The organism is Demequina rhizosphaerae (assembly GCF_000971255.1).
Lineage (GTDB): Bacteria > Actinomycetota > Actinomycetes > Actinomycetales > Demequinaceae > Demequina > Demequina rhizosphaerae.
This window is the reverse complement of sequence record NZ_BBMC01000009.1, coordinates 114,325-166,381: the sequence shown is the minus strand read 5'-3', so window position 1 is coordinate 166,381 and position 52,057 is coordinate 114,325. Positions and strand designations below refer to the sequence as shown.

Here is a 52,057-nt window from a genome sequence, read left to right as displayed (position 1 = left end):
CTCGGTACGCACGGACATGAAGTCGTACGACCACACATGCCCCGCCCGCAGCGCTGGCAACGCCCACAAGGCATGCTCATCCGAACCCAACGCCTTCTGACCAGCACCTTTACGCCGCGAGGGCACCTGCAACCCCTCCGCCCGCCACAACCGCTCGACCCGTTTGACGTTGACCTGCCAGCCATCCGCGACCAGCCCCGCATGGACCCGCCGATACCCCCACCGCGGATGAGCGTCGGCGATCACGCGCATCGCGGCCACCAGGCGCGCCTCGAAGTCCGACGCCACCGGCACGTACCGCTGGCTCGAGCGATGCTGCCCCACCACCAAGCAGGCACGCCGCTCCGACACCTTGAAACGGCGCACCAGCCGCGCCACGGCAGCCCGGCGGCGAGCCGGGCTCACCAATTTCCCCGGGTCAAGTCCTTCAACATGCTGATGTCCAGAGCCTGCTCCGCCACGATGCGCTTCAAACGGGCATTCTCGGCCTCCAGAGCCTTCAACCGCTGCGCCTCGTCCTCCTTCAGCGCCCCGTACTTGAGTCGCCACCGATAGAACGTCTGATCCGAGATCCCCAACCGCTTGCACGCCGCCGGAATCGACATCCCCTGCGCCTGAAGCTTCTCCATCTCCCGCAGCTTCGCCACGATCTGCTCCGTCGTGTACCGCTTCGCAGCCGCCACCTCACACCTCCACAAGCACTCTCACCATTGGACAAGACTCACAGAAGAAACGGACCAAAAAACGGGGGGCAGGACAGTGAGGAAGCTCGGCGTCCACCAGCAACGATGCGGAGGTCCCCATGTCGACCAAGGAAGACGCGTCCCTGATGACCCAGCTGCTCCAGTGGCATACGTCGGCCGGAGGGATGGAGGCCTCGATGGCGCTGATGTCCCCCGACTTCGACGCGGACTCCGCCAGCGTGCTGGACAAGCCCGTGTTCGTGATGCTCATGATGGGCGAGACGGTCGGCACCTACGTCAAGCAGGGTGTGCTCGACGCGGGCCTCGTCTACGACCTGTGGGCCGTGGGACTCATGTGGAGCCGCGTCGCCCCTGCGGCGCTGCGCCAGCGCGAGGAGTACGGGGTCCCGGCGCTGTGGGAGAACTTCGAGGCCCTGGCCAAGGGCGAGCTCGGCTGACGCCTGACGCGGAGAGAGCGCGGCGCCTATCCGACGCCCGTGGCGGCCAGGAAGAATCCGAGCGTGATCCCGGTGGACCATGATGGGGCCGTGCGGAGACGTGGGTGGGCGGTCGCGGTCGGGATCGGCGGCGTGCTGCTCGCGCTCGTCTTCGTGCGCCTGTCCCTCGCGTGGTCGGACCGCCAGCCCTACGTGCGCGAGGTCACCGAGCCCCGCTACCTCGTCTTCATCGCGATCGCCGGGCTGATCGTCCTCTCCGGCCTCGCCGTGGCGGTGCGGGTGTGGCGCGGCTCGGGTCGCGACGACCGGGACTGATCGTCGCGCGGGCGCCACGCCCGCGCGCCCTCGATGCCCTGCCTCACCTGCCCGCCCGACGGCGGCGGCTACGGCATGTACGAGATCTCCGGGAGCAGCCGGTGGCGCAGCTGATCCGCCACCCGCAGGCCGGTCGGCTCGTCACCGTCGGGCGGTGGCGCCCCGAAGTCGATCCAGTTCAACCCCACCGCGTCCTCCAGCCCCGGGCAGAAGTCCGGCAGCGCCTCGTCGGGATCGATGAGGTAGCCGCCGGTGGCCGGCCCGGCGCAGAAGAAGCTGGTGCCGAGAGAGGTGTGCCCGGGGTCGTCGACCGTCAGCAGATGCGTGTTGCCGAGCAGCTCGGACACCGCGACAGCGCCCTCGTAGCGGGTCGCAGGGTCGTAGAGGTTGCCGATGACCAGCACCTGGCTGGGCGTGGTCGCGCCGAAGCCGTCCGCGCCGTCGTAGCGGTCGTCGTCCTCACGCGGCCACTGGGCGCACGGGCTCGAGGCCCAGTCCCAGATCTTCGCGAAGTACGGATCGGGATCGGCGATCCCGGTGTCCTGCCACACCGCGTAGTCCGTCGGGTTGCGGGTGTCGCTGCAGCCCACCGCGGGGAACGCTTCCACGAAGTTGTCGTACTGCGGGAAGCCACGCTTGCTGACGAGCGCCGTCTCCGTCTCGAGCTCACGGAGGAAGGCACCCATGTCGCCCGGCGGCGCGCCGGCCTCGACGAGCGAGAGCAGCTCGCCCAGGAAGTAGTAGTCGAACGGGTTGTAGAGGATGCTCAGCGTGATCGCGATGACGTCCTGCTTAGCCAGCACGAAGGTCTCGCCGACGAACGGGTCGAACACCTCGAGCGGAGAGTCCTCGAGGCGCTCGATGATCTCCTCGAAGCGTGCCGCGGCGTCGCCCGACGTGCCGTCGGAGATCAGGCAGCTGCCGTCGCCGCCGTCGCCCGGGGTCGCATCGCACAGCTCGAAGAACTTCTGCAGCGCGGCGCCGGCGCCCAGGTCCGAGCGCAGCCCGGTCGAGAACGGGATCTCCGCCTCCTCGTTGGTCCACGCCTCCGGGTCCAACACACCGTCGATGACCATCGCCCGGACGTTGTCGGGGAAGAGGTTCGCGTAGACGGTGCCCAGGAACGACCCGTAGGAGAGGCCGAGGTAGTTCAGGCCCGCGTCGCCGACCGCCTCGCGCAGAAGGTCCAGGTCACGCGCGACGTTCGCGGTGGACATATGCTCGCTCGGCCGCTTGGTGCCGCTCGCGCAGGCCTCGGCGAGCAACGCGTCGCCGGCGATCTGCGCCGCGACCTCGTCCTCGCTGATCGGATAGGCGGCCCACGGGAACACCTCCACGGCCTGACCGACGTTGCCGAAGCACTTGAGCGCGCTGCTGCGGCCCACGCCGCGCGGATCCATGCCGATGATGTCGAAGCCCGCGCGGACGCCGGGGTCCAGCTCGAGCCCCGCGAACGGGCCGAAGAAGACCGCGAAGTCGACCCCGGAGCCGCCGGGGCCGCCCGGGTTCACGAACAGGGAGCCGATCCGCTCCGCCTCGGGTCCCGAGGCGGGGAGCCGTACGAGCGACAGCTGGATGGTGGGCCCGTTCGGCCGGTCGTAGTCCAACGGCACCGGCACGGTCGCGCACTCGTACGACACCTCGGGCTGACCGAGCAACGCCATATCGACGTTGATCTCCGTCGCGAGCTTCTTGTAGCAGGGCGACCAGGAGATCTTGGGCGCCTCACCCGGCGGAGCGCCGGACGCCGCGGGGATTCCCACGGCGAGGGTCGAGACCAGCAGCGCGGCGAGGGCCGCGACGGTGCGGAACACTGGCTTGCTCATCAGGAGCCCCCCTACGGACGACGCCAGTTGGCACGAGTCTCGGCACCGTCGTGCGGGGATGTCAACGGGCGCGGCCCCGATCGCACACCTACCTCGCACAACGCGAATACCAGGCGCTTTCTGTTCCCGCGACCATTGCGGGAGCGGCGATATGAGCCGTCACACGAACCACGGCGCCCTCCGCGTGGCCATGGAGAGGTGGCATCGCGAGCGGCCGGCGCCGGGCCGGACTCACGACGCCACCCCACGCCGCGCATCGTCGCCGCTGCTAGACGACGAGCAGCTTCTCCGCCTCGGGCACCTCGAGGCGTGCCCTCGCGCGGAGACCCGCGCGGACGACGACCGCGAGCGCCGCCACGTGGATGGCCGTGAAGAGGACGCTGGGCACGTAGGCGATCTCGATCTGCGCCGCGAAGGCCAGCCCGATGTCCCACAGGTGCAGGACCACCGGCACCGCGAAGACGATCCAGTCGCGGCGAAGGTCGAGCGGGCGGTCGAGCTTCGCGTACCGCAGCACCAGGAACGCCGCGACGGAGAGGTTGACGACGAGCATGATCCACTCCGCCGCCAGCACCCCCTGGCCGCCGAGCGGCCACGCGTAGAGCAGGAAGAGGTTGATGGGCGACACGAGCACGATGAGCGAGGGGACGATCGCGACCAGAGGTCCTCCGGTACGGAGCCAGCCGATGTCCTTGCGCTCCGCCAGGCGCTGGATCAGCGCGACCGCGAAGCAGTAGTACAGGATCATCGTGAACCAGCCGGAGAAGTTGAACACCGGGATCCCGAAGAAGCCGCCGTCGTAGGACATGGTCCAGTTCCACTGGCCCGAGGCGACGCCGTCGATGGTGTGCAGGTCGAAGACGTTCGAGGGGTCGACGGTCATGTCCTGGATCGAGCCCCACAGCCCGGCGAGGAACGGTGCGACCCACCAGGGCAGCCGCAGATGCTCGGCGACCCACAGCGCGCAGTACACACCTACCGCCTCGACGAAGAGGATGCTCAGCGGCACGTTCCCAATCATCATGATCCGGTCGGTCGAGTAGTCGTAGATGTGCTGCCAGACGCCGATGTTCTCGAACGTGGCCGCGAAGATGACGAAGCCCAGCACCGTGAGCACGTGACGGGTCGCGTCGGGGCGCCGTGTCGCATGGATGAGCGTGGCGACGAAGACGACGACCGAGAGGACCTCGAAGAGGAACCAGGAGACGGGGGTGCCGAAGATCATGAGCATTCCTTCGCGGACCGGTAGTAGTTTTTGTCGGGCGGCAAAAAGGTAGCATAGCGGCGTGAACGCCAGCGATCCCGTGACCGAGGGCCCGGGTGCGGCGCGCGCACGCGCCCGCACCGGACGGCCGCCCAAGCTCAGCCGCGAGCGCATCGTCGCCGCGGCGCGGGGGATCGACCACGAGGCGCTCACGCTCACCTCGGTGGCGGATGCCCTGGGCGTCGCGCGCAACGCGGTCGCGTACCACGTCGGCAGCCGCGAGGACCTGCTCGGCCTGGTGGTGGAGAGCGAGCTGTCGGAGCGGCTCGCGACGCTCGAGGTGCCCGTCGACGACTGGCGGGCGGCCATCGTCGCGGCATCGGAGGGCATGCTCGCCGCCCTGGTCGAGTGCGGACCGCCCGCCCTCGCGATCACGCGCGCGCCGCGCACGGGCTTCCTGGGTCCGTCCGAGCAGCTCCTCACCGCGCTCACCCGCGCCGGCTTCGCCGATGCGGTGGCCGGACGCACGCTCGCGATGCTCGCGGAGGTCGTCTACGCCGCGGCGCGCTACACGCTCGAGGCGGCCGGGGCGGGCGAGCGCCCGCTCGAGCGGGACCTCGGCGCCGTGAGCGCCGGCGCGGCCGACCGGTTCCCGACGTTCGTGCGCGTCTTCGGCGAGTCCTGGTCGCAGCAGGAGCAGCTGCGCTTCGCTCTCGACCTCGTCGTCGCGGGCCTCGAGGCCCAGCACCCCGCCGCCGGCTGATCCGCCCCGCGCGCGCTCGCCGCGCGGCGGCGCGATGATGGAAGGAACGACACGGCGTCCGTCGGACCCGGCCGGGCGCGCCGCGCGACCGCAAGGGAGAGCGCGATGACCACGCACGCAGACGTTCCATCGAAGGGCCTGTCCGACCGCGCGACGGCGACGGCGGTCGGCGTCCTCTACATCCTCGGCACGGCGGCCGGGGTCGCCAGCGTCGCCGCGACCGGCGGCGGCCTGGAGGGGCCCGACTACCTCGCGAGCGCGGACGAGCTCGGGAGCGGGCTCGCCGTCGGCGCGCTGCTCGTCCTGCTCATGGGGCTGTCGCTCGCGTTCATCCCGATCGTGGCCTTCCCGGTGCTGAGGCGCGTCAGCGAGCGGCTCGCGGCGGGCTTCCTCGTCTTCCGCGGCGCCCTCGAGACCACCTGGTACATCGTCACCGCCATGACGTGGCTCACCCTGTTCCGGATGGCGGCGGACGGCGCCGCATCGTCCGGGGACGCGGGCGGCATGCTGTTCGAGGCGGGCGAGACGGGCGGCATGCTCCAGAGCCTCGTGTTCGTCACCGGCGCCGCGATGTTCTACTGGGCGCTGTACCGCGCGCGCCTGGTCCCGCGATGGCTGTCCGGCTGGGGGCTGCTCGCGCTCGTGCCCTACGCGGCCGTCGCGATCCTGGGGCTGCTCGAGGTCCTCGACGTGATGTCCAGCACCGCGGTGGGGCTGCAGATGCCGCTCGCGCTCCAGGAGATGGTGCTCGCGGTGTGGCTGATCGTGCGGGGGTTCGCGCACCGGACGACGGGCTGACCCCCTCACGTGACCCGCCCGCCGCCCGCGGCGCTACGAGGCGGCGCTGAGCCCGCCTCGCCCCGCGCCCGCGCGCCACTCGCGCGGCGTCATCCCATGCTGGCGCCGGAACGCACGCGTGAACGTGGTCGCATCGTCGAAGCCCGCGCCCGCCGCGATCTCGCCGATGGACCGGTGCGCGTGCTCCGGGTCCGTGAGCCGGCTCGCGGCGAGCTCGAGGCGATGCCGTCGGAGGTAGTCGCTGGGCGTCGTGCCCACCTCCTCGAACACGTGGTAGACCGTGCGGCGCGAGATGAAGAACTCGGCCGCGATGTCGTCGACGTGGACGCGGGGCAGGTTCACGGACACGAAGTCCTCGATCGCGCGGAGCAGGCCGCCGCGCGTGCGGGGCAGCACCCGGGCGCCCTCGGCGGAGGCCCTGATCATGGTCGCGGCGAGGTCCTTGGTCACCTCGGCAGCGTCGGAGGCGCTCGGCCCGCCCGCGGCGCCCTGCCGATGCAGGTCGAGCGCGTAGGTGAAGAACACCCGCGTCGCGTCGCTCGCCGGCACGGTGAGGTGGCTCAGGCCCTCGGACATGGCCGTGCGCGGGGCGTCGAGCGCGGCCCGCGAGACCTGCACGATGAGCTGGCGCTGGCCCGGCTCGGAGTAGTCGAGGTAGTACGGCGCATCGGTCGCGTACATCGACGCGGTGCCCGGCCGCACCGACACCATCCGGCGGCCCTGGCGCACCGTCCCCCGCGACGCGACCTGGAGCGACAGGTGGAGCGCGTCGCCCTCGGCCCGGGCGGCGAGCCGCTCGGACCGGTCGACGGTGTGCCCGTCGGTGGCCACGGCCGAGATCGAGATGCTGTCGTCGAGCTCGAGCTGGTCCATGCGGCCGCTGAAGCCGGGCTCGAACGCGCCGCAGTTGATGGGGATGAAGCAGCGGCTGACGACGTCCTGCCACGCGTCCGCGCTCGCTGCCGCGAGAACCACCATCACCGCCTCCTTGCGCTGATTCTCGAAACGTAGGTCGGCGCTCCCGCAGTGTCAACAATCTTGTCCACAATGTTATGAAGGTGCCGCCCGGCCGGGAGGGGTCAGAACGGGTAGGTGGCGATCCGCCCCTGCATCGTCACCCACTGCGTGTCGGTGAACGCCTCGATGTTCGCCTCATGCCCGCCGAAGCGGGCCCCCGTGCCCGAGGCCCCGACGCCGCCGAAGGGCGCCTGCGCCTCGTCGTCCACCGTCTGGTCGTTGATGTGGACGATGCCGCTCGACATGCGCTCCGCGAGCTCGAAGGCGGCGTACGCGTCGCCCGTGAGCAGCCCGAGCGACAGCCCGTACTCCGAGGAGTTGACGAGACGCACGAGCTCGTCGGTGGTCGAGAAGGTGGAGATCGAGGCGACGGGGCCGAAGATCTCCTCGTCGAAGGACGCGTGGCCGGGCACCACGTCGGCGAGGACCGTCGGCTGGTAGAAGAGCGCCTCGTACGTGCCGCCCACGGTGAGCCGGGCGCCCGCATCGACGCTGCGCGTCACGACCGAGTGGACCTTGTCGCGCTGCACGGCGTCGATGATCGGGCCCAGCGGGGCGCCCGTGGACGGCGGTCCGGCGGGGATCCTGGCCGCCTTCTCCGTGAGCAGCTCGACGTAGCGGTCGTACAGGCTCTCGTGGACGAGGTGGCGGCCCGTGGTCATGCAGATCTGGCCCTGGTTGAGGAAGGACCCCCACGCGCCGGCCGAGGCGGCGGCCTCCACGTCGGCGTCCTCGAGCACCGCGAGCGCGTTGTTGCCTCCCAGCTCGAGGTGGACGCGCTTGAGCAGCTGCCCGCCGCGCGCCGCGATCGCGCGGCCGGCCGGGGTGGACCCCGTGAAGGAGATCACGGGGATCCGCGGCTCGTCGACGAGCGCCGCCCCCACGTCCGCGCCGCCGGGCACCACGTTGAGCACGCCCACCGGCAGGCCCGCCTCCTCGAGCACGGCGGCCAGCAGCAGCCCGCCCGCGATCGTGGTGCGGGGATCCGGCTTGAGCACCACCGCGTTGCCCAGCGCGAGCGCGGGCGCGACGGAGCGCATCGACAGGATCGCCGGGAAGTTGAACGGGGAGATCACGCCCACGACGCCGACCGGCACGCGCCGCGCGAGGCTCAGGCGCGGGCGTCCGCTGCGCAGCAGCTGGCCGTACGGGACCAGCGCCGTCGCGGACGCGAGGTGCAGCTCCGACAGGACCAGGCCCACCTCGAAGGCGGCCTTGCCGGGAGCGGACCCGACCTCGTCCTGGAGCCAGCGCTCGAGCACCGGCGCGTGGGACTCGAGGATGGCCGCGGCGCGGCGCATCACCGCCGCGCGCTCCTCGGCCGAGGTGGCCGCCCACGTGCGCTGCGCGCTCACCGCGAGGTCGGTCGCGGTCTCGATGTCCGCCGAGGTGCCGACCGCGTAGGACGCGAGACGCTCGCCGGTCGACGGCGACACCGCATCGGTCGTGGCGCCGAGCTCGGTCCATCCGCCCAGGTAGGTACGGCCCTCCCAGGTCGACTGCTCGAAGAATCCCATGGTCATCCTTCCGTCCTGGCCGAGGCGGCCGTGGTGTCGGTCTGCGGGTCGGTGCGGGGGGCCGGCTGCGACGGACGCGCCCCGGCCGGGGAGGAGGAGCGCGGTCCCGGCACCGCGACGACGCGGTGCCCCACCGGGAAGAGCGTGATGTCGAAGCGTGCCCGCAGCGCACCCCAGATGCCCTGGGGAAGGAACAGCGTGACCGCGATCGCGAGCACGCCGAGCACCACGAGGTACCAGAGCCCCATCTGGCTGAAGTAGAGGTCCATGACGTAGTAGATGACCGCGCCGAGGATGGGCCCCTCGAGGGTGCCGATGCCGCCGATGAGGACCATGAAGATCATGAACGCGGAGAAGCTCACGGAGAACATCTGCGACGGCGACTGCACGCCGATCTGCTGGAGGCAGATCACCGAGCCCGCGAGCGCCGCCATCACCGCCGCGAGCACGAAGACGATGCGCTTGGCGCGGCTCACGTCGACACCGAGCGCACGCGCCGCGACCTCGTTGTCGCGGATGCTCTGGAGCGCCACCCCCATGCGGCTGCGCAGCAGGAAGAGCGCCCCGATCAGCGTCGCGGTGAGGATCCCCAGCGCAAGCCAGTAGGTGAAGAGGTTCCGCAGCACGGGATCCGCGGTGTAGTCCGAGATGCCGCGCCCGCGCCCCGCTCCGAGCGAGTCGAAGCGGATGACGATCTGCCTCACGGCCTCCGCGATCACCCAGGTCCCGATCGCGAAGTAACCGCCGCGCAGGCGGAAGGCGACGAAGGACAGCGCGAAGGCGATCACCCCGATCGCGACCGAGGCGACGAGCGCGCTCGAGTACGGGTCGAGCCCGAGGTCGTTGAACACGAAGACCCCGTACGCCCCGAGCCCGATGTAGGCCTGCTGACCCACCGAGACCATGCCCGCGAAGCCGGCGAGCAGGTTCCACGCCGTCGCGAGCGTGATGAGGTAGAAGAGCTTGATCCATTGGCTGGTGACGGCGGGCTCGAACACGTACGGTGCCATCGCGAGCGCGACGATCACGCCGGCACCGAGGATCTGCACGATGATCATGCGGCGGCGCAGCCGGTCGACGCGCACCTGCCCGGGCACGAGCGGTTCCACCTACACCACCACCTTGCTGCGGACGATGCCGGTCGGGCGGAGCACGAGCACCGCGAGGAAGACGAGGTTGCCCACGAGCAGCGGCAGCTCGGGGCTCACCACGCCGGCGAGCGTCTGCGCGACGCCGAGGACGATGCCGCCGGCGAGCGTGCCCCACAGCGAGCCGAGCCCGCCGATGATGACGGCCTCGAAGGCGAAGAGCACCAGAAGCTGGCCGTCGAAGGGCGTCACGCCGCCCTGGCGCATCCCGAAGAACACGCCCCCGAGCGCCGCGATCGCGAACGCGAGCCCCATCGCGTAGGCGTAGACCCGGCGATGGTCGACGCCCATGAGCCGCAACGTCTCGGAGTCGTCCGCGGCCGCACGCATGTAGCGGCCGGATCGGGTCCGCGCGAGGAACAGCTGCGTGCCGGCGATGAGCAGCACCGCGACGAGCATGGTGAGCAGCGGCAGCACGCCGATGCGCAGCCCCTCCGCGAGCTGCACGCTGCGGACCGCGAGGTCGCCCGTGGGGATCGCCTGCTTGTTCGTGGTGAAGAGCTCGATGAGGGCGTTGGGGATGATGATCGCGATCCCGAAGGTCACCAGCAGCGGCGCGAGCTCGCCGAGCGACAGCGCGCGCTGGAGCAGCAGCCGCTGCACCCAGTAGCCGACCACTCCGAGCAGCGGCACCACGACGATGAGGCTCAGCCACACGTTCACGCCGAGCGTCGAGAGCGCAACTGCGGCGAGGTACGCGCCGACGGTCATGATCTCGCCGTGCGCGAGGTTGACGACCCGCAGGATGCCGAAGGCGATCGACAGGCCGAGCGCGGCCATCGCGAACAGCCCGCCCAGCAGCACGCCCTGGACCAGCGCGTTGAGGATCACCATGGGGTCACCTCGTGCCCGAAGTAGGCGTCGGTGATCGCCTGGCGCGAGAGGCTGGCGGGCGTCCCCGACAGGACCGCATGCCCCTCGAGCATGCACACGAGGCGGTCGGCGACGGCGACGGTGCGCTCGAGGTCCTGCTCGACCAGCACGATGCCGAGCCCGCCGCCGCGCACCGCGGCGAGCGACGCGTAGAGCTCGTCGATCACGATGGGCGCGAGCCCGAGCGAGACCTCGTCGAGCAGCAGCACCTCGGGGTTGGACATGAGGCCGCGGCCGATCGCGACGGCCTGCTGCTGGCCGCCGGACAGCTGCGACGCGTTGCGGCCGAGCAGGTCGCCCAGCATCGGCAGCGCATCCACCACGGTGTCCACGGTCCAGCGGCCGTCCCGCCGCGAGCCCGCGCCGACCTCCAGGTTCTCCCGCACGGTGAGGCTCGCGAACAGGCGACGCCCCTCGGGCACGAGGCACACGCCCAGGCGGTTGCGCTCGAAGTCCCGGACGTGGGTGACGTCCTCGCCGTGCAGCAGCACACGTCCCGCGGAGGGACGATGCGCGCCGGCGAGCACGCGCAGCAGCGTCGACTTGCCGGCGCCGTTCGCGCCGACGAGCGCGAGCACCTCGCCCGGCTCGAGCGCGAAGGAGAGGTCCGCCACCGCGCGCGAGTCGCCGTAGCCCGCCGAGATGGACTCGGCCGCGAGCAGCGCCGTCACAGCCCGCCTCCCAGGTAGACGGCCTGGACCTCGTCGCTACGCATGACCGCGTCGGGCTCGCCGTCCGCGACGATCACCCCGGAGGCGAGGCACACGAGGCGCTCGACCACCGCGAGCAGCGCGCGGACCACGTGCTCGATCCAGATGATGGTGATGCCCTGCGCGTGCAGCTCACGGATGGTCGCGATGAGGCTGTCGCACTCGGCCTCGGTGAGGCCGCCCGCGATCTCGTCGAGCAGCAGCAGCTGAGGATCCGTCGCGAGCGCCCGGGCCAGCTCGAGCCGCTTGCGCCCGAGCAGGGGCAGCTCGCCCGCGGGGGTGTTCGCGACGTCGAGCATGTCCGCGAGGACGAGCGCCTCGAGCGCGCGGTCGTCCGCGGCGCGGCCGTGGAGGCCCGCGCCCGCGGTCGCGCCCGCGAGCGCGTTCTCGAAGACGGTGAGGTGGGTGAACGGGCGCGGGATCTGGAACGTGCGCCCCATCCCGGCCCGGGCCCGCGCATCGGCCCCGACGGCCGTGACGTCGCGACCCGCGAAGCGGACCGTTCCGGCGGAGGCCCGCTCGGTGCCGTTGATGACGCTCAGCAGGGTGGACTTGCCGGCCCCGTTGGGACCGACGATGCCCAGCGCCTGCCCGGCGGGGACCGACAGGTGGACGGCCGTCAGCACGTCGAGCGCGCCGTACGACTTCGCGACCGAGTCGACCTCGAGGAGGGCCTCGCCGGCCCCCGCCGTGCGGGACATCACCACTCGAGGAGCTCGAGCGGACGGTCGACGGGAAGGTCCGGCACCGTGCCCGCATCGACCACGACCCACTCCCACTCGCCGTCGTCCGTCTTCTCCCACTGGCCCATGGCCGTCGGGATGGTGGCGATGCCGGGGAAAGGACCGCTGGTGAAGTCGATCTGGCCACCGAGCGTCATCATGTTGATGTCGTCGAAGGCGGCGACCAGCGCCTCCTTGTCGAACGGATCGCCCGAGGCCTCGAGGCCCACCTTGGCGACCTCGAACAGCGCGCCGTTGAGCGGCGTCGCCTGGTTCCACACCAGGCCCTCGCCCTCGGGGCTCGCGCTGAAGTCGTCGATCCACTCCTGCGGGGTGGTGCCGTCGAAGCTCGACTCGTACGGGAACGTGGGCCCCCACCAGGTGGCGAAGGCGAGGCCCTCACCCAGGTCGTCGGGGATCGACGGGACGGTCGTCGGGAAGAACAGCGCCTTGCCCACCGTCGCCACCTTGGGCTCGAAGCCCTGCTGCGCCGCCTGGGTCCAGAAGGTCACGAAGTCGGGCGGGATCGGGATGCCGGAGATGATCTCGACACCCTCGTCCTTGAAGGTCTGGATGATCGACGTGAAGTCGGCCGTGCCGTTCTCGTATGCGCCCGGGTCGACCACGGTGTAGCCGTGCGCCTCGACGAGCGGCGTGTAGCCGGTGTCGGGGTCGCGGAAGGCGCCGCCGTCGGAGTCGTTGGGCCACAGCACGCCGACCTTCTTGTTGGTGTCGACCTGGTCCCAGGCGAGCGGGTCGACGTCGCCGAAGCCCTCGATGCCGAAGAAGAAGTGGTGGGTCCACTCGAGCGGCTTGTCGGGTCCGAAGCCGCCGCCGAACACGACCGCCTGCCACGGCGCGTTGGCCGTGAGGCACGGCGTCCCGTGGGCCTCGCACTGCGCGACCACCGGGTTGACCGTCTCGGGGGTGGACGTGGCCATGAGCAGGTCCACGCCCTCCTCGGTGATGAGCTCCTGCGCGAGCTCGCCCGCCTTCGCGGCGTCGGAGCCGGAGTCGCGGTCGATGATCTCGACGGCGTAGGTCGTGCCGTCGATCGTGATGCCGTCGGCGAACTGCTCGCGGACCACGCTCAGCATGTAGGGGTCGCCGTCGGTGAAGCCGGTGAGCGTGCCCGTCGCCGGAGCGATGTATCCGATCGTGATGGTCTCGCCGCCGGCGCCCCCGCCCGCTCCGGCGCTGGCGGAGCTCGAGGGGTCGTCGTCGGTGCCGGCGGGCGTGCACGCGGCGAGCGCCAGCAGCGCCGCCGCCGGGACCGCGATCGGCGCGACGCGCCGCATCCGGTGCGCCCGCGGATTGCCTGAAGAGAGGTGCGTCATGGGGACTGTCCAATCCTGGGTGCCCACCTCGTCGTGGGCGGTTTCAGGGTAGGAACGGCGGCGGCGGATGCGGCACGATCGTGGCAAGCCGTGCGCAAAATGCCGATTCGACGGCCGCCGGGGGCGTGCCGAGGCCAACGCGCATCGTTCCCACGCCGAAGGGCCCGGCCCGCGGCGCGTACCGCCGTGGACCGGGCCCTGTGCTCGGGCGAGCAGGGGACGTCAGCCGGTGACGCCCACGATCTCGTTGGTCGCGACGCCGACCTCGACCGACTTCCAGACCTCGCCGCCGACGTAGTCGACGATGTGGATGGTGCCGGTGGCCGGCTCGGTCACGTAGGCCATGCCCGCGACGACGGTGAGGGCCGGGTGGGCGGTCTGCCACTCCTCGGGCGCCTCCCACGCGTCGACGACGTCGATCGAGCGCAGCACGTCGCCGGACTCCTCGTCGATGACGCGCAGCGCGCCGTCGGTGCCGAGCACGAGCGCCTCGCCGTCCGCGCCGCGGGCCAGGCCGCGCCACGTGTACTCGGCCTCGTCGCCGTCGAACGGGTCGACCACCTGGATGGTCTCCGCCTCGGGGTCGATCAGCGTGATCTCGGTGAGGTTGATGCCGCCCTCGGGGTCGGTCTTGCGGTCGCCCAGGACGATGTCGTTGCCGTCGACCGAGTGGAGGTTGCCGGTGCGGGCGTAGTCGAGGCCCGCGTCGAGCTTGTGGACGTGGTCGCCGTGGAAGACCAGGGCGCCGTCCTCGCAGCCGACCATGAACAGCTCGTCGCCGTCCGAGGTCGTGAAGGCGGTCTCGCCGTGCACGCCGGGGCACTGCTCGCTCGAGGCGAGCACGTCGCCGTTCTCGTCGAGGAGCATCGCGCCGGTGCGGCCGTCCTCGTCGCCGATGGTGACGAGCAGCTCGCCGCCGTCGCTCGCGACCGCGACGCCGTGGTGCGCATCGGCCGTCGTGTACTCGCGGACGATGTCGAGGTGGCCCTCCTCGACCATGTGCTCCCACTCGTCGGCCTCGACCACGGTCACCTTGCCGGTGCCGTCGTCGAAGAACGCGGCGAGGCCGTCGTGCACCACGAGGTGGCCGGGCGTCTCGGCCTCGATCATGAGGTCGGTGAGCGACGGGGTGGTGGTGAAGTAGTGCGCGTGGTCGCCGTGCGCCTGGCTCCAGGTGCCGGCGTCGAGGATCTGGAAGCCGCCCGTCGTGGACACGCCCACGTGGCGACCGTCGCCCGCGACGTTGAGGCGGTTGAAGCCGGCCAGCTCGATGTCGGCCTCGGTCTCGAGCGTGTTCGCGTCGAGCACCAGGATGCCGCCGTCGTAGGTGACGACGATCCGCGGGGTCTGCGCGGACATCTCGGTCGAGGCGGAGGTGGACTCCTCGTGGTCGTGGTCGTCGTGCGACTCGACCTCGACCGCGTCGGCCGAGGTGGTGGCCTCCGTGTCGTCGGTGGCGCAGGCGGCGAGGCTGAGGACGAGCGCGGAGGCACCCGCGAGGGTGGCGGCGCGCTTCGCGAGGGGCGAGATCGACATCGTGTACCGAGGCCCCGGAGGGCCGACCTTTCGTTCTGTTCGTTCCGCGCCCGGCGGGGCGCACGTCGTCACCTTAGACGATAACGAGAACGATTATCAAACTCGGCTTCCTTGGGGGCGGGCGCCGTCGACCCGTCCGCGGCGCACTAGGCTCCGAACGACGGGCCGAGGAGGCCATCCATGGATCTAGCCGATGCCGCGTACGCCCTGCTTCTGGGCGCGGTCGCCGCGTTCAACCCGTGCGGGTTCGCGCTGCTGCCCGCGTACCTCACGGTCATCGTGACCGGCAGCGCGGGCCGGGACGATGCGGCGGTCCCGCGCGCCGTCGCGCTGCGGCGCGCGCTGGGCTTCGCCGCGGCGATGAGCCTGGGCTTCGTGGCGGTGTTCACGGCCCTCGGGCTGCTGTTCGGGGGAGTGAGCCTCGGGCTCCAGGCGACGGTGCTGCCGTACGTGTCCTACGTGACGGTCGTGCTCGGCGTGCTCGTCGCGGCCCTCGGCGTGGTCATGGTGATCCACGGCGAGCTCCGCGGGCCGGGCCTCGGGGCGCTGTCGCGCGCCTCCCACGCGCCCGGCCGCACCTTCGCATCGCAGGCGGCCTACGGCGCATCGTTCGCCGTCGCGTCGCTCAGCTGCACCATCGGGCTGTTCCTCGTGGTGGTGACCCAGGCGCTCGCCGCGTCGGGCCCGGTCGCGACCCTCACGCCGTTCGTGGCGTACGCGATCGGGATGGGCGCCTCCGTGGTGCTCGTGTCCCTCGCGGCCGCGCTGGCCGGCACGGGCCTCGCGGCGGCGGTCCGCCGACGCACGCCGCAGCTGATGCGCGCCGGCGGCGTGCTCATGGTCCTCGCGGGCGTCTACGTCACCGTGTTCGGGCTCGCGGAGATCCTGCCGCGCTTCGGCGTGCACGCGCTCGACGGCGTGCTGCTCGCGACGGCCCGCTGGCAGTCGAGCATCTCCCTCGCGATCCAGTCGTGGGGGACGCCCGTGCTCGTCGGGCTGGTGCTGGCCGCCGCGGCCGCCTCGGCCTGGGTGGTGGTCGCCGCCCGGCGCGCGGAGCGCGTCGCCCGCTGAGGAATCCTCGCTCGCGGCCCGCCGTGCGCCGAGCGCCGTCCGCTCGCAGAAGCCTCGTCCATCGTCGCGCGGTGCGGCGACCTGGCCGTCCGCCCGTCCGCCCGTCCGCCGGTCGCGCCGCACACCCGCCTCGCAGCGCACGCGCGCTTCGCGACCCGCACCGGCCTCGCGCCCCGCACGCGACAACGCCCGGCGCCGCGGGGGGCGGGGCCGGGCGTCGCGGCGCGGGATCAGGTCGCGGCGATCTTCTCCGCGTACTCGACGAGCTCGTCGGCAGTCGTGCCGGCGCCGAGCGTGTACGCGTCGCCCGAGTCGTCGACCACGACGATCGTGGCCTGCGAGCTCACATCGAACCCTCGCCAGATGCTGCCGTCGAGGTCGGCGACCTGCGTGAAGGACTCGGTTCCCGTCATCTCGACGAACTCCTGCATGAACGACTGGTCGCCCGACAGCCCCGCGATGCCCACGATGTCGATGCCCGCGGGCAGCCGGTCCGCCGCGTCGAGCAGGATCGGGGCCTCCGCGACGCAGGTGGGGCACCACGGCGCCCAGAACCACAGGATGACGTCGGTGTCGTCGATGGTGAGGCCGTCGAAGGTGCCATCGCCCATGACCGTCGGCGCGGTGAACGCGAAGGCGTTGTCGACCTCGGGCTCCGGGGACTGCGTGGTGAGGGTGACGTGGGGCTCGGGCGTCTCCATGGCGTCCATCGCCTCGGCGCTGGTCTCGCTCGGGGTGCCCTCGGCGGCGGTGGTCCCGCCCTCGGCCTCGCCGGTCGCGCAGCCGGCCAGGGCCAGCACCCCGATCGTCGCCCCCACCATCGTCGCTCGTCGCATCTGCCCATCCTCCCTCTCGTCCGGACCGTCGGCGCAAGGCGTTCGGAGCGTTCGAGGGGACGGATGGGTGACGCGGGAGCTACAGGTCGCGAGCCATGTCGGTGAAGTGCGCATAGTCCTTGCGGAAGGCGACCTCGATGGTGTCGGTCGGTCCCGCGCGGTGCTTCGCGACGATGAAGTCCGCCTCTCCCGGGCGGTTCTCGCGGTCGTAGACGTCCTCGCGGTGGAGCAGGATCACGATGTCCGCGTCCTGCTCGATCGCGCCGGACTCACGCATGTCGGACAGCATCGGCTTCTTGTCGCCGCGCTGCTCGGACCCACGGTTCAGCTGCGAGATCGCGATGACGGGCGCCTCGACCTCCTTCGCGAGGAGCTTGAGCGCGCGCGAGAACTCGGAGACCTCCTGCTGACGGGACTCGACCTTGCGGCCGGACGTCATGAGCTGGAGGTAGTCGACCACGATCAGCTTGAGGTCGTGCTGCTGCTTGAGGCGGCGGCACTTCGCGCGGATCTCCATGAGCGACATGTTCGGGCTGTCGTCGATGAACAGCGGCGCCTTGGCGACCTCCGCGGCCTTCTGCGCGAGACGCTCCCAGTCGCTCGGGCCCATGGGGCCCTTGGTGAGGCTCGAGAGCTTGACGCTGGCCTCCGCGGAGAGCATGCGCTTGGTGATCTCCTCGCGGCTCATCTCGAGCGAGAAGATGACGGCGGCCTTGTTGTGCTTGATCGAGCACGAGCGCGCGATGTCGAGGCCGAGCGTCGACTTTCCGACCGCGGGTCGCGCCGCGATGACCACCATCTGCCCGGGCTGGAGGCCGCCCGTGAGGTCGTCGAGGTCGCGGAAGCCGGTGGGCACGCCGAGCATGGTGCCGTCGCGGTTCGACGCGGCGTCCACCTCCTCGAGGGTGCGCTCCATGATCTCGCCGATCGCGAGGTAGTCCTCCGAGTTGCGGCGCTCGGTGACCGCGAAGATCTCCGACGACGCGGCGTCGACGATCTGGTCGACCTCGGCGCCCTCGCCGTCGTAGCCGAGGTTGGCGATGCGCGTTCCCGCCTCGACCAGCTTGCGAAGGATCGCCTGCTCGCGGACGATGCGCGCGTAGTAGCCGGCCGATGCCGCCGACGGCACCATGGCGATCAGCGTGTGGAGGTACTCGGCGCCGCCGATCCGCGAGAGCTCGCCCTGGCGCTGGAGCTCGGCGCTGACGGTGAGCGCGTCGACCGGGTCGCCCGCGTTGTAGAGCTTCACCGCCACGTCGAACACGGTCTCGTGCGCCGGCTTGTAGAAGTCGTCGCCGCGGACCGCCTCGATGACGTCCGCCATCGCGTCCTTCGAGAGCATCATCGAGCCGAGCACGCTCTGCTCCGCCTCGAGGTTCTGCGGCGGCAGGCGGTCGAAGCTGTTCCGGGGTCCCGGATCCGAGCCGTATGCGGCCTCGAGCTCGTCGACGGACATGTAGCGCCTCTCCCTCCGGTCCCACCCAGTGTCGCGCCGACCTCTGACAGCCGGCTCAGACACGCGAATGTAGGGCCACGTCGAGGGGGCGACAAATCGGCTCCAGGCCCATCCGTGGATGAGCCGTGGACAACCTGGGGACAACCGTGGATGACGGGCCCGGACCCGTGGACAACCATGCGGGGCACATGTGGACAAGGGTGTGGATGACTCGGAAGATATCCCCGTTGTGGGCGGCCTACCTGCCGATTTGAACGGGGCTTTGCTGTGGAGAACTCGGCCGCCGAAGTCCCCGGCGTGTCGGCCTTCGGCGTGTCGTGCCGCGGGGTGTCGAAATGTCCGCGGGTGTCCGTTACGCGGCGTGGAGGGGCGGCGTCCGACCCCTCCGTCGGACCGTTCGGAGCATGGTCCGACCCCCGGGCCGGAACCCGCTCGGATGACGGATCCTCCGGCCAACGGTCCGACATCCGAGTCGGAGACGCGACGAGGCCCGAGTCGGAGACGCGACAAGACCCGAGTCGGAGACGCGAAAGGCCCGGGCCTCCCGAAGGGGAGACCCGGGCCTCGTGCGACCTGCCGGAGCAGGGTTACTTGGCGGCGACCACCTTGACGGTGACGTTCGCGGCCACGTCCTGGTGGAGGGAGACCTTCACCTGGTACTCGCCGAGCGCCTTGATGGGCTGGGCGACGTGGATGCGACGCTTGTCGACCGTGGCGCGGGTGCCGATCGCGTTCGCGATGTCGGCGGGCGACACGGCGCCGAAGAGGCGACCGGACTCGCCGGCCTTCACCTCGACGACGACCGGGGCGGCCTGCAGCGCGTCACGCGCGGCCTGGGCACCCTCGATGGTCGCGATCTCCTTGGCGCGGCGCGCCTTGCGGAGACCGTCGATCTGCTTCTCGGCGCCGGCCGACCACGGGGTGGCGAGCTTGCGCGGAACCAGGTAGTTGCGGGCGTAACCGTCCTTGACGTCGACGACGTCGCCGGCGATGCCGAGGCCGGAGACCTCGTGGGTCAGGATGACCTTAGCCATGTGGAATCCCCCCGATCAGCGGCCGGAGCCGGAGTAGGGGAGGAGCGCCATCTCGCGCGCGACCTTGATCGCACGCGCGATCTCGCGCTGCTCCTGGACGGTGACACCGGTGACGCGGCGCGAACGGATCTTGCCGCGGTCGGAGATGAACTTGCGAAGCAGCGCGGTGTCCTTGTAGTCAACCTTGTCGACCTTGGCGGCCTTGAGCGGGTTGACCTTCTTGCGCGGCTTGCGGATGTCGTGCTTAGCCATGTTGAAGACTCCTGAGTGAAAAGTACCGATCAGAACGGCGGCTCGTCCGACGCCGGGGCGGTCGCCCACGGGTCGTTCGAGGAGCCGCCGGCCGGCGAGCTGCTGTAGCCACCGCCGGAGTTGCCGCCGCCGAAGCCGCCGCCACCGCCGCCGCTGAAGCCGCCACCCTGGCCGCCGCGCTGCGTGCGCGTGACCTTGGCGGTGGCGTAGCGGAGCGAGGGGCCGACCTCGTCGACCTGCATCTCCATGACGGTGCGCTTCTCGCCGTTCGCCTCCCACGAGCGGGACACGAGGCGGCCGGTCACGATGACGCGCATGCCCTTGGTGAGGGACTCTGCGACGTTCTCGGCGGCCTCACGCCACAGGGAGCAGCGCATGAACAGGGTCTCGCCGTCCTTCCACTCGTTCGACTGACGGTCGAACGTGCGGGGGGTGGACGCCACCGTGAAGTTGACGACGGCCGCGCCGGAGGAGATGAAGCGAAGCTCCGGGTCTCCGGTGAGGTTGCCGACCACGGTGATCTGGGTGTCGCCTGCCATGTGTGTTCCCCTTGGTTTCGTGTATTCGCTGGTGAGAGTCGGGAGAAGCCCGGACCCTTAGTGGGCGTCCGGGCGGAGCAGCTTGGTGCGGAGGATGGTCTCGTTGAGACCCAGCTGGCGCTCCAGCTCCTTCGCGGTCGCGGACTCCGACGTGAAGTTCACGACGGCGTAGATGCCGTCGTTCTTCTTCTTGATCGGGTAGGCCAGACGACGACGGCCCCACACGTCGAGCTTGTCGACGGTGCCCTTGTCGTTCGTGATGACCTGAAGGTACTTGTCGAGCGACGGGGTGACCGTGCGCTCGTCGATCTCAGGGTCGAGGATGATCATCATCTCGTACTGACGCATCTATACCCACCTCCTCTGGACTCATGCGGCCACGGACGTTCCGTGGCAGGAGGGTGATGCAGCCGCGCCTCACCCACCGGTAGGCGAGGGAGAACGCGACATCACAGGATACCCGCCAGCGGGGACGATGCGCCAGTAGCAGGTCCCGGTCCTGCGAGGGACGATGCGGCGGCACCGCGGAGGGCCGCCGCGTCACCCGACGGTCAGCGCCTCGGCGATCTCGCGCAGGGCCTCGGACGCGTCCGGATCGAGCACGGGCGCCTCCGCGTCCGGAGCGGTCCCGGTGCCGCGCGCGAAGGCCTGGAGCACGACGTCGCCGTCCTCGAGGAAGTACATCTCGATCGGCCGCCGGAACGGCTCCGCCTGTCCCGGGAGCAGGAGGTGCCATCCGGACAGCTCGCCGTCGGTGAAGGGCTCCGGAGCGATCGCGTCGGCCGGCAGGTCGGCGCCGTCGAGCATCGACTCGAGGACCTCGTGCGCCATGGTCTCGGCATCGGCGAAGGACTCCTCGCCGCTGGCGAAGGCCTCGACCGCCAACGTGGCGCCCGAGCCCGCGGCCGTCGTCGCCGAGTACAGCAGGCTGCCCGAAGTGTCGTCCCTCACCTCCCAGTCGTCCGGCACGCCCACGACGGCGACGTCCCCGGCCGCGAGCCCCGCGGCCAGGGAGCCCGCCGCCAGGGGATCCTCGGCGGCGGGCTGGGCGCAGGCGCTCAACCCGAGCGCGAGCGGGACGGCAAGGACGACGGGCAACGCGAGCCTCATGGGCCTCCCTCGGGACGGTCGCCTCCCGGCGACGTGACCGGCATCCGTCGACACGGGCGATAGCAGCGGTCATGGCGAAAATAGCAGCAGTCCATCAAGGCCCACCAGAGGCACCGCCCCTAGACTGGCACGGGCGAACCGGGAGGTATGTGTGAAGCGGGTGCTGGTCGTGGGACTCGGCGGCGACATCGGGACGTACGCGTTCCAGCGCGCCGCGCACGAGCGTTTCGGCTGGGAGTCGATCGTGCTGGGCCCGCGGGTCACCACCTTCGGCAGGCACTCGACGCTCGCCCGGTGGATCGTCGAGCCCGACGTCTTCACCCCGGAGACGCTGCTGCGACGGCTCGACGAGATCGCGGCGGGCCACCCCGAGCACGAGCTCGTCCTCTTCACCAACCTCGACTTCCACGTGCGCCTGCTCGCCGAGCACCGCGACCGCCTCGACCCGCGGTGGCGCCTGCCGCTGCCGGACCTGACGATGTTCGACGCGGTGTCCTCGAAGGTCGCGTTCGCCGAGGCCTGCGACGCGGTGGGGATCCGCACGCCCCTCACGATCGCGGTCGGCTTCACGCCGGAGGCCCTCGCCACGGGCGCCGTGGCCCCGGCCGAGGCCCTCGCCCGCCTCCGTGAGAGCGGCCTCGACTACCCGGTCATCGGCAAGCCCGCCGACAGCGCCGACTGGTTCGAGGTCGACTTCCCGGGCAAGCAGAAGATCGACCACTTCACGTCCGAGGCGCAGATCGAGGCGGTGCTCGGCCACCTCGCGGAGCGCGCCTACCCGAGCGAGTTCCTGCTCCAGGAGTTCGTGCCCGGCGACGAGACCCATATGCGCTCGCTCACCGCCTACCGCGACGCGGACGGCGCCGTCACGCTGGTCGCCGGCGGCCAGGTGCTGCTCGAGGAGCACACGCCCGGCACGCTCGGCATCCCCGCCGCGATCCTCACGCACGTCGACGAGGAGGCCTTCGACGCCGCGGCCCGGCTGCTGGACCACTCCGGCTACTACGGCTTCGCGAACTTCGACTACAAGGTGTCGAGCCGCACCGGCGAGAACGTCTTCTTCGAGGTCAACCCGCGCATCGGCCGCAACAACTTCTACGTCACCGCCGCGGGCGTCAACGTCGCCGAGATGGTGGCCCGCGACCTGCTGCCCGAGGCCCTCGCCGGCGCCCCCGAGCCGACCCACCCGCAGGTGCCGCAGGACCAGGTCCTCTACTCGGTGGTGCCGTACCGCTTCCTGCTGAGGTACGTCCTCGAGCCGGGCCTGCGCGCGCGGGTCAAGGCGGCCAAGCGCCGCCACGGCGTCCACCACCCGCTGCGCTACCGCGGCGACGCGAGCCTCAAGCGCCGGCTGTGGGTGCGCGCCCTCGACCTGCGCCTCGTCCAGAAGTACCGCCAGCACTACCCGCGGCCCACCGAGAGCGGCTTCTAGACCCGCCGATAGGCTCGTGGCCATGACGATCCCCACGCCCCTCCGCGTCGAGGAGGTGTCCGACGAGCGGTTCATCGAGCTCGCCCGCGGCGCCGACCACCCGGTCCCCATCGAGCAGGCGCCCGCGTGGGACGCCTACGACGCGGCCGTGCCGGGCCGCGAGCACCTGGCCCGCCTCGCGGTGCTGGACGCGGAGGGCGCCGCCGTGGCGGTGGTGAGCCTGTCCCGCTACGAGGTGCGCGGCTTCCCGTACGTGTGGGCCAAGCACGGCCCGATCCCGCTGGTCGAGCGCACGCCGGAGCATGAGCAGGCGATCCGCGACGCCCTGGCGGCGGACATCAAGCGGCGCTACCCGTGGGCCGTGTTCGTGCGGCTGCACGCGCGCCACGCGGCGCCCGACCTCCAGGACCTGCTCCAGACGGTCACGTTCGACCGCACCGTCTACATCGACCTCACGCCCGAGCCCGACGCGATCATGGCCACGTTCTCCAAGCGCGGCCGCTACAAGATCCGCCGGACGCTCAAGGACGAGGACATGACGGTCGCGGAGGAGACCGGCATGAGCCCGGAGGCCTTCGAGGAGCTCTACGCGATCTACCGCGAGACCGCCGCGGGCGCGGGATTCGGCATCTTCCCGGTGGAGATGTACCTCACGATGCTCGAGGCGCTCGCGCCGCACGCCCGCGTCTGGGTCGCGCGCCGCCACGACACCGGCCCCGACGGCGACCTCGAGCCCGGGCGCGCCGTCGCCTGGGTCATCGCGGTGGTCCACGAGGACGGCGGCACCGACTACTACGCAGGCAACAACCTCGAGGCGCGCGACACCAACGCCGCGCTGCGCATCAAGTGGGAGATCCTCATGACGCTCAAGGAGGAGGGCGTGCGCGAGTACGACCTCTTCGGCGTCGGCTCCGACCGCGCGCCGCAGCTCATGGGCGTGCGCGAGTTCAAGCAGCAGTTCGGCGAGATCGTCGAGTGCGACGGCGCGTGGGACCTGCCGCTCAAGCCGCTGCGCTACCGCGCGCTCGTCGCGGCCCTCACGCTCAAGCGGGCGATCTCCCGCTGACGCGACGATGCGCGGGCACCGGGCCCGCGCATCGTCCGCTCATCTCATCAGGGTGCGGCCGCGTTCCCGTTGCCGTTCCCGTTGTTGCCCGACTCGGGTTGAGCGGTCGCCGTGACGTCGGGCGACGGCTCGGGCGTCGGCGTGGTCGCCGGCGGCTCCGTGGTCTCCGTCGGCACCGGCTCGGACGTGTCGGTGGGCTCCGGCTCGGACGTGTCGGTCGGCTCGGGCGTGCTCGTCTCCGTCGGCTCGGGCGACGGCTCCTCGGTCGCCGTCGGCGACGGGCTCGAGTTGACGGCCTTGCCCACGTTCGCGCGGTCGGGGAAGTCGACGACGTCCATGCGGTCGAGGATCGGGCCCATCATCGCCACCCAGATGTCGGTGGGCACGGTCGCGCCGGTGATCTCGGAGTAGCCGCCGAACGGGGTGATGGACTCGACCGAGCCGTCATCGCCCACCTGGTACATCGACACGATGCCGACGATCTGCGGGGTGAAGCCGGCGAACCAGGCCGAATTGTTGTCGTTCGACGTACCGGTCTTGCCGGCGATGGGACGGCCGAGCGCGCTCGCCTTGACCGCCGAGCCGCGCTCGACGACCTGCTGCATCGCGTACGTGGTGTCCGCGATCACGTCCTTGGAGAAGACCCGCTCGGGATCGTTCTCGTGCTCGAAGGCGACCTCGCCGTCCGGGCCGATGATCTTCTGCACCATGTAGGTGTCCTTCTTCTGACCGCCGTCCGCGATGGTCGAGTACGCCTGCGCCATCTGCATCGCGGTGGGCGATGCGGTGCCGAGCACGTTCGCGGCGTTGGCGTCGAGGCCCACGGTGTCCTCGGGCAGGCCCGCCTCGATCGCGGTCTCCATGGTGACGTCCGGGCCCACGGCCTCGTTGAGCTGCACGTAGTACGTGTTCACCGAGTTGGCGGTGGCCTCGACCATGTCGATCCAGCCGAAGTTCACGCCCGCGTAGTTGCGCACGGGGTTCTCGAAGCCGGGGAGCGTCATCGAGTCGTTCGACAGGTACTCGGTCTCGAGCGAGAAGCCGTTCGACAGCCCCGCGATCATCGCGAAGGGCTTGAAGGTCGAGCCCGCCTGCGCGATGTCCTGCGTGACGGCGTTGCGCTGGACCTCGAGGTAGTCGGGGCCGCCGTACATGCCGGTGACCGCACCGGTCGCGGCGTTGACCGTGGTGGCCGCGACCTTGAGGTTGTCCGCGTGGTCGTCCGGCATGGCCTTGACGGCCTTGACCACGGCCTGCTGGTCCTTCTTCTTGAAGGTGGTGACGACCTGGTAGCCGCCCATCTCGAGCTCCTCCTGCGTGAGGTCGAGGGTCGCGATCGCCTCGTCGAGCGCGGCGCGGATGAGGTAGCCGTTGGTGCCGCCGAACGTGTCGGACGTCGAGTAGTCCACCGTCTCGGGGAGCTCCTGGTCGTCGCGCTCGGCTTGCGACAGGAACTCCGCGTCGACCATGCCGTCGAGCACGTAGTTCCAGCGACGCTCGGCGTCGGACGGGCTGACGCGCGGGTCCCACGCGCTCGGCGCGGGGATCACGCCGGCGATCAGCGCGGCCTCGGACACCGTGAGCTCCTCGGCGTGCTTGCCGAAGTACTCCTGCGCGGCGGCCTCGATGCCGTATGCGCCGCGTCCCAGGTAGATGGTGTTCATGTAGTTGCAGAGGACCTCGTCCTTGGTCTGCTCCGAGTCCACCTTGAGCGCGAGCAGCGCCTCCTTGATCTTGCCCGGGATGTCGGTGGTGGTCTCGCCCACGTAGTAGCGCTCGACGTACTGCTGGGTGATGGTCGAGCCGCCCTGGGTCTTGCCCAGCACGATGGTGTTGTAGAGCGCGCGGGCCGTGGCCGTGAAGTCGATGCCGGGGTTCGTGTAGAAGCTGCGGTCCTCGGCGGCGACGATCGCGTGCGGGACGTGGTCGGGCAGGACCGAGCAGTCGATGATCTCGCGGTCGACCTCGCCGACCTTCGCCATCTCCTGCTTGCCGCCCGCCCAGTACACGGTGGACGACTGCGCGAGCGCGACGTCGGACGCCGCGGGCACCTCGAGGCGCGAGTAGATCACCATGATGCCGATCGCGGCGACCGCGACGGCCACCAGGCCGGCGATCAGGGCGGTGATGCCGGTGATCTTGAGGATGCGCTTCCAGCGGGGCTGGTCGGCCTTGCCGTCGCCGTCCTTGCCCTTCGTGCCCTTGCCACCGCCGTTCCCTCCGTCGCCGCCGCCCTTCGCGGCGGTGGACGATGCGGCGGTCGCCTGCACGCCCGTGCTCGCCCACGCGGCGCCGCCGGACTGCGGTGCCCGCGTGCTGCGCCGGGTGGGCGCCTGGCCGGAGCGCGGGGGCTGGGCAGGGGTCGACGACGTGCGGCGCGTCGAGACGCGCGAGGGGCTGCTGGGGCGTTCGGTCACGTGACCACCTTACGGATCGCTGTTCGGACGGCTGCGGACGCGGTGCGCGCCCGGGGGTCGTCGCCGCGGGGGCGAGCGCCGCATCGTCCAACGCGCGAACCCCGCCCCGTGTCCCCGCGGCGCGGCGGATTCGCGCGACGGTGCGTCCTACTGTACGGTCTCCGATGTATCGGTGCGATACAACTGGTCGTGATATCGGCCCGCTGCTGCGGGCCCCGGGGAGAGAGGAGCCGCGCGTGGCCAAGACCGACGTCCTGACGCTCGCGATCCTCGGCATCCTGCGCGACCAGCCGCTGCACGGCTACCAGATCCGCAAGCGTCTGGGAGCCGAGCTGGGCCCGTTCCGGGCCCTCAGCTACGGGTCGCTGTACCCGTGCCTGCGCCGCATGGTCGAGGCGGGCCTCATCGAGGCCGCCGGCGAGGAGCCCGTGGGCTCGTCGCCCGCATCGTCCCGCCGCGCACGGATCGCGTACAGCCTCACCGACGCGGGTCGCGCCCGACTGGCCGAGGAGCTGGCGAGCGCCGGCGCGTCGTCGTGGGACGACGACGCGTTCGACGTGCGGTTCTCGCTCTTCGCCCACACCGACGCCGCCACGCGGCTGCGGATCCTCGAGGGGCGGCGCAGCCGCCTCTCCGAGCGGCTCGAGGAGGTCGCCGAGGGGCTCAAGCGGATGCACGAGCGCCACGACGCCTACACCGCCGAGCTCCAGCGCCACGGCCTCGAGCAGGTCGAGCGCGAGATCTCTTGGCTCGACCGGCTCATCGAGAATGAACGATCCGCCCCCGGCGGTGACAACCCAGGTCCTACCCCCACGGGCCACTAGTCAAGGAGACAACAACCATGGCCAAGCTTCGTGCCGCCATCGTCGGCGTCGGCAACTGCGCCACGTCGCTCATCCAGGGTGTGGAGTTCTACAAGAACGCCAAGGCCGAGGAGACCGTCCCGGGCCTCATGCACGTGCAGTTCGGCGACTACCACGTCTCGGACATCGAGTTCGTGGCCGCGTTCGACGTCGACTCGCTCAAGGTGGGCAAGGAGCTCGTCGAGGCGACGCAGTCGTCCGAGAACAACACCATCAAGATCTGCGACGTCCCCAAGACGGACATCCAGGTCCAGCGCGGCGTGACGCTCGATGGCCTCGGCAAGTATTACCGCCAGACCATCGTCGAGTCCGACGAGACCCCGGTCGACGTGGTCCAGGTCCTCAAGGACCGCGAGGTCGACGTCCTCGTCTGCTACCTCCCCGTGGGCTCGGAGGAGGCCGCCAAGTTCTACGCGCAGTGCGCGATCGACGCGGGCGTCGCGTTCGTCAACGCCCTCCCCGTCTTCATCGCGTCCGACCCGGAGTGGGCCGCGAAGTTCCAGGAGGCCGGCGTCCCGATCGTCGGCGACGACATCAAGTCGCAGGTCGGCGCCACCATCACGCACCGCGTCATGGCAAAGCTGTTCGAGGACCGCGGCGTGCGCCTCGACCGCACGTACCAGCTCAACGTCGGCGGCAACATGGACTTCAAGAACATGCTCGAGCGCGAGCGCCTCGAGTCCAAGAAGATCTCGAAGACGCAGGCCGTCACCTCGAACCTCACCGGCCCGCTCTCCGGCATCAAGGACGGCCGCGACGTGCACATCGGCCCGTCCGACTACGTCGCGTGGCTCGACGACCGCAAGTGGGCGTACGTCCGCCTCGAGGGCTCGGCCTTCGGCGAGGTGCCCCTCAACCTCGAGTACAAGCTCGAGGTGTGGGACTCGCCGAACTCGGCCGGCATCATCATCGACGCCATGCGCGCGGCGAAGATCGCCAAGGACCGCGGCATCGGCGGCCCGATCCTCTCGGCCTCGACCTACTTCATGAAGTCGCCGCCGGTCCAGATGGAGGACACGAAGGGCCGCGCCCAGCTCGAGTCGTTCATCTCCGGCGACGTGGAGCGCTGAACCGTCTCGTCCGAGACCCGCTGAGGCATAGAGAAGGCCCGGGCCCCTGCTGAGGGGAGCCCGGGCCTTCTGCGTGCCTGGGACGATGCGCGGCCGGCTCAGGCGCGCGCGGCGTCCTTGGTGAGCTCGTCGAGGATCGCGCCGATCGGCTCGGGACCGGTGACGATCTCCCACTGGTGGCCGGCGGTCCGGGGGCGCGAGATGCACGACGCGACGGTCTGCGCGACGTCGACGCGCGGGATCGAGTACGGCTGCACCTTGTCGCCGATGGTGATGCAGCCCGTCCCCACCGCGTCCGTGAGGATGCCGGGCCGCAGGATGGTCCACGCGAGGCCGGAGCTTCGCAGGGCGACGTCCGCCTCGCGCTTGGCGTACACGTAGGCGGTCCAGACGTCTCCGCGCGCGGGGTCGGGCTCGTCGTCCACGCCCATCGCGGACACCTGCACGAACCTCTTGATACCGCGCAGCTTCGCGCCCGCCTGGGCCTTGAGCGAGCCCTCGAGGTCGACGGTGCGCTTGCGCGACGCGTTGCCGTCGGGACCGCCGCCGGCCGCGAAGACCACGGCGTCGCAGCCGCCCAGCACAGCGGCGAAGTCGGGCTCGTCCGCCGCCTCGATGTCGAGGTGCCGCGGGATCGCGCCCAGCGCGGCCAGCTCGTGGAGCTGCTCGTCCCGGCGGGCGAGCGCAACCACCTCGTGGTCGCGGTGCAGAAGGATGGGGATGAGCCGACGGGCCACCTTGCCGGCCCCGCCCACGATCGCCACGCGTGCCGGGATGCTCATACATCCAGCCTGGCCCGAGTCCTGCACCCCTGCAACCGGGGGCGGCGATTTCCGGGCCGGCTGCGGGATCAGGCCTTGGGGTCGGGCCCGTACTCGTTCGGCCCCTCGTTGCCGGGGATCAGCCCGATGACGTAGACGACGAGCGGTACCGCGATGCCGATCAGCGCGACGGCGCCCGGGATGCCGACGTCCTGGCACCGCCGCCACCCCACCGAGAGCGTCGGGACGATCAGCGCGAGACCCACACCGATGCCGAGGATCAGCGCGATCGCCGCGAGCCAGTTGCCATCGCCGCTGTCGGCCACCATCGCCCAGCTGAGGGCGTACAGCAGGCCGATCGCGATGGCGATCAGCCACACGACGATCATGAACCCCCAGTACTCGCGACGCCGCGAGCGCCCCTGGAACTGCGCGTACTTCGACAGCGCCGTGCGGAATCCATCCATGGCGAGCCTCCTCGGTGTGCGGATTCCCGTCACACTAGGCGCATCGCGCCGTACCCGCGCGAGATGGGTCGCGCGGCGGCTCAGGCCTTCGGGTCGGGGCCGTACTTGTTGGGCCCCTCGTTGCCGGGGATGCACGCGACGATGAGCGTGAGCAGCGGCAGGAACCAGCCGACGATCGACACCGCGCCGGGCCAGCCGATGTCCTGGTAGCGGCGGAACTGGATCGCGATGCCGGGGACCAGCAGGACCAGGCCGTAGAACGACGCGGCGATGACGATCACCCAGCCGAGCGTCGTGTACGTCTGCGCCTCGGAGTCGCGCCCGATGGTGAGGGCGAGCGCGGTGGCCAGCGCGAAGATCGCGACGTTCACGAGGACGAAGCCCCAGTACTCGCGGCGGCGCGACCTGCCGGCGAAGTCCGTGTACCGACGGAACGCGGTCACGAAGCCGTCCATGGTGGCCCTCCCCCTGCTTGCGGATGCTCCCACGGTAGCCACGCCGCGCGTGGCGCGCGCGGCGTGGCCGCGGAGGTCAGGCCTTGGGGTCGGGGCCGTACTGGTTGGGGCCCTCGTTGCCCGGGATGAAGGCGACGATGAAGGTCAGCAGCGGGACGAACCAGCCGATGATCGACACCGCGCCCGGCCAGCCGATGTCCTGGTAGCGGCGCCACTGGAGCGCCAGCGACGGCAGCAGGATCGCGAGCGCGTAGACGAAGAACACCGCCAGCAGCACGTAGCCGATGGCCGTGTAGGACGCGTCGTCCGCGTTGTAGCCGAGCGTGAAGATCAGCAGGTTGAGCACGAGCGCGATCAGCGCGTTGACGAGCACGAAGCCCCAGTACTCGCGGCGACGCGAGCGGTCCGAGAACTGGGCGTACTTCGAGAGGGCGAGCTTGTAGCCGTCCATGGAGGATCCCTTCAGCGGGCCGACGGGGGTGCCGGCGCGCCCACCCTAGCGGCACATGACGACGTTGTCCCAGGTGCCGGGCGCATCGTCCCGGGATCAGGACATCGCCGGCACGCTGCGCACGATGCGCGGATCCGGGCCGAAGCGGTTGGCGCCCCGCTGGCCCTCGACGAGCGCGATCGCGAGGACCACGATGCCGAGGCCGAGCACCAGCAGCGCGAGCCACCACGTGCTCATGCCGACGTCGTGGAGCCGGCGCGAGGACACGGCGAGGGTCGGCACGCCGATCACCAGCGCGTACAGCAGCAGCACGCCGAGCGCGGCGGACAGCGGGCCCCAGGACACGGAGTCGGGGTTGATCGCGGGGTCCTCGGTGGGGCGCGCGGCGCCCTCGAACGCGGCCAGCCACAGCGCGGAGGCGGCCAGCACGGTCGCGAACCACACGAGCGAGCCGAACAGCTGGAACCACCAGAACTCGGCGCGGCTCGCACGGCCGCGGAACGTCGCGTAGTGGCGGAAGCACACCGCGACGGACTTGCCGAAGCCCATGCAGGCCTCCCCTCTTCCTCCGTCACTCTACTGATGCCTCCCCCGGCATCCGTACCTCTACGCTGGGCACGTGACCCTGGCCAGCGACCTCGCACGGCTCTGGCGGGCCGGTGGCTTCCGTCGGCTCACGCTGTCGCGCCTGCTGTCGCAGGCCGGCGACGGCATGTTCCAGGTCGGCATCGCGACCGCCTTCTTCTTCGACCCGACCCAGGCCGCGACGCCCGCGGAGATCGCGATCGGCTTCGCAGTGCTCCTCACGCCGTTCACCCTGGTAGGTCCGTTCGTCGGGCCGCTCATCGACCGCTGGCCGCGGCAGCGCATCCTGCTCGTGGGCAACCTGGTGCGCGTGGGGATGGCGGGGCTCATCCTCGCGGTGCTGGCGGTCGACGGACCGCTGTGGTCGCTGTACGCGCTCGCGCTGCTCACGCTGTCCGTCAACCGCTTCCTGCTCGCCGCGATGTCCGCCGGGCTCGCGAACGTGGTGCCGCGCCACGAGCTGCTCGCCGCGAACGCGATCATGCCCACGCTCGGCACGATCGCCGCGGCCGCGGGCGCGGCGATCGGCGGCGTGGTGACGTTCGTCGCCCCCACCGCGTCGGACTCGTCTCTCGCCCTCGCGGCCCTGGTGTCGGCGGCCGCGGCGTTCGCCGCATCGTCCTGGGCCGCGACGTTGCTGGGACGGACCGAGCTGGGCCCGGAGAACCCGCTCGCCGCGCTGGAGTGGCGCGCGCAGGTGCGGGCGCTCGGCACCGAGCTCGCGTCCGGCGTCGCGTACCTGTGGCGCCGCGTGACGCCGTTCCAGGCGCTGTCCGTCATGGCGGCGCAGCGGCTGCTCTACGGGATCATGTTCGTCGCGTCGATCCTGATGTCGCGCCACCTGCTGGGCGACCCCGACCGCCCCGAGGAGTCGCTCGGGAACTTCAGCCTCGTGCTGGGCTTCGCCGCGGTGGGCTTCGGGCTCGCCGCGGTGGTGACGCCGTGGCTCGGCCCGAAGGTCGGGCGCCACCGCTGGATCGTCGGCTGCCTGGTGCTGGGCGCCTCGGGCCAGCTGCTGCTGGCCGCCTCCTCGGCCCGCTGGTCGCTGCTCAGCGCCGCGGTGATCATCAGCCTCGCGGTCCAGGGCGGCAAGATCGCGGTCGACACGATCGTGCAGCGCGACACCGCCGACGAGTACCGCGGCCGTGCGTTCACGCTCTACGACATGGCGTACAACGTGGCGTTCGTGTCGAGCGCGGCCGTCGCGGCGACCGTGCTGCCGGACGACGGGTACTCGCCCTGGGTGATGGCGGGGGTGGCGGGCGCGTACCTCGTCGTCGCGCTCGTGTACGCGCGGGCGCCGCGCGTGCCGGCGCCCGTGGCGTGACCCGACCGGCGCATCGTCCCTGCTAGCGGATGGGTCCGCGGAGGGCCGCCAGGCCGCCGCTGCCAAGGTGCTCCTGGCCGATGAGGTGGTCGAAGACGATGTTCGTCTCCGTCGAGGCCACCGCGGGGTCCATGCTCAGCTCGCTCGCGACGAAGTCGCGCAGCTGCGCGGTCGAGGTGCACGCGACGTGGATGAGGAAGTCGATCGTGCCGCCCACGAAGAAGACCGAGAGCACGTTGGGCAGCTGGATGACCTTCGCGGCGTAGCTCTTGATCTGCGGACGCGCCTGCGCGCGCAGGCGGACCGAGACGATGCCCTGGACCTCGAGCCCGAGCGCCGCGTAGTCGACCTCGATGTGGGAGGAGCGGATCACGCCGGCCTCGCGCAGGGCCTTGACGCGGCCGTGGGTGGTCGAGGGGGCGACGTGCAGCTTGGCCGCGAGGGCGGCGTTCGGGATGCGGGCGTCGCGCATGAGCTCCCACAGGATGCGCTCGTCGAGCTCGTCGAGCCGAAGACCCTTCGGGCCCGGGCCGCCGCGGAGGCTCTGCTCCATCGATCCTTCTCCATTTCCGCTCGTTTCCGGGCCTGCGTTCACCATTGCTTGCCCTGGCCGAACTTCCTCCAAGAATTGTAGGGGTCGGGCGAAGAAGGTACGAGGTTCCCGGCCAGGAGCGGCGCCCCCGGCGCCAGGGAGAGGAGGGGCGATGCGCATCGGCATCCCCGCAGAGGTCAAGGACAACGAGCGTCGCGTGGGCGCGACCCCGGCCGGCGTGCGCGAGCTCGTCGACGCCGGACACGAGGTCGTGGTGCAGGCGGGCGCGGGCCTCGGCTCGGCCTTCGCGGACGAGGAGTACGTGCTCGCGGGCGCGTCCCTCGGGACAGTGGACGAGGCCTGGGCGGCCGAGATGGTGATCAAGGTCAAGGAACCGATCGCCTCGGAGTACGGCTTCCTCCGTCCCGGGCTGCTGCTCTTCACCTACCTCCACCTGGCCGCCGACGAGCCGCTCACCCGCGCGCTGGTCGAGTCCGGCACCACCGCGATCGCGTACGAGACCGTCGCCCTCGAGGACGGCGCGCTGCCGCTGCTCGCCCCCATGAGCGAGGTCGCCGGCCGCATGGCGACGATGGTGGGCGCATTCGCGCTCCAGTCGAGCCAGGGCGGACGCGGCGTGCTGCTGGGCGGCGTGCCCGGCGTGCGCCCGGCCAAGGTGACCGTGCTCGGCGCGGGCATGTCGGGCCAGAACGCGATCGGCCAGGCCGTCGGCATGGGCGCCGACGTGACGGTGCTCGACCTGTCCGTGCCGCGCCTGCGCCAGCTCGACGCGCTCTACGCCGGCCGCGTGAAGACCGTCGTGTCCTCCGCCTACGAGGTCGAGAGGGCCTGCCTCGAGGCCGACCTGGTCATCGGCGCCGTGCTGGTGGCGGGCGCCAAGGCCCCCAAGCTCGTCTCGCACGACCTGGTGTCGCGCATGAAGCCGGGCTCCGTGCTCGTCGACATCGCGATCGACCAGGGCGGCTGCTTCGAGGACTCGTACGCGACCACGCACGCCGAGCCCACCTACGCGGTCGAGGGCTCGACGTTCTACTGCGTGGCGAACATGCCGGGCGCCGTGGGCAACACCTCGACGCTCGCGCTCACCAACGCGACGCTCCCGTACGCGGTGCGGCTCGCGAACGACGGCTGGGAGGTCGCCACCGCCAAGGACCCCGCGCTCGCCCGCGGCCTCGCGACGGTCGACGGCCGCATCGTCCACGGCCCGGTCGCGGAGATCTTCCCGCACCTCGCGGCGAAGGTGCCCGCCTGACCCACGCGCCGTCCGTCCTGGTTCCCAGGCTCGAGCCGCCGCGACGCGGATCCCCGTCCCGACGGGGATCCGCGTCGTCGCGTCGGTCCGCCTGTCGGCCGGTCCGTCGGCTGGTCCGGCAGGGCGGCCATGGTCGCTCTCACGTATGTCAGCGAGAGGTGAAACAGGGAGTCGCGTGCACGGCCGGCTCCGTGCGACGGGCGGCCCGAAGCGGAGCTGTTTCAGCCTGAGCTGACACACGCGCAAGGGTCCACGGCCACGCACGCCCGTCCGCGGACGCGGCGATGGACGCAGGCACGGACCCGGACCCGACCCGCTCAGCCCTCGCGCGACTCCCACCAGGACAGCAGCTCCGTGCGGGCGCGGTCCTCGCCCAGCGGGCCGTGCTCCATGCGCAGCTCGAGGAGGTGCTTGTACGCGGCGCCGACATCGCGCCCGGGGGTGATGCCCAGGATCTCCATGATCTGCGTGCCGTCGAGATCGGGCCGGATCGCGTCGACCTCCTCCTGCTCGCGCAGCTCCGCGATCCTCGCCTCGAGGTCGTCGTACGCGAACGAGAGGCGGTCCGCCTTGCGGCGGTTGCGGGTGGTGACGTCCGCGCGGGTGAGGCGGTGCAGCCGCTCGAGCTCCGCACCGGCGTCGACCACGTAGCGGCGCACCGCCGAGTCCGACCAGCGGGCATCCGCGTAGCCGTGGAAGCGCAGATGGAGCGCGACGAGGTGCTCGACCGCCTTGATCGTGTCCTTGTCGAAGCGCAGCGCCTTGAGCCGCTTGGCGGCCATCTTCGCGCCGACCACCTCGTGGTGGTGGAACGAGACCCCGCCGCCGGGCTCGAGCCGCTTGGTGGGCGGCTTGCCGATGTCGTGCAGGAGCGACGCGAGGCGCAGCACGAGGTCGGGCCCGGGCACCGCGCCGTCGGGGCCCGTCTCGAGGTCGATGGCCTGCTCGACCACGGTGAGGGTGTGCTCGTAGACGTCCTTGTGATGGTGGTGCTCGTCGACCTCGAGCTTGAGCGCCGGCAGCTCCGGCAGCACCTGCGCCGCGAGCCCCGAGTCGACCAGCGCACCCAGGCCCGCGCGCACGTGCGAGCCGAGCAGCAGCTTCACCAGCTCGTCCCGCACCCGCTCGGCCGACACGATCGAGAGCCGGTCGGCCATCGCGGCCATCGCGGAGAAGGTCCGGGGCTCGATCTCGAAGCCCAGCTGCGAGGCGAAGCGGGCCGCGCGCATCATGCGCAGGGGGTCGTCGCCGAAGGACACCTCGGGGTCGATGGGCGTGCGCAGCAGCCCGCCGGCCAGGTCGGTGAGCCCGTCGAACGGGTCGACGAACTCCATCGACGGCAGGCGCACCGCCATCGCGTTGACGGTGAAGTCGCGGCGCGCGAGGTCGCCGTGCAGCGAGGACCCGAACGCGACCACCGGCTTGCGGGTCTCGCCGTCGTACTCGTCCGCGCGGTAGGTCGTGATCTCGACCACCAGGTCGCCGCGGCGCCCCCCGATGGTCCCGAACTCGCGCCCCATGTCCCACGTCGCGCGCGTCCAGCCCTTGAGCAGCCGCTCGATCTCGTCGGGTCGGGCGTCCGTCGCGAAGTCGAGGTCCGCGCTCGAGCGGCCCAGGAACGCGTCGCGGACGGGTCCGCCGACGAGCGCCAGCTCGTGCCCCGCCTCATGGAAGGCCGTGGCGAGCTGCGCGATCTCGGGGGGCAGCGCCGCCCACAGTCCGGCGGCGCGGCGGCGCAGCACGTCGAGCGAGGGAGGTGCGGAAGGGCGGGTCGTCACCGCACAAGTGTCCCAGACGGGGCCGCGACCGCCCCCGCGCAGCCCGCCTCCCGCCGGGCATGGCTCCCTGCGGGCACCCGCGGGGTCGTTAGAGTTGGGCCATGCCCACGCCGCCCGTCCCGCGCCCCGGCCCCGTGCCGATGCCTCCGCAGGGAGCGGCGCTGAGGCGGCGCGAGAGCGTCGCGCACCGCGCGCCGCACCTGCCGGTGAGCAACGAGACGTCCGCCGGCGGCATCGCGGTCCGCGTCGAGGAGGGCATCGCCTACGCCGCGTGCATCGGCCGCCGCAACCGTGCGGGCCGGCTCGAGTGGTGCCTGCCCAAGGGCCACATCGAGGAGGGCGAGACCCCCGAGATCGCGGCGGTGCGCGAGGTCGCCGAGGAGACCGGCATCGACGCGGAGATCATCCAGCCGCTCGGGATCATCGACTACTGGTTCACGGGCGACGACCGTCGCGTCCACAAGGTGGTGCACCACTACCTGCTCGAGGCGAAGGGCGGCATCATCACCACGGAGAACGACCCCGACCACGAGGCCGAGGTCGCCCGCTGGATCGCCGTCGCGGAGCTCTCGCGCGAGCTCGCCTACCCCAACGAGCGGAAGATGGCGCAGGCGGCGGCACGCCTGCTCGCCATCGCCCCGTGAGCGGCGGGACGATGCGCGGGTCCCGGCGGCACGTGAGGTTGCGGCGCGCCCTCGCGGGCACCGCGGCTCTCGCCGCGACCGCGGCGTCGATGCCGGCCGCCGCGCTCGACCTGGTCCCGTCGGACGTGTCCGAGCTCGCCGTCGGCACCATCGAGTCCGCGCCCACGCCGATGGTCCGGCCGGGACAGTCGATGACCACGGTCGTCACCGTCGAGAACGACGACTCCCTGGCGCTCGACGACGCCCGGGTCCTGCTGCGGGTGACCCGTGAGCCCTTCGAGGATCGCGCGTCGCTGCTGTCGTTCCTCGACGGTGAGGACGCGCGCATGGTCTCCGTGGGCGCGAGCGACGTCGGCACCACGACCCTCAGCTCCGCGGACGCCGGGCAGCCCACCACCGTCTCCCGGCTCGGGGCCGGTGCGTCGACCACCGTGTCCGTCACGTCCATCGAGCGGCGCCTCCCGTTCGTCGAGGACACCTGGGGCGTGCACGGCGTCGAGGTGGTCCTGCGCACCGAGGCCGGGGACTCCACGCTCCTCACCGGCGCAGTGACCTTCATCGACGCCGCGATGCCGGAGCTGTCGCTCACCGCGGTCGCGACGGCCTCCGGCCTGAGCGCGCGGGTGCGGTCGATCGCCGCCGCGACGGACATCGACGGCGTCACCCTCGCGGTCGACGAGTCCTCGCTCGCCGACCTCGGCACGGGGACGCTCGACCTCACCGACCGCGACGTCATGCGGCTGCCGACCGAGGACCCCGACCTCGTGTCGCTCGCCCACGCCGGCAACACCTCCCTTCTCGCGTACGCGCTCGAGACCCCGCAGGACACCGCCGTGACCACGGCCGAGGACGTCCCCTGGCTGGCGGTCGTCGGGCGGGCCGACCGCGTCACCGCGACCCTGGCCGCCGACGAGGGCGCCGCCGCGATCCTCACCACCGAGATCGACGGCCAGGACGCGAACGAGGTGACCCCCGCCGTGTCCGTCGCCCTCGCCCGGGGCGAGGACGTCGCGCTGCTCACCCCGGACGCGGCGCTGTCGTCCTCGGTGGGCGCCGGCTCCACCACCGCCGCGGGCGGCGTCGGCACCGCGATCGCGATGGGCGCCCTCACCGCCGCCGAGACCGTGTCCCCGGTCCTCGTGTGGACCGGCGACGACTGGTCCCCGACCGGCGCGAGCGACTCCTCGGCGCTGTCCGCCCTGATGAACGCGCCGTTCGTGGACGCGGTCGACGTGTCATCGCTCGTCGAGAACCCCGCCGGCGACCCGGTCACGCTGCGCAAGCGCGTCGACAAGGCCGACGACCTCGACGCGAGCACGATCGCCGGCCTCGCCAAGCGGCTGGGCGACCTCAGGGACCTCAGCACCGTCGCGGAGTCCCCGTCGGACTTCCTCGACGACAACGCGCGCGCCCTCCTCCGGCCGCTGGCCCGGTCGGTGCGCGGCGACGATCCGGCCCGGCAGCTCCGCGTGTCCCAGGCCACCACCGAGACCGACGGGACGCTCGACGCGCTCCACGTCGCGGCCGGCTCCGACGTCAACTTCATCGCGGACAAGGGCAGCCTGCCGGTGACCGTCGTCAACGGGCTCGACGTCGATGCGCGGGTCGTGGTCGACATGACCTCCTTCTCGCCGAACCTGCAGATCCGCGAGGCGCCCACCGTGACGATTCCCGCGAACTCGAGCAGGACGGTGCCGGTCGAGGTGGCCGCGGTGTCGTCCGCCGACGTGAGCGCGATCACGGTGCTGCGCAACACCGACGGCGTGTCGATCGCCGACCCCGTCGCGATGAGCGTGCGCGTCCGCGCCGACTGGGGCACCGCGGTGACCGCGGTCTTCACCGCCGGGCTCGTCGTGCTGCTCGTCATGGGCGTGATCAGGACGGTCCGACGCGGCCGCAAGGAGACGCGCACCACCCGGGTGCCCGACGCCGCGGAGGCGGACGAGGCCGCCGACGGTGCCGGCGACCAGGACACCGCCGATGCCGCCGATGCCGGCGACTCCCCGGACCACGCGGGCACGAAGGAGTGACGTGACCGAGGACAACGCGATGCCGCCCGGGGTCGAGGACCCGCCGCAGCCGCGCGTGCGCTCGCTCGGCCGCAACACCCTGGTGATGGCGTCGGGGACGCTCGTATCGCGCGGCCTGGGGTTCATCCGCAACGCGATGCTCGTCGCTGCCATCGGCGCGACGGGCATCGCCGCCGACGCGTACGACGTCGCCAACAAGATCCCCAACACGCTCTACGCGATCGTCGCCGCAGGCGTGCTCAACGCGGTCCTGGTCCCGCAGATCGTGCGCGCGTTCCGCCGTCCCGACGGCAAGCGCACCGTCGACCGCATCGTCACCCTGGGCGTCTTCGGCTCCCTCGCCATCACGCTGCTGTTCACGCTCGCCGCCCCCGTCTTCGTCAACATCTACACGCAGGGCTGGGACGCGCCTCAGCGCGACCTGGCCGTCGCGTTCGCGTTCTGGTGCATCCCGCAGCTCTTCTTCTACAGCACCTACACGATCCTCGGTCAGGTGCTCAACGCACGCGAGCAGTTCGGGCCGTACATGTGGGCGCCCGTGCTCAACAACGTGGTGTCGATCGCGGGTCTCACCGCGTTCCTCGCGATGTACGGCGGCTACGCGACCCATGCAGGCCAGTTCGACGACTCGACCTGGTGGACCGCCCTCCCGACGTGGCTCATCGCCGGCACGGCCACGCTGGGCATCGCCGCGCAGGCGCTCATCCTCATCTGGCCGCTCGCCCGCGGGGGGTACCGGTGGAGCCCGGTCTGGCGAGGGCCCAAGGGAGAGCTCTCCGGCGTCACGACGGTTGCGGGGTGGGCGCTCGGCGCCGTGCTGCTGGACCAGGTGGGAGTGGTGGTCGCCACGCGCATCGCGAGCGAGGCGGGCGCCGTGGGCAGCGCGGCCGGCGACACCGCGGTCGCCGGCAACGCCGCGTACTTCAACGCGATGATGCTCTACCTGCTCCCGCACTCGCTCATCATCGTGTCGCTCATCACGGCCCTCGCGACCACCATGTCGCGTCACGCGGCGGCGAAGGACACCGAGCGCCTGCGGCTCACCGTGGTGCGCGGCATGCGCATCGTCACCGTGTTCGGCCTGTGGTCGACCGCGGTGCTGATCGCGCTCGCGCCGGCCATCGTCCGCATCGCGCTGCCGACCGTCAGCGACGACGTCGTCCGCTCCGTCTCCTACGTGCTCATCGCGCTCGCGCAGGGCAGCGTCTTCCTCGCGCTGCTCGGCGTCTTCAAGAACGTCTTCTTCGCGCTCGAGGACGCCAAGGCCGTGTTCTACATCCAGATCCCCGTCACCATCGCGTGGGTGGGCGGGATGCTGCTCCTGCAGCAGGCGCTCGACCCGTACTGGTGGACCGCGGGGGTCGCCTTCGCGTTGAGCCTCTCGAACGTCGTCGGCGTGGTGATGCGCGGCGCCGCCGTGAAGCGCCGCGTGGGCAGGCTCGAGCTGGGTGCGTACGCGTGGCTCGGGACGCGCGCGCTCCTCGCCGCAGGCGTCTCGGGAGCCGTGGGATGGTCGCTGCTGAGGTTCATCCCGGAGATCGACCTGGACGACAGGATGCACACGCTCCTCGTCTCGTTCGGCGCGCTCGCCGTGCTGATCCCGCTCATGGGCGTCCTGTACTGGGCTCTGCTGCGCCTGCTCCGCGTGCCGGAGGCGAGCGAGCTCGCGGCCCCGCTGACGCGACGTCTGCGGCGCAACGTACGATAGAGGCCGGACGGGAACCCCGGGGGTGCGGCACAGGTGAGATCGGGCACGACGTTGGGTGCGCGGTTCACCCTGCTCGACGAGGTCGAGCATGACATCCCAGGTATCGAGCGGCATCTCGCCGAGGACACGCGCCTCGGCCGCCGGACGGTGGTCGACATCGTCCACTCGACCGCGTCGGCTGCGGTGCGCAAGGAGGCCATGCGCGCCTCCCGCCTCCGCGACCCCCGCCTCGCGCGCATCGTCGCGACGGGACGCGAGACCATCGACGGGTCCGCCGTCACCTACGTCGCGACCGAGCACGTGCCCGGCGCGGTGCTCTCCGACGTCCTCGCCCGGCGCCGCGTCGACCCCCGGCGCGCGGTCGCGATCGTCGGCGGCGCCGCGCGCGCGCTGGCGGCGGGACGCGCCGCCGGGCTCACCCACGGCTTCGTACGGCCCTCGTGCATCACGGTGACGTCCCGCGGGCGCGTCGTCGTCGCGGGCCTCGGCGTCGACGGCGAGGCCGCCGCCCAGGCGGGCCTCGTGACGGCGCCGTCGGAGGCGGACGACGCGCGGGCCCTGGCGCTGCTCCTCGTCCGGGCGCTCACGGGCATGGATCCCGAGGAGTCGACGCCCGACGACCTTCCCGACGGGCTCGCACCCGCCGCCCGCGACCTCGCGGTCAGGGCGCTGCGCGGGGCCCCGCCGGCGACCGTCGGTGCCGTCGTGGACGCCCTCGTCGCGGCGGACTCGCGGGCGCTCATCGGCTTTGACGGCGCGGTGGACGGGTTGCCGCTCACGCCGCGCCTCGAGCGCGAGGCGGCCGAGCAGGCCGAGCGGGAGGCCGCCGAAGAGGAGCGCCGCCGCGAGGAGGAGCACGCCGCCGCGCGCGCGCTCGTGGAGGCCGAGACGCTCGACGCGGCGCGGACGGCGGTGGACGAGGACCGTGCCTCGCAGCTGGCCGACAACGACATCCACGACAGCGTGCGCGAGGCGCTCGACGAGATCGCGGCCGAGGAGGCCGCCACGCAGGAGCTCGCGATGGCCGCCGCCCTCGCGGCCGAGCGGGAGCGCGCGATCGCGGAGGGGCGCGCCGTCCCCCCGCCGCCCGAGGCCGCCGACCGGCACGAGGCGGCCTTCGACACGCTCGAGATCATGGTCGCCGAGCAGAACCTCGTGCGCGAGCAGGGCACCTGGGAGCTCGTGCTGTCCGCGCTGCATCGCCGCTGGCCGCGCTCGGAAGGCATCGCGCGCAGCCTGCGCCGGGCGGAGGAGCGCGCCAACCGGGGCGGGCCCCTCAACGGCAGCCGCGTGGTGCTCACCGTCGCGATCGCGGGCCTGGTCCTCGCCGTGATGATCGCCCTCACGTGGCTCGCCTCGCCCCTCGCCCCCGACATCGTGATCGAGGAGGACCCGTCCGGCATCCCCAACCCGGCCGTCACCGCGACGTTGTCGCCCGCGGCCGATCCGAGCTCCTGACCGCACCGAACAGGAGACGGGAGCACGGGGGAACATCGTCCCCCTACCATCTGTTCATAGAACGCCGTCGTGCCCCGTCGGGCGCGACCCATCCATCGACTGAGGAACAACCGTGAGCGAGACCCGCAATGTCATCATCGTCGGTTCCGGCCCTGCCGGGTACACCGCTGCCATCTATGCCGCGCGTGCGGGTCTGCATCCGTTGGTGGTCGCGGGGTCGATCACGGCCGGTGGTGCCTTGATGAACACCACCGAGGTGGAGAACTTCCCCGGCTTCGTGGAGGGCATCCAGGGTCCGGAGCTGATGGAGACGCTCCAGGCGCAGGCCGAGCGCTTCGGTGCCGAGGTGATCTTCGACGACGCCACCGCGCTGGACCTCGAGGGTCCGGTCAAGAAGGTCGTCACCGGCATGTCCGGCGAATACACCGCGAAGGCGGTCATCCTGGCCACGGGGTCGGCCTACCGTGAGCTGGGTCTCGAGGATGAGAAGCGCCTGTCGGGCAAGGGTGTGTCGTGGTGCGCGACGTGCGACGGGTTCTTCTTCCGCGACCAGACCGTCGTGGTCGTCGGTGGTGGCGACTCCGCGGTCGAGGAGGCCACGTTCCTGACGCGGTTCGCCTCGAAGGTGTACCTCGTGCACCGTCGCGACGAGCTGCGGGCCTCGAAGATCATGGCCGACCGTGCCATGGCCGACCCGAAGATCGAGTTCGTGTGGAACTCCGAGGTCACCGGCCTGGACGGCGACACCAAGCTCGAGGGCGTGCGCGTGCGCAACCGTGTCACCGGCGAGGACTCCACCCTGGCCGCGACGGGCCTGTTCGTCGCGATCGGTCACGAGCCCCGCTCCGAGCTGGTCAAGGGCGTCATCGACACCGACGAGGCCGGCTACGTCCTGGTCCAGGGCCGCACCACCGCCACCAACGTCGACGGCGTGTTCGCCTGCGGCGACCTCGTCGACAACCGCTACCGGCAGGCCATCACCGCCGCCGGGTCCGGCTGCGCCGCCGCCCTCGACGCCCAGCACCACCTCGACACCCTCGACGACGCCGCGACCGAGGAGGTCGTCGAGGAGGAGGCCCCGGCCGCCGAGGCGCCGGCTCCCGCCCTGCCCGCGGCCCCCGTGCCCGCGACGGTCGACACGTTCCAGGCCGAGGTCATCCAGTCCGACGTGCCCGTGGTCGTCGACTTCTGGGCCACGTGGTGTGGCCCGTGCCGCGCCGTCGCGCCGCTCCTCGACGAGCTCGCCGAGGAGTACGCCGGCCGCCTCAAGGTGGTCAAGGTCGACACGGACGCCAACCCGCAGCTCGCGATGGCCTATGGCGTGACCTCGATCCCCACGATGAGCTTCTTCAAGGGCGGCGAGGTCGTGAAGTCCGTCGTCGGCGCGCGGCCCAAGCCCGCGCTGTCCGCGCTGTTCGACGAGGTCATCGCCTAGGACGGCCCGCTCGCACGCTCGGGACGGGGGTCCAGCCGGCTGACGGCTGGACCCCCGTCCGTCTGAGAGACTTGCCGCATGAGCGACGGCACGCCCACCCCTCGCGAGGGAACCCGCCTCGACCCCTGGTTCGGGTCGTACGCGCAGCGCGCGCACCAGATGCGCGCCTCCGAGATCCGCGCGCTCTTCGCCGTCGCCAGCCGTCCCGAGGTCGTCTCGCTCGCCGGCGGGATGCCGTTCATCGGCGGGCTCCCCCTCGAGGAGCTCGGCGAGATGACGCGACGCATCATCGTCGAGCACGGCGAGGTCGCGCTCCAGTACGGCTCCGGCCAGGGCGACGTCACCCTGCGCGAGAAGATCCTCGAGGTCATGGCCCTCGAGGGCATCTCCGCGCATCCGGACGATGTGGTGGTCACGACCGGCTCGCAGCAGGCGCTCGACCTGGTGACGACGATCTTCATCGACCCAGGCGACGTCATCGTCGCGGAGGCGCCGTCCTACGTGGGTGCGCTCGGCGTGTTCCGCGCGCACGAGGCCGAGGTCGTCCACGTCCCCATGGACGCGCACGGGCTCATCCCCGAGGCTCTCGAGCAGACGCTGGGCCGCCTGGCGGCCGCGGGCAAGCGCGTGAAGTTCCTCTACACCGTGCCGAACTTCCACAACCCCGGCGGGGTGACGCTGTCGCTCGAGCGCCGCCCGCAGATCCTCGAGATCTGCCAGCGCTACGGCGTGCTCGTGCTCGAGGACAACCCCTACGGCCTGCTCGGCTTCGACCAGGAGCCGCTCCCCGCGATGCGCTCCATGAGCCCCGAAGGCGTCATCTACCTGGGGTCCTTCTCCAAGACCTTCGCCCCCGGATACCGCGTCGGCTGGGCCGTCGCGCCGCACGCCGTCCGCGAGAAGCTCGTCCTCGCCTCGGAGGCCGCCATCCTCAGCCCGTCGAACGCCTCGCAGATGGCGATCGCCACCTACCTCGAGCACTTCGACTGGCAGGGACAGATCAAGAAGTTCAGGGAGCAGTACCGCGAGCGGCGGGACGCGACCATCTCCGCGCTGGCCGAGCACATCCCCGAGGCCTCGTGGAACGTGCCCGACGGCGGCTTCTACGTGTGGGTCAAGCTCCCGGACGGCCTCGACGCGAAGGAGATGCTGCCGCGCGCCGTCACCGCGCGGGTCGCGTACGTCGCGGGCAGCGCCTTCTACACGGACGGCTCCGGCACCGACCACATGCGCCTGTCCTACTGCTTCCCCACGCCGGAGCGCATCCGCGAGGGCGTGCGCCGCCTGTCGACCGTGGTCGACGCCGAGCTCGAGACCGTCCGCATCTTCGGCACCTCGGGAGGTGGCCGCGGTGATGCGGTCGACTTCCCGTCGCCCGACCTGTACTGACGAAGGGAACGTCATGCACGCACTCATCCTCGCCGGCGGCCTGTCGCACGAGCGCGACGTCTCGATCCGCAGCGGCCGGCGCGTCCAGGACGCCCTCCGTGGGAAGGTCGAGAAGGTCTCTTTGCTCGACGTTGACACGGAGTTGATGCCTACCTTGCGTTCCGGCCACGTCGACGTGGTCTGGCCCCTTCTTCATGGTGCCACCGGCGAGGACGGCTCGCTGCAGGCGCTGCTCGAGCTCGTCGGCGTGCCGTTCGTCGGCACCGCCTCGGGACCGGCGCGCGTCGCGTGGAACAAGGCCGTCGCCAAGACCGTGATGGGGCGCGCGGGCATCGCGACCCCGGATCACGTCACCCTGCCCCAGTCGCTGTTCCGCGAGGTCGGCGCCGAGCAGGTGCTCGACACCATCGTCGCGCGCTTCGGCATGCCGGTCGTGGTCAAGCCCGCCCGCGGCGGCTCCGCGCTCGGCGTCTCCGTGGTCCACGACCGCGCCGACCTCGCGCGCGCCATGGTCCACTGCTTCGCGTACGGCGACGTCGCCCTGGTCGAGCGCTTCGTCGAGGGCACCGAGGTCGCCATGAGCGTGCTGGGCACCGGGGACGATGCGCGGGTCCTGCCGGCGGTCGAGACCGTCACCGAGGGCGCGTACGACTACGACGCGCGCTACAACCCCGGCCGCGTCGAGTACTTCGCCCCCGCCCGTCTCACCGAGCCGCAGGCGCGGCAGGCGGCCGAGACCGCGCTGGCGGTGCACCGCTCGATGGACCTGAGGGACCTCTCCAGGGTCGACATCATCCTCGACACCGACGGCCTGGCCCAGGTCATCGATATCAACATCGCCCCTGGTATGACCGAGACCTCCCTGTTCCCGCAGGCCGCCGAGGCGGCCAAGCTCGACCTCGGCGAGGTCTACGGGGACCTCGTCGTGGGCGCCGCGGCGCGCGCGGCGACCGTCTGACCGCTCACGGGAGCGCCGCCGCCCGGCAGCGCATCATCCCTCCGCTCGGGTCAGTCCTCCGCGGAGAGGACGCCCGGGTCCTTGGGGTCGATCATCGCGACGATACGGTTGAGGTCGTCGACGGTCGCGAAGTCGATCGTGATCGATCCCTTCGTGCGCCCCAGCTTGACCTTGACGCGTGTGTCGAAGCGGTCCCCCAGCCGGCCGCCGAGATCATCGAGCGCGGGCGTGCGTCCACCAGGGCGGACCGCGCCGCGACGCGGCTTCGGGGTCTCGACGCCGAGCGCCACCGCCTCCTCGGTCGCGCGCACCGACAGACCCTCGGCGACGATCCGCGTCGCGAGGTGCTCCATCGCCTCCGGGCTGTCGAGGCCGAGCAGCGCACGTGCGTGCCCGGCGCTCAGCACGCCCGCCGCGACACGACGCTGGACGGTGGCGGGCAGGCGCAGGAGACGCAGCGTGTTGGAGATCTGGGGGCGCGAGCGCGAGATCCGCGTCGCGAGCTCCTCGTGGGTGATCTCGAAGTCGTCGAGGAGCTGCTGGTAGGCCGCCGCCTCCTCGAGCGGGTTGAGCTGGCTGCGGTGCAGGTTCTCCACGAGCGCGTCGCGGAGCATGTCCGTGTCGTCCGTCTCCCGCACGATCGCCGGGATCGCGGTGAGGCCCGCCTCCTTGGACGCGCGCAGGCGGCGCTCGCCCATGATGAGCTCGTAGCCGTCGCCGGCGGGCAGAGGCCGCACCACGATCGGCTGCAGGACGCCGATCTCCTTGATGGAGCCCACGAGGTCGCGGAGCTCGTCCTCGTCGAAGACGGTGCGGGGCTGGCGCGGGTTGGGGACGACCGCATGCGGGTCGATGTGCGCGAAGGTCGCGCCGGGCACCGGCACGAGCTCCCCGTCCTCGGACACCTCGGTGATCGTCGGGATCGCACCCGTGGTGTCGGAGAAGAACATGTCGTGGGGCCGCTCCTGCCCCGCCTGCTCCGGCTCGGTGGGGATCAGCGCACCCAGGCCGCGGCCCAGGCCCCTCTTCGTCGACGGGCTCACTTCTTCTCCGATCCTGCGGCGCCTCGCACCGCGATGTCGCGGGCGATCGCCGTGTAGGCGACCGCTCCCGAGGAATGGGGGTCGTGCGTGATGACGGTCTGGCCGAATCCCGGCGCCTCGGAGACTCGCACCGAACGCGGGACCGTCTGCTCGAGGGTCTGCGTCGGGAAGTGCGTGCGCACCTCGGTCGCGACCTCGCGCGCCAGGTTGGTGCGGCCGTCATACATGGTGAGCACGATCGTCGACACGTGGATCCCGGGGTTCAGGTGCTTGCGCACCATCTCCACCGTCTTGATGAGCTGCGTGAGCCCCTCGAGCGCGTAGTACTCGCACTGGATGGGGATGAGCACCTCGGTGGCGACGACCATGGCGTTCAGCGTGAGGAGGCCGAGGCTCGGCGGGCAGTCGATGAACACGTAGTCGAGGTTCTTGCCCGGGCCCTCGAGCAGCGCCTTGAGCGCATCGTGCAGCCGGAACTCGCGGCGCACCACCGAGACCAGCTCGATGTCGGCGCCCGCGAGGTCGATCGTGGCCGGCACGCACCACAGCGTGTCGACGTCCGGGCAGCGCTGCGCGACCGTGTGCATCGGAGCGTCGTCGAGCAGCACGTCGTAGATCGAGGGCGTCCCCGAGCGGTGGTCGACGCCGATCGCCGTCGATGCGTTGCCCTGCGGGTCGGCGTCGATGACGAGCACGTTCGCTCCGCGCTTGGCGAGGGCGGCCGCGACGTTGACCGACGTGGTCGTCTTGCCCACGCCGCCCTTCTGGTTCGAGACCGCGATGATGCGCGTCTCGGGCGGCTTGGGGAACACCGCCTCCTCCAGCGCGCGGCGGTGACGCTCCGTGGCCATCATCTGCGCGGCGAGCGGGCTGCCGGCGTCGTGAGCGAGCCCGTCGAACGGGTCCCTTGTTTCACGTGAAACAGCGTCCTCACCGGCGGGCGGCAACGTCTCGGAAACGGTCGAGTGGTGCGACTGCTCGGTGGACACGCAGTTCCCTTCTCCTTCCACGGACGCGGCCTCGGCCCCGTTCCGCTCGCCATGTTTCACGTGAAACATGGCCTCTGACACACATGATCCCGCCGTCGGCACCGAGGCGGGAGGTCCTTCCCAGAGGTCACGACTCTACCCCAGCGAGCGCCGTCGACGACAGGCGGTTGGGCGTCGGATCCACCCGTGCCGTACACCGCTCCACAGGCCACGAACTGTGGAGAAAAGCCACTTTCGACCCCGTTCCCCGCACGAATCGCTGTGGAGAACCCTGTGGAGGTCAGCTGTGGGAAAGCACGACCACCGTGGTCGGCTCCACGCCCTCAATGGTGCCGGCGGTGTGAACCTCGCCGCTCAGCCGGTGCTTGCGCAGCGTGTACTTGGCACGCTCGAGCTCGTCCCCGGCGCTCCTCCCCTTGAGGAGCACGAAGCGGCCCTCGGGGCTGAGCAGCGGGCTGCACCACTTGACGAGCTTGTCGATCGCGGCCACCGCGCGCGCGGTCACCACGTCCGCCTCGACGGACTCGACGACCTCCTCCGCGCGCCCGCGCAGGATGCGCACGTTGTCGATGCCGCACTCGCGCGCCGCCTCGAACAGCCACTGCGTCCGTCGCTCCATCGGCTCGATGAGGACGTAGTCGCGGTCGGGGTCCATGGCGGCGAGCACCATGCCCGGGAGACCCGCGCCGGAGCCGACATCCGCCACGCGCCCCTCCCCGAGGAACGGCGACAGGGCGGCGGAGTTGAGGAGGTGGCGCTCCCACAGGCGACCGACCTCGCGCGGGCCGATGAGGCCACGCTCGACGCCCTGCTCCGCGAGCATCTCCGCGAAGGCACGCACGCGCGGGTAGACGTCGCCGAAGTACTCGCGCACCTCGGCGGCGTCGTGCAGCGGGTCGTCGCTCAGCGGCTGTCCGGTCATCGTTGTTTCACGTGAAACGTCAGGCGGGCAGGACGACCACGTAGCGCTGCGGGTCCTCCCCCTCGGACTCCGAGGAGAGCCCGGCCTCGAGCACGACGTCGTGGACGACCTTGCGCTCGAACGCGTTCATCGCGGGCAGCGACACGCGGGCGCCGGACTCGCGAACCTGCGCGACGGCCTCCCGTGCCTGCTCGGCGAGACGCTCGCGGCGTCCCGAACGGAAGTCGGCGATGTCGAGCATGAGGCGGCTCACCTCGCCCGTGTCGGACTGCACCGCGAGGCGGGTCAGGTCCTGGAGCGCCTCGAGCACCTCGCCGTCCGGACCCACGAGACGCTTGAGGTCCTGGCTGGGGCCGTCGGCGACGATCGCGACCTTGGCGCGGCCGGCCTCGACGGAGATGTCGATGTCCCCGTCCATGTCGAGGATGTCGAGGAGCTCCTCGAGGAAGTCCGCGGCGACGTCGCCCTCGGCCTCGAGCTTCTTGATGTTGTCGGTCATGACTCGTCCTTGGTGTCATCGGCCGGCAGGGCCTGAGGCTTGCTGCCGCCACGGTTCTTGCGCTTGGGCTGCTGGCGCTGGCCGGAGCGCTTGGGCTCCTCCTCCACCACGGCCTCGGCCTCGATCACGGCCTGCTCGGGGTCCTCGCCACGGCGCGCGGCACGCTTGGCCGCCTTCGCCGCCAGGCGCTCCTTGTGGATGCGCTCGGCCTCGGAGCCCGGGGTCGGGTTGTTGCGGATCACGTACCACTGCTGGCCCAGCGTCCACAGGTTCGTGGTGGTCCAGTAGATGAGCACGCCGACCGGGAAGTTCGGGCCGGTGATCACGAAGATGAACGGCAGCGCGTACATGAGGATCTTCTGCTGCTGCGCCATCGGGCCCTCGAGGGCCGAGGCCGGCAGGTTCTTCCGCGTGAGCTGGTGCTGCGTGATGAACGTGGTCGCGACCATCGCGACGATCAGGAGCGCGGAGACGATCTTCGCCGAGGCGCCCTCGGAGTTGAAGAAGGTCTCGCTGAGGTGCGCGCCGAGCAGCGTCGCGTCGCGCGCCTGGTCGATCAGGTCCTGCGAGAGCAGGCCGATCGGGCCGTTGGTGCCGCCGAGGTTGTAGTTGAGGACGCGGAACAGCGCGAAGAAGATGGGCGCCTGGACCAGCATCGGCAGGCACGAGGCGAACGGGTTCGTCTTGTGCTTGGCGTAGAGCTCCATCGTCTCGCGGCTCATCGCCTCGCGGGACGCCTGGTCCTTCTTGCCCTTGTACTTGTCCTGGACCTTCTTGAGGTCCGGCGCGATCATCTGCATCGCTCGGGACGCCTTGATCTGCTTGACGAAGAGCGGGATCAGCGCCGCGCGGATCGTGATCACGAGGCCGACGATCGCGAGGGCCCACGTGATGCCGCCGGCCGGGTCCAGACCGATGAAGGTCCAGAGCTGGTGCCAGATCACCACGATGTTGGCGACGACCCACTCGAGCGGGTAGAGCAGAGTGTCCACTGTTGTCCTTAGATCGGGCGTGCAGAGGTCGGTTCGGTCAGCATCGCGGCATTATTCCTCGTAAGACGAAATAGCCGCTCCCCCTTCGCCGGCACGTCGTCGACGCCACCGTTGCTCCAGGGGTTGCACCGCAGCAGGCGCCAGGCCGCGAGGCCGGAGCCCACGACGGCGCCGTGCACCTGCACGGCCTCGAGCGCGAAGTGCGAGCACGTCGGATGGTACTTGCAGCGCGGTCCGGTCAGCGGCGAGACGGTCCGCTGGTATCCGCGGATGGCGGCCGAGACCCCGCGCGCGGCGACGCTCATCGGGTCGCCTTCGCGACGGCCTGGCGCAGCGCGCCGTCGACGTCGCTCTCGAGCTCGGCGAAGCTCGCGGTGGCGGCGGCCGGAAGGGCGCGGATCACGACGGACGTGCCCTCGGGCAGCCCGTCGAGGCGCGTCGCCGTGATCGCGCGCAGCCGTCGCTTGACGCGATTGCGGGTCACGGCACCTCCTACCGCCTTAGAAACAGCGAAACCGGCCATGCGTCGAGCATCGCCGGTTAGCGCCACGTGCACCACGATGGTGCGCCGACCGCTGCGGACCCCCGATCGCATCGCGGACCGGAAGTCCGCGGACGATCGCAGGCGCGCGTCGGCCGGCAGCAACCTCAGGCCGACAGGTTGCCGCGGCCCTTGCGACGGCGCGAGGCCAGGATCGAGCGGCCGGCACGCGTGCGCATGCGCAGACGGAAGCCGTGCGTCTTGGCACGCTTGCGGTTGTTCGGCTGGAAAGTCCGCTTGCTCACGGGTCACTCCACAGGTTTCAGGGCATGGTCAAATCAGCGCACTAACGTTACGCGTAACCCACGAGAAGGGTCAAATCGCGGCCCGGTCTTGGGGCGTGCGACCCGAACAGGATAGGCTCCACCATCACGGCCGGACACCAGGTGACCGACACGCGGCGACGCGGTAACGAACAGATGTCCGGCCATGCACCGACTGTGAGAAACGCTGTGGAAACTACTTGGGGGTGACGGCCAGTGGCGGCAGAGCCTGCCTCGGAGTCGATCGACGCAGTGTGGCGAGGAGCCCTCGACGTCCTGGCTGACGACGGTGCGCTGAGCGCGCAGAACCGCTCGTTCCTCCGGCTCGTGAAGCCGCTGGCGGTCGTGGAGGACAACGTCTTCCTCGCCGTGGCCGAGGACTTCACCAAGAACTACGTCGAGACCACCCTGCGCGGCTCGGTCACGGAGGCGCTCAGCGAGGTGCTCGGGCGGGACGTGCGCATCGCCGTCACCGTGGACGCCTCGGTCTCCCCTCCCGAGCCGAGCGAGGACCAGGGCGAGGAAGCGCCGCGCCCGCAGGTCCGCCGGCCGCAGCCGGAGCCGAAGCCTGTGGTCGAGGACCCGCATCTCAACCCGCGGTACACGTTCGACACGTTCGTCATCGGCCCCTCCAACCGCTTCGCGCACGCCGCCGCCCTCGCGGTGGCCGAGTCGCCCGGCAAAACCTACAACCCGCTGTTCATCTACGGCGGATCCGGCCTGGGCAAGACGCACTTGCTGCACGCGATCGGGCACTACACCCGGCACCTCAAGCCGCAGACCCGCGTCCGCTACGTGAACTCCGAGGAGTTCACCAACGACTTCATCAACTCGATCCGCGACGACCGCTCGCTCAGCTTCAAGCGCACGTATCGCGAGGTCGACGTCCTCCTCATCGACGACATCCAGTTCCTGCAGGGCAAGGAGCAGACGCTCGAGGAGTTCTTCCACACCTTCAACGCCCTGCACAACGCCGGCAAGCACGTGGTCATCACCTCGGACGTCAGCCCGCGCAACCTCGACGGCATCGAGGAGCGCATGCGCACCCGCTTCGAGTGGGGACTCATGACCGACGTCCAGCCGCCGGACCTCGAGACCCGCATCGCGATCCTGCGGAAGAAGGCGGCCGCGGACGCGGTGCAGGCCCCGTCGGACGTGCTCGAGTACATCGCCTCGAACATCACGAGCAACATCCGCGAGCTCGAGGGCGCGCTCATCCGCGTCACGGCGTTCGCGGCGCTCAACCGTCAGCCGGTCGACCTCTCCCTCGCGCAGGTGGTCCTCAAGGACCTCATCTCGGACGACGACTCGGAGATCACCGCCGCCGCGATCATCGGCAAGACGGCCGAGTACTTCGGCATCTCGCTCGAGGACCTCACCGGCACGAGCCGCTCGCGCGTGTTCGTCACCGCCCGCCAGATCGCCATGTACCTGTGCCGTCAGCTCACCGACCTGTCGCTGCCCAAGATCGGCGAGCACTTCGGCGGCAAGGACCACACCACGG

Annotated in this window: 54 protein-coding genes and 1 pseudogene (1 of these 55 cut by a window edge); 20 read left to right on the top strand and 35 right to left on the bottom strand. The window is 71.2% G+C overall.

The features are described from left to right. Both AOM07_RS12685 and AOM07_RS12680 read right to left on the bottom strand, forming a co-directional pair. On the bottom strand, positions 1-366 hold a 366-nt coding region (locus AOM07_RS12685; RefSeq protein WP_156171938.1), incomplete at its 3' end, for an IS3 family transposase. Positions 367-401: 35 nt separating this feature from the next. Beyond that, the gene (locus tag AOM07_RS12680; protein WP_082099438.1) at positions 402-683 is read right to left on the bottom strand and encodes a transposase; all 282 of its coding nucleotides are present in this window, start codon (positions 681-683) and stop codon (positions 402-404) included. A gap of 119 nt (positions 684-802) precedes the next feature. On the opposite strand from AOM07_RS12680, the gene AOM07_RS12675 reads away from it, so the two are divergent. Further along, positions 803-1,141: a DUF4760 domain-containing protein gene (locus tag AOM07_RS12675; RefSeq protein WP_062314371.1), complete on the top strand. Its 339-nt coding sequence runs from the start codon at positions 803-805 to the stop codon at positions 1,139-1,141. A 90-nt stretch (positions 1,142-1,231) separates the two neighbouring features. Continuing rightward, complete coding sequence (locus AOM07_RS12670; protein ID WP_062314369.1) at positions 1,232-1,456, top strand: hypothetical protein; 225 nt, start codon at positions 1,232-1,234, stop codon at positions 1,454-1,456. Between the two features lie 68 nt (positions 1,457-1,524). Here AOM07_RS12670 and AOM07_RS12665 read toward each other — a convergent pair whose 3' ends face one another. Both AOM07_RS12665 and AOM07_RS12660 read right to left on the bottom strand, forming a co-directional pair. Then, positions 1,525-3,282, bottom strand: coding sequence for an alpha/beta hydrolase (locus tag AOM07_RS12665; protein WP_084830307.1), 1,758 nt, complete (start codon positions 3,280-3,282; stop codon positions 1,525-1,527). Between the two features lie 268 nt (positions 3,283-3,550). Beyond that, complete coding sequence (locus AOM07_RS12660) at positions 3,551-4,507, bottom strand: carotenoid biosynthesis protein (protein ID WP_062314365.1); 957 nt, start codon at positions 4,505-4,507, stop codon at positions 3,551-3,553. Between the two features lie 61 nt (positions 4,508-4,568). Here AOM07_RS12660 and AOM07_RS14995 point away from each other — a divergent pair, with 61 nt between their 5' ends. Continuing rightward, entirely contained in the window at positions 4,569-5,249 is a 681-nt protein-coding gene (locus tag AOM07_RS14995; protein ID WP_062314362.1) for a TetR/AcrR family transcriptional regulator C-terminal domain-containing protein, read from the top strand. Positions 5,250-5,354: 105 nt separating this feature from the next. Further along, positions 5,355-6,047, top strand: coding sequence for a DUF4386 domain-containing protein (locus tag AOM07_RS12650; protein WP_062314360.1), 693 nt, complete (start codon positions 5,355-5,357; stop codon positions 6,045-6,047). A gap of 33 nt (positions 6,048-6,080) precedes the next feature. Here AOM07_RS12650 and AOM07_RS12645 read toward each other — a convergent pair whose 3' ends face one another. From AOM07_RS12645 to AOM07_RS12610, 8 genes are all read right to left on the bottom strand, one after another. Then, positions 6,081-7,025 carry an AraC family transcriptional regulator gene (locus AOM07_RS12645; RefSeq protein ID WP_062314359.1) on the bottom strand — a complete coding sequence of 315 codons (945 nt, stop codon included), beginning with the start codon at positions 7,023-7,025 and terminating at the stop codon, positions 6,081-6,083. A gap of 101 nt (positions 7,026-7,126) precedes the next feature. Then, positions 7,127-8,581 carry an aldehyde dehydrogenase family protein gene (locus AOM07_RS12640; protein WP_062314357.1) on the bottom strand — a complete coding sequence of 485 codons (1,455 nt, stop codon included), beginning with the start codon at positions 8,579-8,581 and terminating at the stop codon, positions 7,127-7,129. 2 nt (positions 8,582-8,583) lie between these two features. Next, complete coding sequence (locus AOM07_RS12635; RefSeq protein ID WP_062314355.1) at positions 8,584-9,690, bottom strand: branched-chain amino acid ABC transporter permease; 1,107 nt, start codon at positions 9,688-9,690, stop codon at positions 8,584-8,586. Beyond that, a complete protein-coding gene (locus AOM07_RS12630) occupies positions 9,691-10,563 on the bottom strand; it encodes a branched-chain amino acid ABC transporter permease (RefSeq protein WP_062314353.1) in 873 nt (290 codons plus the stop codon). Continuing rightward, positions 10,557-11,273, bottom strand: coding sequence for an ABC transporter ATP-binding protein (locus AOM07_RS12625; RefSeq protein WP_062314351.1), 717 nt, complete (start codon positions 11,271-11,273; stop codon positions 10,557-10,559). The genes AOM07_RS12630 and AOM07_RS12625 overlap by 7 nt, the downstream gene beginning before the upstream one ends. Further along, entirely contained in the window at positions 11,270-12,013 is a 744-nt protein-coding gene (locus AOM07_RS12620) for an ABC transporter ATP-binding protein (protein WP_062314349.1), read from the bottom strand. Before AOM07_RS12620 ends, AOM07_RS12625 begins: the two co-directional genes overlap by 4 nt. Beyond that, on the bottom strand, positions 12,013-13,371 hold the full coding sequence (locus AOM07_RS12615; RefSeq protein WP_084830304.1) for an ABC transporter substrate-binding protein: 1,359 nt from the start codon (positions 13,369-13,371) through the stop codon (positions 12,013-12,015). Before AOM07_RS12615 ends, AOM07_RS12620 begins: the two co-directional genes overlap by 1 nt. Positions 13,372-13,593: 222 nt before the next feature. Further along, positions 13,594-14,907: a hypothetical protein gene (locus AOM07_RS12610; protein WP_062314345.1), complete on the bottom strand. Its 1,314-nt coding sequence runs from the start codon at positions 14,905-14,907 to the stop codon at positions 13,594-13,596. A gap of 180 nt (positions 14,908-15,087) precedes the next feature. Between AOM07_RS12610 and AOM07_RS12605 the strand changes: the two genes are divergently transcribed. Next, positions 15,088-15,978 (top strand): cytochrome c biogenesis CcdA family protein, encoded by an 891-nt coding sequence (locus tag AOM07_RS12605; protein ID WP_062314342.1) that lies wholly within the window; start codon positions 15,088-15,090, stop codon positions 15,976-15,978. Between the two features lie 230 nt (positions 15,979-16,208). Here the strand turns inward: AOM07_RS12605 and AOM07_RS12600 are convergent, their stop codons facing one another. The 7 genes from AOM07_RS12600 to AOM07_RS12570 all read right to left on the bottom strand — a co-directional run bounded on the left by AOM07_RS12600 (position 16,209) and on the right by AOM07_RS12570 (position 21,205). Then, positions 16,209-16,814 (bottom strand): thioredoxin-like domain-containing protein, encoded by a 606-nt coding sequence (locus tag AOM07_RS12600; protein WP_156171936.1) that lies wholly within the window; start codon positions 16,812-16,814, stop codon positions 16,209-16,211. A gap of 79 nt (positions 16,815-16,893) precedes the next feature. After that, positions 16,894-18,270 (bottom strand): replicative DNA helicase, encoded by a 1,377-nt coding sequence (gene dnaB, locus AOM07_RS12595; RefSeq protein WP_062314338.1) that lies wholly within the window; start codon positions 18,268-18,270, stop codon positions 16,894-16,896. 587 nt (positions 18,271-18,857) lie between these two features. Continuing rightward, the gene (gene rplI, locus AOM07_RS12590) at positions 18,858-19,304 is read right to left on the bottom strand and encodes a 50S ribosomal protein L9 (protein WP_062314335.1); all 447 of its coding nucleotides are present in this window, start codon (positions 19,302-19,304) and stop codon (positions 18,858-18,860) included. Positions 19,305-19,319: 15 nt separating this feature from the next. After that, positions 19,320-19,556, bottom strand: a complete 237-nt coding sequence (gene rpsR, locus AOM07_RS12585) for a 30S ribosomal protein S18 (protein WP_062290299.1) — start codon at positions 19,554-19,556, stop codon at positions 19,320-19,322. 29 nt (positions 19,557-19,585) lie between these two features. Then, complete coding sequence (locus tag AOM07_RS12580) at positions 19,586-20,095, bottom strand: single-stranded DNA-binding protein (protein ID WP_062314333.1); 510 nt, start codon at positions 20,093-20,095, stop codon at positions 19,586-19,588. Positions 20,096-20,152: 57 nt separating this feature from the next. Continuing rightward, positions 20,153-20,443, bottom strand: coding sequence for a 30S ribosomal protein S6 (gene rpsF / locus AOM07_RS12575; protein WP_062314332.1), 291 nt, complete (start codon positions 20,441-20,443; stop codon positions 20,153-20,155). A 192-nt stretch (positions 20,444-20,635) separates the two neighbouring features. Next, positions 20,636-21,205, bottom strand: a complete 570-nt coding sequence (locus tag AOM07_RS12570) for a hypothetical protein (protein WP_062314331.1) — start codon at positions 21,203-21,205, stop codon at positions 20,636-20,638. Between the two features lie 151 nt (positions 21,206-21,356). On the opposite strand from AOM07_RS12570, the gene AOM07_RS12565 reads away from it, so the two are divergent. Together AOM07_RS12565 and AOM07_RS12560 are read left to right on the top strand one after the other, a co-directional pair. Beyond that, positions 21,357-22,637, top strand: a complete 1,281-nt coding sequence (locus tag AOM07_RS12565) for a carboxylate--amine ligase (RefSeq protein ID WP_062314330.1) — start codon at positions 21,357-21,359, stop codon at positions 22,635-22,637. Between the two features lie 22 nt (positions 22,638-22,659). Next, positions 22,660-23,703, top strand: a complete 1,044-nt coding sequence (locus tag AOM07_RS12560; RefSeq protein WP_062314329.1) for a lipid II:glycine glycyltransferase FemX — start codon at positions 22,660-22,662, stop codon at positions 23,701-23,703. A gap of 47 nt (positions 23,704-23,750) precedes the next feature. Here the strand turns inward: AOM07_RS12560 and AOM07_RS12555 are convergent, their stop codons facing one another. Then, positions 23,751-26,120: a transglycosylase domain-containing protein gene (locus tag AOM07_RS12555; protein WP_062314328.1), complete on the bottom strand. Its 2,370-nt coding sequence runs from the start codon at positions 26,118-26,120 to the stop codon at positions 23,751-23,753. Positions 26,121-26,356: 236 nt separating this feature from the next. Between AOM07_RS12555 and AOM07_RS12550 the strand changes: the two genes are divergently transcribed. Then, on the top strand, positions 26,357-26,944 hold the full coding sequence (locus tag AOM07_RS12550) for a PadR family transcriptional regulator (RefSeq protein WP_062314325.1): 588 nt from the start codon (positions 26,357-26,359) through the stop codon (positions 26,942-26,944). A gap of 17 nt (positions 26,945-26,961) precedes the next feature. Next, positions 26,962-28,053, top strand: a complete 1,092-nt coding sequence (locus AOM07_RS12545; protein ID WP_062314322.1) for an inositol-3-phosphate synthase — start codon at positions 26,962-26,964, stop codon at positions 28,051-28,053. Between the two features lie 98 nt (positions 28,054-28,151). On the opposite strand, the gene AOM07_RS12540 is transcribed toward AOM07_RS12545, so the two are convergent. The 5 genes from AOM07_RS12540 to AOM07_RS12520 form a co-directional block, all read right to left on the bottom strand. After that, the gene (locus tag AOM07_RS12540) at positions 28,152-28,835 is read right to left on the bottom strand and encodes an SDR family oxidoreductase (RefSeq protein WP_062314320.1); all 684 of its coding nucleotides are present in this window, start codon (positions 28,833-28,835) and stop codon (positions 28,152-28,154) included. Between the two features lie 68 nt (positions 28,836-28,903). After that, the gene (locus AOM07_RS12535) at positions 28,904-29,281 is read right to left on the bottom strand and encodes a DUF805 domain-containing protein (protein WP_062314318.1); all 378 of its coding nucleotides are present in this window, start codon (positions 29,279-29,281) and stop codon (positions 28,904-28,906) included. Between the two features lie 80 nt (positions 29,282-29,361). Beyond that, positions 29,362-29,736 (bottom strand): DUF805 domain-containing protein, encoded by a 375-nt coding sequence (locus AOM07_RS12530; RefSeq protein ID WP_062314316.1) that lies wholly within the window; start codon positions 29,734-29,736, stop codon positions 29,362-29,364. Positions 29,737-29,812: 76 nt separating this feature from the next. After that, entirely contained in the window at positions 29,813-30,187 is a 375-nt protein-coding gene (locus AOM07_RS12525) for a DUF805 domain-containing protein (RefSeq protein WP_062314314.1), read from the bottom strand. Positions 30,188-30,283: 96 nt separating this feature from the next. Next, positions 30,284-30,736, bottom strand: a complete 453-nt coding sequence (locus AOM07_RS12520) for a DUF805 domain-containing protein (RefSeq protein WP_062314312.1) — start codon at positions 30,734-30,736, stop codon at positions 30,284-30,286. A 70-nt stretch (positions 30,737-30,806) separates the two neighbouring features. Here AOM07_RS12520 and AOM07_RS12515 point away from each other — a divergent pair, with 70 nt between their 5' ends. Further along, positions 30,807-32,099 carry an MFS transporter gene (locus tag AOM07_RS12515; protein ID WP_062314309.1) on the top strand — a complete coding sequence of 431 codons (1,293 nt, stop codon included), beginning with the start codon at positions 30,807-30,809 and terminating at the stop codon, positions 32,097-32,099. A gap of 22 nt (positions 32,100-32,121) precedes the next feature. Here AOM07_RS12515 and AOM07_RS12510 read toward each other — a convergent pair whose 3' ends face one another. After that, positions 32,122-32,652, bottom strand: coding sequence for an Lrp/AsnC family transcriptional regulator (locus AOM07_RS12510; protein ID WP_062314306.1), 531 nt, complete (start codon positions 32,650-32,652; stop codon positions 32,122-32,124). A 151-nt stretch (positions 32,653-32,803) separates the two neighbouring features. On the opposite strand from AOM07_RS12510, the gene ald reads away from it, so the two are divergent. Continuing rightward, a complete protein-coding gene (ald, locus tag AOM07_RS12505) occupies positions 32,804-33,904 on the top strand; it encodes an alanine dehydrogenase (protein WP_062314303.1) in 1,101 nt (366 codons plus the stop codon). Between the two features lie 317 nt (positions 33,905-34,221). Here the strand turns inward: ald and AOM07_RS12500 are convergent, their stop codons facing one another. After that, positions 34,222-35,682, bottom strand: a complete 1,461-nt coding sequence (locus AOM07_RS12500) for a CCA tRNA nucleotidyltransferase (RefSeq protein WP_062314300.1) — start codon at positions 35,680-35,682, stop codon at positions 34,222-34,224. Positions 35,683-35,783: 101 nt separating this feature from the next. Here AOM07_RS12500 and AOM07_RS12495 point away from each other — a divergent pair, with 101 nt between their 5' ends. From AOM07_RS12495 to AOM07_RS12465, 8 genes and pseudogenes are all read left to right on the top strand, one after another. Then, positions 35,784-36,326: an NUDIX hydrolase gene (locus AOM07_RS12495; protein WP_062314298.1), complete on the top strand. Its 543-nt coding sequence runs from the start codon at positions 35,784-35,786 to the stop codon at positions 36,324-36,326. 32 nt (positions 36,327-36,358) lie between these two features. Beyond that, complete coding sequence (locus tag AOM07_RS12490; RefSeq protein WP_156171935.1) at positions 36,359-38,356, top strand: DUF6049 family protein; 1,998 nt, start codon at positions 36,359-36,361, stop codon at positions 38,354-38,356. A 1-nt stretch (position 38,357) separates the two neighbouring features. Continuing rightward, a complete protein-coding gene (gene murJ, locus AOM07_RS12485; RefSeq protein ID WP_062314294.1) occupies positions 38,358-40,064 on the top strand; it encodes a murein biosynthesis integral membrane protein MurJ in 1,707 nt (568 codons plus the stop codon). Between the two features lie 33 nt (positions 40,065-40,097). Next, positions 40,098-41,522 carry a protein kinase family protein gene (locus AOM07_RS12480; protein ID WP_156171934.1) on the top strand — a complete coding sequence of 475 codons (1,425 nt, stop codon included), beginning with the start codon at positions 40,098-40,100 and terminating at the stop codon, positions 41,520-41,522. 112 nt (positions 41,523-41,634) lie between these two features. Further along, positions 41,635-42,600, top strand: a pseudogene (gene trxB, locus AOM07_RS12475) (thioredoxin-disulfide reductase); the annotation flags it as partial. A gap of 42 nt (positions 42,601-42,642) precedes the next feature. Further along, entirely contained in the window at positions 42,643-42,957 is a 315-nt protein-coding gene (gene trxA / locus AOM07_RS15145; RefSeq protein WP_228374460.1) for a thioredoxin, read from the top strand. 78 nt (positions 42,958-43,035) lie between these two features. Beyond that, positions 43,036-44,346, top strand: coding sequence for an aminotransferase-like domain-containing protein (locus AOM07_RS12470; RefSeq protein WP_062314288.1), 1,311 nt, complete (start codon positions 43,036-43,038; stop codon positions 44,344-44,346). Positions 44,347-44,359: 13 nt separating this feature from the next. Further along, positions 44,360-45,304 (top strand): D-alanine--D-alanine ligase family protein, encoded by a 945-nt coding sequence (locus AOM07_RS12465; protein ID WP_156171933.1) that lies wholly within the window; start codon positions 44,360-44,362, stop codon positions 45,302-45,304. A gap of 50 nt (positions 45,305-45,354) precedes the next feature. Here AOM07_RS12465 and AOM07_RS12460 read toward each other — a convergent pair whose 3' ends face one another. From AOM07_RS12460 to rpmH, 8 genes are all read right to left on the bottom strand, one after another. Beyond that, entirely contained in the window at positions 45,355-46,347 is a 993-nt protein-coding gene (locus AOM07_RS12460) for a ParB/RepB/Spo0J family partition protein (RefSeq protein WP_062314286.1), read from the bottom strand. Beyond that, complete coding sequence (locus AOM07_RS12455; RefSeq protein WP_439644925.1) at positions 46,344-47,336, bottom strand: ParA family protein; 993 nt, start codon at positions 47,334-47,336, stop codon at positions 46,344-46,346. Before AOM07_RS12455 ends, AOM07_RS12460 begins: the two co-directional genes overlap by 4 nt. Positions 47,337-47,616: 280 nt before the next feature. Beyond that, entirely contained in the window at positions 47,617-48,258 is a 642-nt protein-coding gene (gene rsmG / locus AOM07_RS12450) for a 16S rRNA (guanine(527)-N(7))-methyltransferase RsmG (protein ID WP_062314284.1), read from the bottom strand. Between the two features lie 19 nt (positions 48,259-48,277). After that, positions 48,278-48,757, bottom strand: coding sequence for a Jag family protein (locus AOM07_RS12445; RefSeq protein ID WP_062314282.1), 480 nt, complete (start codon positions 48,755-48,757; stop codon positions 48,278-48,280). Further along, entirely contained in the window at positions 48,754-49,749 is a 996-nt protein-coding gene (gene yidC, locus AOM07_RS12440; RefSeq protein WP_062314280.1) for a membrane protein insertase YidC, read from the bottom strand. Before yidC ends, AOM07_RS12445 begins: the two co-directional genes overlap by 4 nt. An 8-nt stretch (positions 49,750-49,757) precedes the next feature. Continuing rightward, complete coding sequence (gene yidD / locus AOM07_RS12435; protein WP_084830300.1) at positions 49,758-50,054, bottom strand: membrane protein insertion efficiency factor YidD; 297 nt, start codon at positions 50,052-50,054, stop codon at positions 49,758-49,760. Next, positions 50,051-50,395, bottom strand: a complete 345-nt coding sequence (gene rnpA / locus AOM07_RS12430) for a ribonuclease P protein component (RefSeq protein WP_084830299.1) — start codon at positions 50,393-50,395, stop codon at positions 50,051-50,053. The genes yidD and rnpA overlap by 4 nt, the downstream gene beginning before the upstream one ends. Before the next feature lie 2 nt (positions 50,396-50,397). Further along, positions 50,398-50,535 carry a 50S ribosomal protein L34 gene (gene rpmH, locus AOM07_RS12425; RefSeq protein ID WP_062314279.1) on the bottom strand — a complete coding sequence of 46 codons (138 nt, stop codon included), beginning with the start codon at positions 50,533-50,535 and terminating at the stop codon, positions 50,398-50,400. A 234-nt stretch (positions 50,536-50,769) separates the two neighbouring features. Between rpmH and dnaA the strand changes: the two genes are divergently transcribed. After that, a protein-coding gene (dnaA, locus tag AOM07_RS12420) for a chromosomal replication initiator protein DnaA (RefSeq protein WP_062314276.1) crosses the window boundary here: on the top strand, positions 50,770-52,057 show its 5' portion. 104 nt of this gene lie beyond the right edge of the window; the window shows 1,288 of its 1,392 coding nt (coding positions 1-1,288); it begins with the start codon at positions 50,770-50,772; its stop codon lies beyond the right edge, outside the window.

Excerpts from the sequence above, each read along its gene's own strand:
- AOM07_RS12675 (WP_062314371.1), top strand. The coding sequence starts at position 803 with ATGTCGACCAAGGAAGACGCGTCCCTGATGACCCAGCTGCTCCAGTGG.
- AOM07_RS12665 (WP_084830307.1), bottom strand. The coding sequence starts at position 3,282 with ATGAGCAAGCCAGTGTTCCGCACCGTCGCGGCCCTCGCCGCGCTGCTG.
- AOM07_RS12660 (WP_062314365.1), bottom strand. The coding sequence starts at position 4,507 with ATGATCTTCGGCACCCCCGTCTCCTGGTTCCTCTTCGAGGTCCTCTCG.
- AOM07_RS12650 (WP_062314360.1), top strand. The coding sequence starts at position 5,355 with ATGACCACGCACGCAGACGTTCCATCGAAGGGCCTGTCCGACCGCGCG.
- AOM07_RS12645 (WP_062314359.1), bottom strand. The coding sequence starts at position 7,025 with ATGGTGGTTCTCGCGGCAGCGAGCGCGGACGCGTGGCAGGACGTCGTC.
- AOM07_RS12640 (WP_062314357.1), bottom strand. The coding sequence starts at position 8,581 with ATGGGATTCTTCGAGCAGTCGACCTGGGAGGGCCGTACCTACCTGGGC.
- AOM07_RS12630 (WP_062314353.1), bottom strand. The coding sequence starts at position 10,563 with ATGGTGATCCTCAACGCGCTGGTCCAGGGCGTGCTGCTGGGCGGGCTG.
- AOM07_RS12620 (WP_062314349.1), bottom strand. The coding sequence starts at position 12,013 with ATGTCCCGCACGGCGGGGGCCGGCGAGGCCCTCCTCGAGGTCGACTCG.
- AOM07_RS12615 (WP_084830304.1), bottom strand. The coding sequence starts at position 13,371 with ATGACGCACCTCTCTTCAGGCAATCCGCGGGCGCACCGGATGCGGCGC.
- AOM07_RS12610 (WP_062314345.1), bottom strand. The coding sequence starts at position 14,907 with ATGTCGATCTCGCCCCTCGCGAAGCGCGCCGCCACCCTCGCGGGTGCC.
- AOM07_RS12605 (WP_062314342.1), top strand. The coding sequence starts at position 15,088 with ATGGATCTAGCCGATGCCGCGTACGCCCTGCTTCTGGGCGCGGTCGCC.
- AOM07_RS12600 (WP_156171936.1), bottom strand. The coding sequence starts at position 16,814 with ATGCGACGAGCGACGATGGTGGGGGCGACGATCGGGGTGCTGGCCCTG.
- dnaB (WP_062314338.1), bottom strand. The coding sequence starts at position 18,270 with ATGTCCGTCGACGAGCTCGAGGCCGCATACGGCTCGGATCCGGGACCC.
- rplI (WP_062314335.1), bottom strand. The coding sequence starts at position 19,304 with ATGGCTAAGGTCATCCTGACCCACGAGGTCTCCGGCCTCGGCATCGCC.
- rpsR (WP_062290299.1), bottom strand. The coding sequence starts at position 19,556 with ATGGCTAAGCACGACATCCGCAAGCCGCGCAAGAAGGTCAACCCGCTC.
- AOM07_RS12580 (WP_062314333.1), bottom strand. The coding sequence starts at position 20,095 with ATGGCAGGCGACACCCAGATCACCGTGGTCGGCAACCTCACCGGAGAC.
- rpsF (WP_062314332.1), bottom strand. The coding sequence starts at position 20,443 with ATGCGTCAGTACGAGATGATGATCATCCTCGACCCTGAGATCGACGAG.
- AOM07_RS12570 (WP_062314331.1), bottom strand. The coding sequence starts at position 21,205 with ATGAGGCTCGCGTTGCCCGTCGTCCTTGCCGTCCCGCTCGCGCTCGGG.
- AOM07_RS12560 (WP_062314329.1), top strand. The coding sequence starts at position 22,660 with ATGACGATCCCCACGCCCCTCCGCGTCGAGGAGGTGTCCGACGAGCGG.
- AOM07_RS12545 (WP_062314322.1), top strand. The coding sequence starts at position 26,962 with ATGGCCAAGCTTCGTGCCGCCATCGTCGGCGTCGGCAACTGCGCCACG.
- AOM07_RS12540 (WP_062314320.1), bottom strand. The coding sequence starts at position 28,835 with ATGAGCATCCCGGCACGCGTGGCGATCGTGGGCGGGGCCGGCAAGGTG.
- AOM07_RS12535 (WP_062314318.1), bottom strand. The coding sequence starts at position 29,281 with ATGGATGGATTCCGCACGGCGCTGTCGAAGTACGCGCAGTTCCAGGGG.
- AOM07_RS12530 (WP_062314316.1), bottom strand. The coding sequence starts at position 29,736 with ATGGACGGCTTCGTGACCGCGTTCCGTCGGTACACGGACTTCGCCGGC.
- AOM07_RS12525 (WP_062314314.1), bottom strand. The coding sequence starts at position 30,187 with ATGGACGGCTACAAGCTCGCCCTCTCGAAGTACGCCCAGTTCTCGGAC.
- AOM07_RS12520 (WP_062314312.1), bottom strand. The coding sequence starts at position 30,736 with ATGGGCTTCGGCAAGTCCGTCGCGGTGTGCTTCCGCCACTACGCGACG.
- AOM07_RS12510 (WP_062314306.1), bottom strand. The coding sequence starts at position 32,652 with ATGGAGCAGAGCCTCCGCGGCGGCCCGGGCCCGAAGGGTCTTCGGCTC.
- ald (WP_062314303.1), top strand. The coding sequence starts at position 32,804 with ATGCGCATCGGCATCCCCGCAGAGGTCAAGGACAACGAGCGTCGCGTG.
- AOM07_RS12495 (WP_062314298.1), top strand. The coding sequence starts at position 35,784 with ATGCCCACGCCGCCCGTCCCGCGCCCCGGCCCCGTGCCGATGCCTCCG.
- AOM07_RS12470 (WP_062314288.1), top strand. The coding sequence starts at position 43,036 with ATGAGCGACGGCACGCCCACCCCTCGCGAGGGAACCCGCCTCGACCCC.
- AOM07_RS12465 (WP_156171933.1), top strand. The coding sequence starts at position 44,360 with ATGCACGCACTCATCCTCGCCGGCGGCCTGTCGCACGAGCGCGACGTC.
- rsmG (WP_062314284.1), bottom strand. The coding sequence starts at position 48,258 with ATGACCGGACAGCCGCTGAGCGACGACCCGCTGCACGACGCCGCCGAG.
- AOM07_RS12445 (WP_062314282.1), bottom strand. The coding sequence starts at position 48,757 with ATGACCGACAACATCAAGAAGCTCGAGGCCGAGGGCGACGTCGCCGCG.
- yidD (WP_084830300.1), bottom strand. The coding sequence starts at position 50,054 with ATGAGCGTCGCCGCGCGCGGGGTCTCGGCCGCCATCCGCGGATACCAG.